Source organism: Paenibacillus sp. J22R232 (genome assembly GCF_056269165.1).
In genome coordinates, this window is record NZ_JBWDNK010000001.1 from 1,208,054 (window position 1) to 1,265,587 (window position 57,534).

The window sequence follows — 57,534 nt, forward strand, 5'->3', positions numbered from 1 at the left end:
GCTCCTTGGCAAGCTGATGCGGCTTGCCGGCGCCGACTTGGTCCTCTTCCCTTCTCCTTACGGCTCAGTCGTAATGCCTAAAGAAGAGAACCTAGCCGTGAAGGACGCTCTGCTCTCGCCGCTGCATGGCCTCCGGACAAGCTTTCCGGTACCTTCTGCCGGCATCCACCCAGGTCTTGTACCGCTCATCCTGAAAGATTTCGGAACCGATGTTGTCGTTAACGCCGGTGGTGGCATTCACGGCCATGCCATGGGTACCGCAGCAGGCGGTCAAGCATTCCGCCAAGCGATTTCAGCTACATTGGACGGGATATCCCTTCGCGATGCAGCAGCGCAGCCTGGTAATGAAGCACTGCAAGCCGCAGTGAACGCATGGGGGATCAGGGAATAATGACGCAAACAAACACAACCAAGAAACGCATCGTGTTCTGTGATTTCGACGGGACGATTACCGTTAATGACAATATCATTGCAATCATCAAACATTTCAATCCTGAGGGCTGGGAGCGGATTGCCGAACAAACCATTGCGCAGGAAATTTCAATAAAGGATGGAGTCGGCCAACTTTTTCGGCTCCTTCCCTCTTCCATGCAAGTGGAAGTCGTCGATTTCAGCATTTCCAATGCACGCATCCGCGAAGGTTTTGCCGAATTTCTTGCTTACTGCGAGGAGCAGCACATTGAATTCTACGTTACGAGCGGCGGCATTGATTTTTTTGTTTATCCCATTCTCGAAGCGTTTCAAATTCCAAGCGATCATATTTATTGCAACGGCAGCGACTTCAATGGCGAACGCATTGAAATTCTATGGCCAAATCCATGTGATGGTAACTGCGCCAACGATTGCGGCATGTGCAAAACAACGATTATGCGCCGCTTTCCCCCAGAACAATATGAGCGCATCATTATTGGGGACAGCGTAACCGATTTTGAAGGCGCAAAGCTTGCCGATCGCGTGTATTCCCGTTCGCATTTAACGACGAAGTGCAAAGAGCTTGGTCTCGCTCATACCGAATACGAAACATTCTATGACATCATCCAAAGCATGAGCAACGAAAGGAAGGAATCGTAATGAGCTTTCAACAAATCGCAACAGAAGACAAACAACGGGCTTTATCCGAGCTCCGCGAGGTGAAAGAGCTGTTTGCATCACGGGGATGGTTCCCTGGCACAAGCGGCAACTTATCCATCCGCGTCGGTGATTTCAATCCCGATGATTTCCAATTTGCAGTAACTGCGAGCGGCAAAGACAAAACCGTACATACGCCGGAAGATTATTTGTTCGTTGACCAAGAAGGCAAGCCTTGTGAGGCAACGCGCCTGAAGCCTTCAGCCGAAACGCTGATTCACTGCGAAATATACAAGCTTACCGGCGCCGGTGCAATCTTTCATATCCACTCGGTATTCAATAGCGTTATCTCCGAGTACTTCTGGGATCGCAAGTCTGTGCCGGTAGACGGCGTAGAGCTTATCAAAGGCTTCAATATTTGGGACGAAGAAGCTCATATTGATATTCCGATCGTTTCTAATTTCGCCCATATCCCTTCTATCGTGCCGGAAATAACGGAACGTATCGTCAAGCATATTCCTGGCGTACTGCTGCGCAAGCACGGCATTTATGCATGGGGTGCCAATGCTTTCGAAGCGAAACGGCATCTGGAAGCTTTTGAATTCATTTTCGAATACGTGTACCGTTTGGAGCTTTTGCAGCGCGGCAACCGTTAGATAGACCATAAAAGATGTCAGAACAGTCTTGCGGCTGCTTTGGCATCTTTTTTCGTTAGGCATGGTAGCCCAATAAGTAATAATGGAATTGAATGGTTGACTTTGACGCTACGGAAACGTTCATAATGAGATTATAGGGGTGATCAGCATAAGAGTGCATGAAGCTGCAAAGCAGTTAGGCGTGACGCCTCGCACACTGCGTTTTTACGAGGAAAAAGGGCTGATTCAGCCCCAAAAAGCACCAGCGAATAAATACCGGTCATACTCAGAGAGAGATCTGGTCAGGCTTCGTTGGATCATATCGCTAAGGGAACTTGGCATGCCGCTCTCTACGATCGAAGAAACGATAAACCGAATAAACGAGACCGACACTTTTATTCGCACCTTAGACAGTGCCCGCTCTATTCTATACGAGCAATGGATTACTGCTACCAAAGCGCTGCAAGCACTCGACGAAACGGTATCCGAATGGCAGCGAAGCAGAAATCCCAGCCTGGATAGGCTTGAGCATGCTGCCAATGAGATGAAGCGTAACCGTATGATACGTGCATCATGGAGCGATCAATGGAATTATGACGAGATGGCGCTGCTTCATGGTTATGATTCACCGCTTACTGCACTCCAAGGCGTGCTCGAAGAAGACCAATATTACCAAGCGCTTATCCGAACCGTAGAATGGCTTGATCCGGTTAGCGAAGAGCTGGGGCTTGAGCTTGCATCAGGCAGCGGGAATTTATCTGCCTTGCTTATCCAGACTGGGGCCAGCCTTACGGCCGTTGAACAATCTGCCGAAATGCTCGCCATTGTGCGCCGCAGGCTCCCGGCTGTAGATGCAAAGCAAGGCAATATGCTAAGCTTGCCGCTAGCGGCACAAAGCTTTTCCTTTATTGCTTGCTCCTTCGCCATGCATCATCTTGATCATACCCAGCAGGTTGTTGCGCTGGAAGAGATGGATCGCGTGCTGCTCAGCGGCGGGAGAATTGCCATTACCGATACCACGGCGAACAACGAGGATGATGCCATGCAGCAGGTCGACTGGTTCAGGAGGCATGGCTATTCGGTCGTAACGGAACGCTTGAATTCCGCTTCTCAATTGATGTTTGCTAGCAAACCATAAAACTTACGATCTGCGATAGCGAAATACAATTTAGAGATGGTTTATCTTCTAGCTAGCAACCATCTAGCTGGCTGGCATGGTAGTCATGAACACGGTCTTTGGCTACCGATAGCTTCGTATTTGGTTTAAAGGATCTAAACCGTCAGTCATTTACTCCATTAAAATAATAAAAAGGTTAAGCCCCATAATGGGCTTAACCTCTTCCTCCGCGGAACTTCTGCGCATGGGCGCGGGCTTCATCCGCGTTGGTCACACGGTTGCGGCTCCACTCGATAAGTATCCGATCAATATAACGCAAGCTTAGCTTGCCGGCAAAAACGGCCTCCTTGAGGGCAAAACGAATAATTTCATCCGTATAGCGGTCATGATCCAGCCAGCCTGATATCGTCTCGCACTCGATTGGCGAAAGCAACCTGCCGAATTCCTGCTCGAACACGCTGAACAAATCCGAAGCTGGCGCTTGTGGCTGCCGAACGGGGGCGCGTTCAGCTTTCCTCGACTCTCGTTTCTGCTCTGCCGTAAGCGATGAAGCCTTTAACAACCACCCTGTCCAATTGTAACGCTCCGATTGCATTCCCGTAACGTTATCTACGTACTCGTCAATGGTTAGAAATTCGTCCTTCATCAGCCTGCCTAACGATTGACCAATCTCTTTCACGGACAAGCCCATCCGTTCAGCCAGCTCTTCCGGCGTTGGGAAATCGTTCATATCCGCTTCCATATAGACCATGATCTGCAACAGCAGCATCGCTTCTGTATCTGAAATGCCAAGCTGGCGGTATGTACGCAGCAGCATCGCTGATACATATACGCCGCCCTCTTGCAATGCAGCAGCCATGCCATGCGAGTACGCTTTCCATATCTCGTTGTTCACTGCCAGCCCTGCCTCCTATTCATGCATCTATGACGTTCTGGACTCCTTCACTAAGTTGTACGTATCTCGTGCAATGAGTAACTCCTCGTTGGTTGGTACGACTAGAACCTTCACCCGCGAGCCATCCTTCGTAATCTCGCGGGCATCCTTGCGCCGCTGCTCGTTCCGATCGTCATCTAACTCAATGCCAAGGAAGGATATTCCTTCGCATATCGCTTTTCTCAGCGCAACGGAGTTCTCGCCAACGCCTGCTGTGAATACGATTGTATCTACGCCGTTCATTGCCGCTGCATAGGCACCAATATACTTTTTAACCCGGTAAGCGTACATGTCAAAGGCAAGCTTAGCGTTTTTGTCGCCGTCAACCATTGCTTCGGTTACCTCGCGCATGTCGCTGCTTATGCCGGAAATGGCAAGCATGCCGCTATGTTTATTCAGCATAGAATTAACTTCATTTAAAGTCAATTCCTCTTTGTTCATGACAAAAGGTACAATGGCAGGATCAATGTCACCGCTGCGCGTGCCCATCATCAAGCCCTCAAGCGGTGTCATTCCCATACTTGTATCGAATGATTTGCCATCTAGGATAGCCGCGCAGCTTGCGCCGTTGCCGATATGGCAAGTAATCATTTTGATAGACTCAAGCGGCTTTTGCAAATAATTTGCGGCTTGCGCGCTTACGTAAGAATGCGATGTGCCATGGAAACCGTACCTACGAATTTTGTGGCGGCGGTAAAGTACGGTTGGAATTGGGTACAAGTAAGAGGTATTAGGCATCGTTTGGTGAAATGCTGTATCGAATACGACTGCTTGCGGAACATCCGGCAAATTCGTCTCTACCGCCGAAATCCCCATCATATGAGCAGGATTATGCAGCGGAGCTAGATCGAACAATCTGCGTATTTCTAATTTGACTTCCTGTGTCACAAGTACGGAGCTGCTGAAGGCTTCGCCGCCGTGCACAACGCGGTGGCCTACAGCTTCGATTTCGTTCAAATGGCTGATCGCGCCGAATTCCGGATTCGTCAGCATATCGATTACCCGCTTCACGGCCGTTACATGATCTAGAATTTCGCTCACGTTGCGTACTTCCGGCTTATCGACTGGCTCATGCGTTACGATGGAAGAATCCATTCCGATCCTTTCAACGCGTCCGCTCGCAAGAACGGATTCATCCCGCATATCGTAGAGCTGGTATTTTAATGAGGAGCTTCCTGCATTGATGACTAGTACTTTCATTATATCCGATCCCCATCCTTGTCATATTTGAAAAAGCCTACGCCTGATTTTGCGCCGAGATGTCCAGCCCGCACCATTTTTTTCAATACGATAGACGGACGATACTTCAGTTCGCCATACTCTCGGAACATCCGGTCCAACGCAGCAAGCACGGAATCCAAACCGAAGCGATCGCACATTTCAAATGGCCCATGCTGGAAGGAGTATCCGATACGCATTGCATTATCAATATCCTCAGCGGAAGCAACGCCTTCTTCAAGCACGTGAAGCGCTTCGTTTATGAACAAGCAGATAAGGCGTGTCGTTACGAAGCCAGGTGATTCAAACACCATGACCCCTTTTTTGTTGATGACTTCTTCGACGAAATGCTTCGTTTGGAGGAAAGTATCCTCGGAGGTTTTTAACCCGCGTACGATTTCCACTAAATCGATTTTGGATACGGGATAGATGAAATGCATGCCGATTACGCGGTCAGGTCGGCTAGTAACGCTGGCAAGCTCTGTTAAGCTGAGCGTAGAGGTGTTGCTGGCAAGTATAACGTCAGCACCGCAGATTTGATCAATGGTCTCGAATATGGCTTTCTTCTGTTCTAGATCTTCCGTAATCGATTCAATGACAAGCTCGCATTCAGCCAGTCTGTCATAGCTGGTCGTTGCTTGAATTCTATTTATAATAAGCTTCTTCTCCGATTGCGTGAGCGCCCACTTTTCAATTTGCTTATCCAGGCTTACCTCAATCATTTCCTTGCCATAGGCAAGACGCTCCTCCGAGCGCTCGATAATGATAACATCCAATCCTCTTGAGGCCAGCATCTCTGCTATTCCTTGCCCCATAGTTCCTACTCCTACCACGCCCACTGTTTTTATGTGCAATGTATTTTCTCCTTTAGTATGGTACTTATGCCTCTTATAACCAATTGAGAAGCATTCTCTATATTTATAGTCATTCTTATTATAACGTTTTTCATCAAAAAGAGAAGGCGGATACGTACTCCGCCTTCAAATTGTAATATTGTAAACGTTTTATGCAGCTGAATATGGCGAAAACAGTTTTCTGAATTCATCGCCGCTAAGCGTTTCCTCGCGCAGAAGCGTTTCAAGCGATTGCGTAAACACCAATCTTCTAGCCTCCAGCATCGCTTTTGTCTGCAGCATCAGCTGATCCAAAATCAATCGGTTCGTAGAAGCCCATACGTCCTTAGTCAGCATGCTGGTGTCAATAATGCCAAGCTCGGTGAGTCCCGATTCCATCATGGTTTTGACGATATTCATGGCTTGCTCGAAATCCCCTCTAGATCCGGTGCTGCGGTCGCCGTAGAACATTTCTTCCGCTGCTGCACCGCCCAAAGCAATCATGATCTGCCCATTCAAGAAATCTTTGGTATATAAATACTGATCCTGCTGCGGATTATGGCGAACATACCCAAGGGCCTGCCCACGAGGCGACAAAGCGACCTGTGATACGCTGCCGGGTCGGACAAGCTCCGCCATGATCGCATGTCCAAGCTCATGGAGCGCAATCCGTTCACGTTCTTCCTTCGATGCCTCGCGATCCGTCTTCTCGCCCATCATCACTTTATCAATTGCCATCGACAAATGGTTCTCAGCGATCTGTTCGCTGCTGTCACGCATCGCATAAATCGCCGCTTCATTCATGACGCTCTCGAGCTGTGCGCCCGAGAAACCGAACGATTCCCTAGCAATGCGGTCGAGGTCAACGTCAGGCTCTATTGGCTTATTGTTCGCGTGGATGTTCAAAATATGCAGCCTGCCCTTTTTGTCCGGAAGATCTACGCCTATGTGCCGGTCAAACCTGCCGGGCCGCAGCAGCGCGCTGTCCAGCATTTCCTTGCGGTTGGTTGCCGCGATCAACAATATTCGCGGAGATTCATTGGCGTATATCCCGTCCATCTCCGTCAATAGCTGATTCAACGTCTGATCATATTCGCGCTGCTGCCCGCCATCCCGCTTGCCGCCGATGACTTCGATCTCATCAATAAAAATAACGGCACTGCTCTTTTTCGCCTTATTTGCTTTTGTTCTTGCTTCCTTGAATAAATCTCTGACGCGTCCGGCTCCGACACCGACATACATCTCTACGAATTCACTGCCTGAAGCAGCCAAATAAATGGAATCCGTATATTGGGCCGCTGCTTTCGCAAGAAGCGTCTTTCCCGTTCCGGGAGGACCAGAGAGCAATATACCTTTCAACGGCCGTATGCCTAGCTTTGCAATTTTGTCTTGATGGACAAGAAAATCAAGCGCCTCTACAAGCTCCTGTTTTGCACGCTCCTGTCCTCCGATCTGATCAAAGGTAAGAGGACTCGTTTTTTCTCCGGCACGCTGTTTCTGGCCTGACAGCGCTGTGAGCTTGCCACGGCCCCTTGCCGCATATACGACAGCAAAGCCTAAGAGGCCAAGCAGCAGCATGGGAACGACATTTTGCCCAATGAAAATTAAAAAAACGATGCCTACCGGCACGATGCCTATCGCGATTTCCATTCCGAACTTACGCATATTACCACGCCTCCAATTGGGCAGACGTGCGCGGCAGCACGACGTATTTCACAGCATTCTGGTTTCTAAGCGTCACATATACGTTCGTATCATCCATTTCCGTCGTTACTTCAACATCCTTATTAACCGCAGCCGCTTTGTCCATTGCCGCAGGAATGCCGGAATAGGTCTTATTCTCCATCGCTTCAGCGATGTCGAACATAGCCGCAAACCATATCTCATCGAGCTCTTTGTCTGTGTTTTGTTTAATATCGAGAACTAACTGCCTTTCATCAAAAACCTTTTTTCCGTTTGCTTCAATATGCGCGTAAACATCCCTTAAGCTGGCGTCTTCTGCAAGCTCGAGTGAAAGGGTAATTTGGTCCCCGGCAATTACCGGTTTATCTGAAGCGATAACGCCTTTTACGTTTTTCGCTACCTGCTCTAACGGCGCAGCTAAAGCCACCTGATTATAAATCGCCCAGCCGCCAAACAGAACGCCAGCCGAAATGGCCGCAGTGATGACTATGGGTATAACTCGCGGTCTCATCATGTATAAAATCCCTCCCGCAGTTTTATATGACACTTCCGTATATCACAATCTCTATACGAAAGTATATCATTTATCCCTGCAAGAATCGTCCATCAATAAAAGGAAACGGAGCCTTATGGCTCCGTCCGGTTAGGCAGCGTATACGAATTGATTAATGCTCCGCTGTCAAAGCTATAGAAATCATACTTATAATGCTTCGTCTCGTCTCCGCTGCTGTAGTACACTTCCCACACCCGCTGATTATCAAGCAAGCCAGGCTGTATCCTGATAATATTCGCATTAGGATGCTCGCCCTTGAAGCCGGTTTTCATCTCTTGCATCGAGATTCCGGTAGAAGCCTTCACAATCTCCGGATTCGATTCATCCGCAAGCCATACGAACACTTTCTCGTCATCCTGATCGGTTCCTTCCACGATCCAGCTTGCTTTGTCCCAGACTTGATGGTATACGTGCTCGACCTGCGTAAGTCCCGCTGCTTCGACAGCTTGCTTTTTAGCTTCTTCAATGGCGGTACGCTGCGGATTTTGTATATCAAGAAAATAAATGAAAACGGTGGTAATGAGCAGCAAGAGAGCAGCGACGATAAGAAATATCCATCTCTGCAGCGTCATGAACGGAGGACGTTTCCTTGCTGTCGCGCGCATTAAGCGTTTAACAGGCGCTCGAAGCTCGCCTGCGCCTCGTAACGAATTTTCTCCTCGTCGAGGAACGTACATTCACCGTTTCGAAGCACTTGCCGTCCATCAATCCATACATGCTTAACGTCCCGGCCCGACCCCGCATAAACCAAATGGGAGACCATATCGGTTTGGGGATAGAAATGCGGCTGTTCAATATCAATCGCGATGAAATCCGCTTTTTTGCCAACCTGCAAGCTGCCTAGGTCGTTTTCCTGCCAGATCGATTTCGCTCCGTATACCGTGCCAAGCTTAAGTGCCTCCCATGCAGGAATGGCAGTCGGGTCGCCAGAAATCCCTTTGTGCAACAAGGCAGAGAACCGTATTTCTTCAAACAGATCAAGATTATTGTTGCTTGCTACGCTATCCGTTCCCAAAGAAACCGTTACGCCTGCGCGCAGCATCTCCGGTACGCGTGCAATGCCGCTTGCCAGCTTCAAGTTGCTAACAGGGTTATGCGAGACCGCTACGCCTTTGGCCGCAAGCAGCTCAATCTCTTCGGTATTCAAATGCACGGCATGAGCAACAAGAGCTGGCCGTGAAAAGAATCCAAGACGATCCAAGTGCTCGACAGGTCTTACGCCGTAATCCCTTACATTCTGCTCAACCTCCGCAATAGTCTCGGACATATGCGTGTGAAGGGGCAGGTTATAGTCATGCGCGGCCTGTACGAAGCGCTCGATATATGCAGGAGGACAAGTGTATGGCGCATGTGGCGAGATCATGGTTGTTATGCGCCCGTCTGCTTTCCCATTCCAATCCCGTGCGAAAGCAACGGCTTCGGCAAGCTTGGCATCTTGAACGTCTTCCGGACATAATCCGATGACACCTCTGGTCAAAACACCGCGAATACCGCTTATCTCCGTCATTTGAGCCACTTGGTCCATGCGGTCATACATGTCAACAAATGCCGTCGTACCGGAACGCAGCATCTCTACGATGGCCAATCCGCTGCCTGCGCGCGTGTCCTGATCGACGTATTTGCCCTCCATTGGCCACATTTTTTGCTCTAGCCACACTTGGAGGTTTTGGTCGTCGGAATAGCCTCTAAGCAGACTCATCGCCGCGTGACCATGCGTGTTGATCAATCCTGGCATGAAGGCAAGCTTGCTTCCGTCGATCTTCTCTACAGCATCAGATAGCCCAACTGGCGCTTCGGTACCTATGTATGAAATTCGGTCATCCGTAACGACCATATGCCCTTTAAAAGATGGAGCTGCATCATCCATTGTAATAAACAAACCATTTTCAATCCAAATCTGACTCATCTTGGCTCTCTCCTTCTCGAACTAAATAGTAGGCGATGCTTAGCAATTCTCTGGTGAAATCCGCGTTTTGAATGCGTACCTCGTCTGGAACTCTCAATATGGCAGGCGCAAAGTTTAGAATTCCTTCCACGCCTGCCTCTACGAATTGATTGGCTACGTTTTGTGCCTCGATGGCAGGTACCGTGATAATGCCAATGCGAATCTTCTGCTCGGCAACCGTTGCGACTAGGTCGCTCATCGGAAGAACGGTTAAGTTATTGATGCTCGTTCCGATCTTACTCGGATGATCATCGAATACGGCCGTAATCTGCATATTATCCTTCGAGTATTTATTGTAATTGCATAAGGCATGTCCTAAGTTTCCGGCGCCAACCAATGCAACCTTTATCGTCTGGTCCACCTTCAGTATCTGACGAATCTTTTCGATGAGATAGACGACGTCATAGCCTACGCCTTTGCGGCCAAATTCACCGAAATAGGCTAGATCCTTGCGGATTTGGGCGGGGTTCAAATCAAGCTTATTTCCTAAATCTTGTGAAGAGATGGTCTGTATCTCGCGATTCACCATCTCATTTAATACTTGGAGATAAACGGGAAGCCTTCTAACGACAGCCTCTGATATTTTCGTTTGCTTCATCGCTTCTCCTCCTCCAAACTTGGCTCGATCACCTTATCGATCTTTTCTTCCTTTATGCCATCGCTTAGCCACTCGCGCATGCGGTTGATCATTTGGTCCGTGTGCATCGTTTCGATTTTGGGACCAGGCAGCGAGTATAAGAAATGTTTGCCATAGTAGGTATCGATGACCCTCGTATCATAAATAATGACGATGCCTTTATCCTGGGACGTTCTGACCAAACGGCCAAAACCCTGCTTGAAACGGATAACCGCTTGCGGAATGGAAAGCTTCATGAACGGGTTCTGCTTTTGCCGCTGCAGCATTTCCGCTTTGGCCTCTGCTAAGGGATGGCTTGGAGGCTGGAATGGCAAACGTACGATGGCTAAACAAATCAAAGCTTCTCCCGGTATGTCCACGCCTTCCCAGAAGCTGCTCGTACCAAGCAGCACGGACTCCGGCGTTTGACGGAAACGTCTCGTGAGTTTCGTGCGGTTGCCGCTGTCGATCCCTTGGCCCAGCACTTGTATCCCTGAGGAGCTCAGTTTTTCCTTCAAAGGCTCGTATACTTGTTTCAGCATCCGGTAAGAGGTGAACAAAACGAGCATTCTGCCTTTCGTTTCCTTAGCTGCGTCTGCTAGCGATGTTACGAGCATTTCCATATAGTTGTCATCGACGGCCGTTCCCTTTAGCATTGGGAAGTTGCGTGGGATAACGACGAGTGCTTGCTCTCTATAATTAAACGGCGAGGGCAGCTGAACGGTTTTCAGCCTTCCTTGCTCCTCGTAACCGGTAAGGCCTAGTTGCTCTTCCGCATACTGAAACGACTTTTGCACAGACAAAGTTGCCGATGTAAGCACAATGCTTTCTTTTACGTCGAAAAAGTATTTCTGCAGCTGCGCGCTTACGTCAACGGGGACGCCATACAATTGTACGGAGCGATAGCGGTACACGCTGCTTGCCTCGATCCAAAACACGGAATCGGTTAACTCGAGCTTAATGAATATTCGCAACTCGTCCTTTAACCTAACAATATCACGGACGGCACCGTTCAAGTCCGTAATAATAGCCTGTACGGCTATATCGTCGATACGGTCTTTAATGTCCGTTATCATTTTTTCAACCGTACGCGCAACGCGGTTAAGCTCCGTATGAAGATTGCCTTCAACGGTTTCGCCATCTACCCAACCTGCGGGAAGCTCGTTTTTTTTAAGCCGGCATACCGATTGCCCGTTTTCTGTAGGACCATCGGATGAGGTAGACGTAAAGCCGTAGAACATCTCAAACAACTTATCCCAATGCTCTTTGATGTCCTGAAATATCGGGATGACCGTATCGATGGTTTCCAGCCAAGAAGCCTGGTGCGCATCATCCTCATACAACAGCTTTTGACGGAGTCCAGGCAGCAAGCCTGATCTCGTATCCTTGTATAAACGCTGAATGACTTGAGTCAATGAGAAGTAATTAATCTGCATGCCCAAATGCTTTCCAGCTACTTCCTCGACATGGTGAGCTTCATCAATAATTAGATGCGTATACGAAGGCAGAAGCCGATGGTCGGCTTGAACATCCGTAAACAGCATGGAATGATTTGTGATGGTGACATCGGCGATGTTGGCTTCATGCTTGGCCCGGTGGTAGAAGCAGCGCTTAAACCAAGGGCATGCCCGATTCAGGCAAGAATCGGTATCGCTGGCTACCGTTGACCAGAATTCAGCTCCCTTGTTGCCAAAGTTAAGCTCCTCTTGGTCACCTGTTTCCGTTTCGCCTAGCCACACGACCATTTGTGCGGCAGTTACCGTGTCTTCAATGGGTGATACCAGATCCTTGGTGTTCACCTTTCCCTCGAATTTACGCAAGCACAAATAATTGCCTCTGCCTTTGAATATCGAAGCTCTGAATTCGAATGGCAGGATATCCTCGAGCAACGGCAGGTCACGCTGCCGCAACTGCTCCTGCAGATTGATGGTATGAGTGCTCACCACAACCTTTTTGCCGTTCTGTATGCCATAGTACAAAGCAGGAATTAAATAACCGAGTGATTTCCCTGTTCCCGTCCCGGCTTCAATAAGCAAATGCTGGTTTTGATTCAGCGCGCTGTACACCTCTTGAAACATCGCAACCTGTGCTTCACGTTCTTCGTAATTTTCGAACTTTTGCTCGAATCGCTGCCTTACGTCAGCCAAATAATTGTCGAAAGAAACATCGGTTAACGGCATCGCATTCGAGCTGTTTGAACGCGGAGGCTGCTCCTCGTTCCATTCCCTTACCTTCAAGGCGAATTGGTTGAAGTAATCGTATTCATTCGATTCAAATACGTTCTTGTACTCCATTTCCTGCTGTGTGTGCTTAATGAACCAGCTTAAATCGCTGTCGTCATCAACAAGCGCGGAAAGCCGCTGCAAAGTAAGCAGCGGCATTTTGCGAAGCTTTTTAACCGTTTCAATAAGCAATAGCCCGGTTGCCCTAGCATCGCTATCTGCGCGGTGATGCTGATCATGCGGTATACCGAATAGCTCGGAGACCGCTCCAAGCTGATACGTATTAATGGTCGGATATAAAATTTTGAGTAACTCAATCGTATCTAATCGTCTTCCGCCGAATGGGCGCATGCCGCATCTTTTGAGCGCTTGGTTCAAGAAACCTGCGTCAAACCCGACATTGTGCGCAACCAGTACAGCATCCTGCAGGAGAGGGACAAGTTTGTCGATTACCTCTTTGAGCGACGGTGCATCCGCAACGACCGATTCATCAATTCCTGTTAGTTGTGTAATGAAGGCCGGTATTGGGATATTAGGCCGAACAAAGGAGCTATACTGGTCAATAATCTCTAGCTCATCAGAAACGATGACTAGACCAACCTGCAAAATGTCATCCTCCGAGCTATGTCCCGTCGTTTCTAAATCCAATACTGCAAATTTCATTCATTCCCCGATCCTCTCACAAACAGCACAGCTCCGTGCTTCCGAAATATAACGATAATTGCTTAGGCGTTTCTTGGCATGACTTCAAGTTATTCATTGGATCCTTAAAGCTAGGACAAACATCGTGTGCCTTCAGAAACAACTGTTCTGCCTGCGCCATATTCATATGCACCGCTTGAATGCACCCTAGCGCATTATAGCCCATTGCCAGCCATTTGGGAAAGTCCGTTGTGGCAATCAGCATTTGAAAATGTCGCTGTGCCTCGCTCCAGTTTTGAAGATGCATATTCGTCATGCCAAGAAATAATCGAGCCAAATTACATTCGGGCGACTGAATGATAACGGTTTGGAATTGCATCGCTGCTTCAGAAAACATAAATAATTTATAATAGCCTTGACCTTTGGATATGACGGCAGCAAGCTCGTCTGGAATTTCCAAATCTGCTGAGCTGCAGGTTGCTTTCCCGCTAATAGGCATAATGGACGGAACCGCGCCAGCAGAGCTTGGGACATCGGACAATTCAACCTGCTGCTCCTTGAAATCAGCAAATTTCTCTTCGAACTCAAGCCATTGCTCGATAAACGTATCGCTGACCTTCTTCAATTCATTGATTTGTTCTTCGTAAAGCTGCTTTTCCTTGGAATCTGCATCGCCATACTGCTCAATAATTTGATCAAGCATGTCATTCATGGATGAAAACATATGTTGGAACATACCGCACCCGCCTTCGCCAAAGAATTAAGGAGTGTTATGTTCATTTTCTGTTTTAAAGGCGTTTTTCATGCAGCATCCCATTCGTTACATAATGCAGGGATTTAAAAAAGGAGCCTTGGATTACAGAATCGTCGCGTGAAGCTCTTGATTCAGCATCTGCAGCGGACGGTTGTCGGCATCTAAGATCGTAACGATTGGCTTATGCTCTCTGGCTTCAGCATCTGTCATCATGGCGTACGATATGATGATGACCTGGTCTCCAGGCTGCACCTGTCTCGCAGCAGCCCCGTTTAGGCAAATAACGCCTGAGCCCCGCTCGCCTGTTATCACATAAGTTTCAAATCGCGCCCCATTGTTATTGTTGACGATTTGCACCTTTTCATTTTCCCATATGTTAGCCGCTTCCATCAAATCCTCATCGATCGTAATGCTACCTACATAATTCAAGTTCGCTTCCGTTACGGTTGCCCGGTGAAGCTTGGATTTCATCATCGTTCTGAACATTCGAATGCACCTCCGTTGCCTGTAAAATACGGTTATCGATTAAACGCGTTGCTCCGAACTTCACGGCTAACGCCAATATCAATGGTTCTGCAAAGGTATGCAGCTCTGCGGCAGCCTCAGGTGGCTGCAAGGACGGATACTGAAGCAGTTCCACGTAATCGATGACTGCTTCTCCTGCTTCGTTCAAAGCCTCCGTAACCTTAGCCTCAAGGCGCTTCGCGGTCATCCCCCGCTCTTCTATCCAGTCAGCAGCGAGTCGAAGCGTTTTTGATAAAACGACCGCTTGTTCACGCTGCTCGGGTGTTAAATAGACGTTTCTGGAGCTTAATGCAAGACCGTCCGGCTCGCGAACTATCGGGCAAGCCACAACTTGTACATCGAAATTAAGATCGCTGACCATTTGTTCGATAACGGCGACCTGCTGCGCATCCTTCATTCCAAAATATGCGCGATCCGGATTCACCAAATGAAACAGCTTGCTGACGACCGTACCTACACCGTCGAAATGGCCTGGTCGAGTGGCACCGCATAATCGATCCGTTACTTGGTTGACAATAACCGTCGTTAACGGCTTCTGCGGGTACATTTCCTGTACGGATGGCAGAAAAACAAGCGTAGTGCCATTTTCCTCAGCTAGCGCCAAATCCCGATGCTCGTCACGGGGATATCGATCCAAATCCTCATTCGGTCCAAACTGAAGCGGATTAACGAATATGCTAAGCACGATGGCGTCGTTCTCTTCCTTTGCCTGCCTAAGCAATGACGCATGCCCTTCATGCAGAAAACCCATTGTCGGCACGAAGCCGATTGATTTATTTTGTTCTCTCAGCTGTGATAGCGCAAGCTTAAGCTCGGTCTTCGTACGGCAAATCATCATGTGAGCCGTACCCCCTTTTTGCTAGAATCCGCGTTTTTCTGCTCAGGATTCGAATCAGCATTATTCGTGGTGCCGTATAGGGTTGGAAGGTCTGCCGGCTGCGCGGAGAATACATGCTCCTCCTCAGGGAATTGCCCCGATTTCACGTCGTCGACATAAGAATGAATGGCATTTCTGATCGTAGTTCCGATATCGGCATATGTTTTAACAAATTTTTTCTCGAAATAAGGAGATGAATATTGCAGAATATCATGATAAACGAGCACTTGGCCGTCACAGAACCTACCTGCTCCGATTCCGATAACCGGTATGGTCAGCGATTCGCTAATGAGTGCGGCAAGCGGCTCGGTTACAAGCTCGATCACTATACTGAATGCACCTGCCGCTTCTATCGCTTTCGCATCATTAATGAGTCGCTGCGCATCAGCATCCAGCTTACCTTGGACTTTATATCCGCCAAGCTGATGAACCGATTGAGGCGTTAAGCCAATATGCCCCATAACGGGTATGCCCGCTTTCACAAGTGCGGCTACGTCGTCCGCTATGTCAACGCCGCCTTCAAGCTTTACTGCTTGCGCGCCGCCTTCCTGCATGATTCTTGCTGCATTGCGCAGTGTCGATTCCCGACCAATGCCATATGTCATAAAAGGCATATCGGCTACGATGAACGTCTGCTGGGCACCTCTGGCAACCGCACGTGTATGATAAATGATATCGTCGATCGTAACCGGAATCGTTGTATCGTAACCCAATACGACGTTCCCGAGCGAATCTCCGACAAGAATGACATCAATTCCAGCTTCCTCAGCAAGTTTGGCTGAAGGATAATCATAAGCTGTCAAAACGGAAATCGCATTGCGGTCCTGCTTCATTTTTTTCAAATTCGTAATCGTCAGTCGTTTCCTCATCAGCTTCATCCTCCGTTCAATGATAGGATAAACACAAAAAAACCTTTTAGCCGCTGCTAAAAAGGTCCCCAAACTGAAAAGGAAACGTTTGCTTGTTGTGCTTCCTTCTGTCTCGGTCCCTACGGCTCAGAGCAGAGTGTGCATTCCCAACCATTTACATGATTAATGTGATTACCAGTGCAGCTTCATTCGAATACCGCCTGATAACTCTAGTTTACCAAACTTTCCGCATTCCGTAAACGGCTTCTCGCGGACTATAGCGGTTCGCCCATCTCGGCTGAAAAAACAGGCTTGATCGTGCCGTCTGCCAGCTTTATCCGGATTGCACCGCTGTCGTCAAGTCCAACGGGAACACCGACAATATCGCCTTGCGGCGTCACTAAACGAACCGGTTTGCCAAGCGATACGGAGAGGGCTTCCCACAGCGTAATGATTAACCCAAAACCCTGCTCTTGGTATAAGAAGTACAGCTGCTCCCATTCCTTTAGAAAATCAGCAATCACGGCTTCCCTGTCCCATTTCGTGCCGCTGCTGATTCGCAGGGAGGTTGCCTTGTCCAGGAGGTCTGACGGGTAATCGAGCTGTTCGAGATTCACGCTAATGCCGATGCCTGCAATCACGTATCGCAAGCGCTCATCCTCCGCAGCAGACTCAAGCAAGATACCGCTTATTTTTTTGCCGTCTATCAATAAGTCATTCGGCCATTTGATGCCGATTGGGAGCGAGGTCAACCTCTTCAAGCTTCTGCATAACGCGACTGCAGTCAATAAGGTAAGCTGGGGCGCAAAATGGATCGGAACGGAAGGACGCAGCACCATGCTCATCCATACGCCTTTTCCTCGCGGCGACACCCAGCCCCGACCCATGCGGCCCCTGCCGCTTAATTGCTGCTCCGCGATAAACAAAGTGCCCTCTTCGGCGCCTTCTTCCGCAGCTGCTCGCGCCAAATTTTGTGTCGATTCCACGGTGTCGAACCAGTGAACCGTTTTACCGAAAGTGTGCGCATCGAGCCTGCTGTTCAAAGCTTCAACGGATAGTTGGTCAGGTATGCTTAACAGGCGGTAGCCGAGCCTTCTTGACGCTTCGAATTGATAGCCTGCGCCCTCCAGCTTGCGGATTTGCTTCCAGATTGCCGTTCTGCTTACGCCAAGCTCTTGACTGATCACTTCTCCCGATACGTATTCCCCGGGCTTGTCCGTAAATAATTGAAGCAATGGCTCATAGTTCATGACTGTTAACCTCCCAAAGCGCCGCTTGCTTCAGCAGCATGCTTTTCTCATTTGCAAGCTCGCCGCATGCCACAAGCAGCAGCAGCCGAGCCAAATACTCACTAATCCACGGTCCAGCTTCTTTACCTATGTGACCTGCAAGCTCCTTGCCGTTAACGCTAAGCTGTTTGAGCTTTGTGATGATCATTTGATCGCTCCAACGCTCCAGACCGCTTAGCTGTTCTTCTGAGAGGCTTAGAGCAGCTTCCGGCAGCAGCCGCATCACCGAGAGCCATTCACTCGCGGCTTCTCTACCGTAATGAATAACAATGCTTAACCACTTACGCTTCCGTTCGTTCAGTGATGCATCGCTACTATAATCAAACATCTCATGATGAATATTTGCGATTGACGATATAGATCTCATTCGAACATTGGAAAACCGCAGCGCTTGTAGCGCCTGCTGCAACGCTGATTGTGACAATTTCAAGCCGATGGCGACAGCAGCCCATCGTACATGCGACTGCTTGAGCTCATGAATGTTCGCAAATGTCTTCTTCATTACTGATATATCCCGCTCTGCTTGATACAGTACTTGTTGTATTTCTTCGCTCAGCGGCTCTTTGAGATACGCCAATAAACCGCTAACAACGGCAAAATGCAGCGCTCTCTGCGGTGATTCGCTTTCCATCATCTTTTCGAGCTCCGTCAGCACCCTCTCCATCGCAATGAAGCGCAGCAGCTGCCTATGCCGTTTTAATGCACGCCATGTGCGGTGTGATGGTCGCAGCTGATATACGCCTATGAACCGCACCGCTCTTAGCATGCGCAGCGCGTCCTCTTGAAAGCGCGCATTCGGATCGCCGACTGAGCGAAGCTGTTTAAGCTCCAAATCACGGAGCCCACCGTATGGATCGTGCAGCTCGCCGTTCTCTGCAAGCGCCATCGCGTTCATCGTGAAATCTCGTCTCAGCAAGTCGCCTTCCAGCTCTGTAATGTATAAAACGCTCTCAGGCTTGCGGTGCCCCTCATAGGCGGATTCTTGCCGGAACGTCGTCACTTCGTAAGCCATGTTTTTCTCCACGACGGTAATGGTACCATGCTGCAAGCCTGTTGGGATGCAGTGATCGAAGAGCGCAAGCACCTGTTCAGGCGTTGCCGAAGTCGCGATATCTACATCCTTGACAGGCAAGCCGAGCACCGTATCGCGCACGGCGCCGCCAACGAAGAAGGCTTCGAAATGATGCTCTCGAAGCCTTCTTACGATGGGCACCGCGGATATTATCAGATCAGAAAATGCAAGCTGCATTTCTATCACCATCCTTGGCTGCATTTGCATATTCGGTTAATCGCTGCAGACGGCAATAGGCAAGTCAGCCTCGATGCCAAGCACGCGATAATAAATTTGTTCATATTGGGTCGTAATTACATCATTGCAAAACTCGTTGCGGGCTCTAAATATACAAGCTTGCCTGAATTGTTCATGTAGCTTCTCGTCAGACAAAAGCATTTCTGCATTTCTCGCCATATCTTCGACATCGCCGATCGGCGACAAGAAGCCAGTCTCGCCATGCGTCACGAGCTCCGGAATACCGCCCGCGTTGGAGCCGATCGTCGGCACGCCGCAAGCCATAGCTTCTAGCGCGACAAGGCCAAAGCTCTCTTTCTCGGAAGGTAGCAGGAGTACGTCAGCCATTGAGATGACCTGCGCGACATCCTCCTGTTTGCCAAGAAAGTGAACGCGGTCTTCAAGACCAAGCTGTCTGATCCGATATTGGATTTTTGACAATTCTGGTCCTTCTCCGACCAACAGCAGCTTAGAAGGAATCTTCTCGGATACGCGCGAAAAGATATCCACGACGTCTCCCACCCGTTTTACAGGACGGAAATTGGAGATATGCATCAATATTTTTTCGTTCGGAGCGGCAAAATCTGAACGCAATGAAACCGCATCCCTCGGATAATACACGCGTTTATCCACGAAATTATATGTTAAATCAATAGGTGTCGTAATATCAAGCAGGTTTCTAGTCTCATTGATAAGATCATTGGATACGGCTGTTACGGCATCGCTTTGGTGAATAGCAAGCCTTATCAAGTCCTTCAATGATTCATCCTGCGCCAGTACGGTAATATCCGTACCATGGAGCGTCGTTACCGTTTTCAATCCGTCACCGTTCATTTGTTTCGCTATATATGCGCAAACTGCATGCGGCACCGCATAATGAACGTGAAGCAGATCGAGCTGCTGCATTTTGGCGACTTGCGCCATTTTGCTTGCTAATGCCAGATCATATGGCGGATATCGGAAAACATAATAATCATTTACCTCAACCTCATGGAAAAATATGTTCTTATTGAAATGCCCCAAGCGAAAAGGAATACTGTGCGTTATAAAATGAATTTCATGGCCTCGTTCCGCGAGAAGCTTGCCTAGCTCCGTAGCAACAACGCCTGACCCTCCAAGCGTCGGGTAACAAGTTATGCCAATCTTTAATTTTCTAGCCACTGTTGTCGCACCTCCTGTGTTCGTCACGTATAATCATTGTATTACACAAGAGCTGTACGATTTGTCAAAAAAATTGTACGGCATGCGGGCGCTTAACTGCAAAGCCTTCCGCATATGCCCAGCCTCTTGCTTGTCCAAGCAAAGAATCCCGCGCTTCGACCCGCTCTATGTAACGGTTTGTCAGCGGTGTCGAGACGCGATCCGATCCTTGCGCCGCAGTCTCGAATTGTGATCGGTATGCAAGCAGCGCCTTGCGCTTTGTTTCGTAGAAATCGCTAATATCGACAACCAATGATTCATGCTCAGAATCATTGATATAATAATAAACAAGCTGAGTAACCTGCACAGCCGGCAGATCCGGCAAATAGCGGCGAAGCTTCGCATTGAATACGGCTTCTTCAATCAATCGGCTGCAGGCCACGTGATCAGGATGGCGGTCCACCCAATAAGGAGCGAACACGACACGAGGTTTGAACAGCCGAATCTCGGTTACGATCCGCTCAATTTGTTCGCGCGACGGCTCAAGTCCTCGATCGGGCAATCCTAGATTAGTACGCGCACTCAGTCCGAGAACCTCCGAGGCAGCGGCAGCTTCTTGCTTACGCAACTCTACTGTTCCGTTGGAGGACATTTCGGCGAATGTCAGATCACAGACCCCAACAGCATGGCCGGCTTGTACATGTTTGGCGATCGTACCGCCCATGCCAATCTCCGCATCGTCGGCATGCGCTCCAAAAACAAGGATATCGAGTTCAGCCGTCATTCCGCAATACCTGGTTTATATTTATGGACGAGCTCACGCCAGGCAAAATCCCCGCGCTCCAATGCTTTAACAAGCAATTCTGCTGTTGCGACATTTGTAGCTACTGGAATGCCCTGCACATCGCACAAGCGAAGAAGCGCAATAATATCCGGCTCATGCGGCTGAGCCATTAATGGATCGCGCAGAAAGATGATAAGATCCATTTCATTCTGGGCTACCATAGCTCCGATTTGCTGATCCCCGCCGAGCGGGCCTGACATGAACCGATGGATGGACAGGTTGGTTTGTTCCATTATGCGAGTTCCTGTCGTACCTGTAGAAAACAATTTATGAGGAATGAATACCTTCTCATAAGCAATTACGAAATTAACGATTTCCTCTTTTTTTCGGTCATGTGCGATAAAAGCGATGTTTAACATTTTGTTCCCCTCTCCTGCTGCCGATTCGAGTTAATCCATAATATGTTCGAAGCCGTAAATCAAACCGCTGTAATTCATGACCTTCTTGACCGCTATGTTGACGCCCGGCATGTAGCCTGCGCGATCATACGAATCATGTCGAATTTTAAGCGTTTGACCATGACCTCCGAAAACAACCTCCTGTTGCGCGAAAACACCTGGAAGCCTAACGCTATGTATACGGAATCCGTTGTAGTAGCCACCGCGAGCGCCTTCAATCGTTTCTTCCTCATCCGGATTGCCTTGTCGAAGTTCTTTGCGCACCTGTGAGATGAGTTCGGCCGTTTTAATGGAAGTTCCCGAAGGAGCATCCAGCTTCTGGTCACCATGATATTCGATGATTTCGACATGCGGCATGTATTTGGAAGCCTCAGCGGCAAACTTCATCATAAGGATCGCACCGATCGAAAAGTTAGGCGCAATCAACCCGCCAATCCCTTTTTCCAGACAAAGCTCGTCCAGCTCCTCGATTTGCTCCGGTGTAAAGCCCGTTGTCCCCATAATGGGACGAACACCGAAAGCAACGGCTGTTTTGGTATGGCCGTAAGCCATTTGAGGAATGGTGAAATCTACAAGAACGTCTGCTTGAACCACGCTCAGCGCCTCTTCCAGCGAAGCGGCAGCAATAACGCCTGTTGCCGGTTTCCCTGCAAAGCTGCCCGCGTCCACCGGACCTGCTGAAGGAGCGACGGCCGCTACCAATTGAAGCGACTCGTCCTCCAGCACCATTTTCACAACTTCGCGGCCCATTCTTCCGCTTGCACCTGCTACGGCAACCCGTATTTTTTGAGTCGACATCGTCATCACCTATTCCTTTTTCTTTTTGTTGCATTTATTCGAATGCGCATCATGCGTCTTTTCCGGTTTACGTCGGCAAACAGCCTTCTCGCAGCCGAATGGCCTGGATCAAGCCGCATCGCTTCTCTAGCGTGATATGCTGCTTTCTCATACAAATGCTGGGATGCATATAGTACGCCAAGCGTATAGAATGCATCAAAGCTAAGAGGATCAAGCCTTACGGCTTGTTCCAGCAGCTCTGCTGCTTCGGCAAGCTTAGGCGGCACTTTTGCAAGAAGCATATCAGCATCCGCTAGCAGAAGCTTTGCCTCAACGACTTGAAGATGATACTTATATTCCGCATTGCCCTCATCTAGCGCAAGCGCTGTCTCCGCATGCTGCTTAGCTTTGGCCCATTTGCCGCTGCGCGCACATGAAACGGCGCATGTATGATAAAAAAACGCATTCTCCGGCTCGGCATCTATTGCCTGCTCGAACCAGTAAATCGCTTGCTCGAAATCGCTGTTAAGAATGAATTCATAAGCTTTTTTGATGCAGCTCTCGCCATCCATCCGCCCATCCTCCTTGTACACAGGTTGATGGTACAGCATATGTAGGGAGCTTGTTTACTGTTCGGTTATTTTCTTTGTCCAACGATTCGCATCGCGAGTCGTAAACTTATGCATAACCTTATTATGCGCTTCGGTCAAATCAATATTGAGCGAATTGGCGAAGCAAGAGAGAATGAATAAAATATCGCCTAACTCCATTTCCACGGAATTGTCCGCTTCATCGGCTTTTTTGGGTTTTTCTCCATAGAAATGGTTCACTTCGCGCGCGAGCTCGCCAACTTCCTCTGACATCCTTGCCATCAAAGCGAGCGGGCTGAAATAGCCTTCTTTGAATTGCGAAATGTAATCATCTACTTCTCGCTGAATATCTGATAGTGTTTTTTCCGACATCGTTACATATCCTTTCTGTCGATAGCTATACTTCCTTATGTTAACGTAAAGCCATGTTTAAAATCAATGTTTTTCGAATAGCGAAATAAAGCCATACTAAGAGGCAACAAATGACTTCGGCCAGATCCAATCGCAGACGATTATGCGGTCATGATCTGAACGAAATGACAAGGGAGAACAGCCGTGTGGTAAAACTCATTCAACAAATCCGAATCATTGTTCCTATTCTGGTTGGAACCGCCATATATTCTTTCGGCCTCCATTATTTTGTTCTGCCTAACCAATTAATGGAAGGCGGCGCAACGGGCATTGCCGTTCTCCTCAATTACGCAGCTGGTTTTCCCCTTTCAATCTCTACTTTGGTCTTGAACGTGCCTTTGTTTTTTCTGGGTTGGAAGGCGCTTGGTTCCGGACAAATGCTATATACATTGGTTGGCATTGTCGCTCTATCTGGCTTTTTAGCCTTAATGGAACTATTCATCGACATCAATTGGATTATCCCCTTCCAAGGCTCGCATGACTACATGCTCGTAGCCCTTTACGCGGGAGTTACGCTAGGGACCGGGCTTGGCATCGTATTTCGGTTTGGAGGAACGACTGGCGGCGTCGATATCGTAGCCAGGATCGTATCGCGCTCCAAAGGGATGAGCATGGGACAAATCATTCTGGCACTGGATGCGTTAATTATCGGCTTATCCTTGTTTTACATTCCGGTTGAAAAGTTTTTGTACACGCTCGTCACCGTATTTATCGCCTCTAAGCTCATTGATTTCATTCAAGATGGCGCTTATGCTGCCAAAGCTTTCTCCATTATTAGCGACAAAGGCGAGGAGATTGCAAAAAAAATCACGCTTGAGCTGGATCGGGGCGTTACATTAATTCCGGCAAAGGGTGCCTTTTCCGGACAACAAAAAGAGGTCGTCTATTGCGTCGTTCAACGGCAAGAAATTCGCCGTCTCAAAACGATCATTCGCAATATAGACCCCCGGGCATTTATCGTGATCAACGAAGTGCAGGATGTGTTGGGTGAAGGCTTCAAAGAAGGGTAGCTGTTCAAGTTTATTAAAAGAGCTTATGGAAGAGGCTTAACGCCAAAAGGATCGGACTTGTACTTTCTCCAGCCTGACCAAGCCAGGACAGCAGAAATGATGGCACCCAAAAATAGCGTCCAGCTTAATGGATTCGAGACAGGTTCGGTTGCAATGACCGGCATGCTTTCGGCAGATTGGCTCTTATCGAACAGCCGTTCCATCGACGCTTTTAATGCTTGCAAAGAACGGTCAATCATCGCTTCGTTTGTTTTGTTCGATGCGTTCGCTTCAAGCAGTCTATTGGTGTATTGAATTCTATCCATAAGCTCATTCTCGATCCCGAGCCCGAACTGGATGCTCAGCGCACTCGAAACCCGGTCAGCGTGGTCTTCAAGACTAGCCATAGATGCTCGTGCTGCAATGGCGCCATCGTCGGTTTGACGCTTCCAGGCTTTCTCCACACGTGACAAATCATCGAGCATGATTTTCTCATATTGAAGCCATAACGCATGATCCGATTGGACGAGCGCATCTGCGGCTAAGCGAATTTTCGCGGCTTCCATCAACCAATTGGAACCCGCCTTTCCCCCCACTAGTTTTTTCTCAAGCTGCTTTGCATCTGATCCAATTGCAGACCAGCCTTCCCTGTTTCCCGTGGTTTTCTTAAGATCGCCTGCCAACAGCTGCTTAAGCTGCTGAATATGTTGAAAACCGGCTTGTTTATTATTGGAATAAGCCGCTTCATAAATAGAGGTTGCGATTGCGTCGAACCGTTGAAGCTGCCTCTCTGTGCTATCTGGAAGCAGATTCGCATACGCATGCAGCGATTGATTCCCGTTCCAGAGCGAATTCGCGTATCCAGCCGTCATGAGGATACAAAGGACGAGTGGAATAATAAACCGTATCTTCATGGACATCCCCCCATAGATCACTCTATGAGGGGATGTCCATGGTTATGCCTTCTTCCTGAAACGCCAGGTAACGACTGCTGCTAAAAAACTAAAAATCGATAAACCGTATGTAAATCCGCGAACTGCCGATAAATCATCCTGCAGTTCCCTTGCTAAATAAGGAAACACGCCAAACGTATAATCAACCGTATCATTGAGAAGCAGCCAACCCGTTGCTATCACTAACGAAACGATGCCCGTCTTCATAAACCTGAGAAACAACAATGCTTCAAACGCCATGCCCAAATGAGATGCCATTAGCATATAATGCTGCCAATTAAGCTCAGCTCCCTGCCAAGCGCCAGCAACAATCATGGAAACCGCCCATATCCCGTATTTGACCGAGCATACGACTGCAAGAGCTTCTATTATATAACGTCCAACCTTAGCCATTCCGTATTCGCTCTTTGGCGGGAATAATAAATAAAGCAGAGCAATCGTAAAGAAAAGGCTCGCTGTCGGCGAATCAGGCACAAAGACGAGCAGCCACAGCGGATGATCATTAAAGGTAGCGATTAATTGACTTTCATACCAAATGTAGCCATAGATTGTCCCGAAAAAATTGACGATAAACAGCGGCCATAAAAAGGCTGGACTCAGTAAAAACTGACGACTCCAAAAAAAAGAGAGCATGTAGACCCACTTCTCCTTCGAACGATTGTGAAGTGCACATTCGAAGAAAAACCTGACCGCATGAATCGATCAGGTTTTTCCGTTAATACTTTATTCGGTTGCTGCTTTTTGTTTCGATAACCAGGTCGTAAGCTGGTCAATCTCTTCGGCAGACAATGTTTCCGCGAATGCCGGCATGCCGTTGCGGCCGTTGGTAACAACTTCTACAAGCTGTTCCTTGGTCAACTTGTCACCGACACCAACAAGGCTAGGAACGGAGCCTTGACCTTTCAGGTCGGCTGCGTGACAGCTTACGCATTGCGCTTGCTTGGCAATATCCATTGCTGGATCGTTTGCATCAACAAGCGCTGCCTCTACGGCTGGTTTCGTATAGTTCGGACGCTCTTGACCCGCTTCCGCGGCTTCACGAGCCTTCTCTTCACGTTCGATATGCTCAGGCACTTGACCGTTGATCTCCAGCTGATGCTGGTAATGATCCCATGAAACGACCGTCAAGTAAACACAAGCAATCAGCGTCAACCCCATCAAGGATGAAGCGATGGGACGACGGTAGAAACGACGTTCTTTACCTGTATCCAAGAACGGTGCCAATAGCAGGGCTCCGAACATAACGCCAGGTATACCTACAGTACCGAGCAGGATGTAATCCTGCGATACGTATGGATATTTCAGAAATTGATACAAGAACAGGAAATACCAGTCCGGCATCGGAATGAATGCCGCGTTCGTTGGATCTGCCGGATAACCGAGCGGTGCCGGCTCAGCAATGACCCATACTAGAAAACCGACCAATACGACACAGCCGACCATCCATTCTTTAAGTAGAAAGTTCGGAATAAACGCTTCCGATTTCCCTGGGAAGGATGTGTAGTCTGGCGGAATGTTCGGATGGTTGCTTTTCTTTACACGCGAGTCGCCTACAAAGACAACCTTCTCGTTCGAATTATGACCATGCGCCATAAGTAAGCCTCCCTTCGCTTAAAGTGGTCCCGAAATACCTTGTTTCCGAATCATAATAAAGTGCGCTGCCAACATCGCAATCAAAGCGCCAGGCAAGAAGAATACATGGATCGCAAAGAAACGTGTTAGCGTTTGCGCGCCTACGATATCGCCCCCGTATAGGAATGAAGCGAGATATGGTCCGATTACCGGTACGGATTCAGCAATTTGGACACCAACTTTTGTTGCGTAGTAAGCTTTGTTATCCCAAGGAAGCAGGTATCCCGTGAATCCTAGGCCTAACATGATAAAGAAGATCAGCATTCCGACAACCCAGTTCATTTCGCGCGGTGCCTTGTAAGAACCGGTAAAAAACACTCGAAGGGTATGTAGGAACATCATTACGATTACTAAGCTTGCCCCAAAATGGTGCATGCCTCGTACGATTTGTCCGAATGCCACTTTATGCTGCAGATAGTCAACGCTGGAATACGCGTTAATGATATCTGGAACATAATACATCGTTAAAAACATACCAGACAAAATTTGGATGACTGTGATAAAAAACGTCAATCCGCCGAAACAATAAACGAATGCGGAAAAATGATGCGCCGGGTTGACGTGCTCAGGCACTTCATGGTCAGCTACATCTCTCCACAATGGCGTAATGTCAAGACGTTCGTCGATCCAGTTGTATACACTTTTAAACATCTGCAATACGCCCTCCTTAACTCGTTCTTGTATTCGGCATTACTGGACCCAAGTACACGAATCCGTTCTCGATCTTCACTTCGTACTCATCCAAAGGATTCGGGGCGACGGTAATGTTTTTCCCGTCTTTCGTATAACGCGCGTCATGACAAGGACAATCATACTCATTTTGGCCTTTTGTGTTCCATCCGATCGTACAGCCCAAGTGCTTGCATACTGGTGAAAGCGCGAAAATCTTTCCGTTCGCATCCTTCGAAATCCAAGCAGCAAGTTCAGGGTCGCTGACGTACCAACCATCGATCTGATGAATTTTAAATTTAAATTCTTGCGGCTCGTTCGTAATTTTGCTCTCTTCCACAACTTTTACGTAAGTGCCCTCACCCTTTTTTTCCAAGAGCGGGTCCACTGCGAAACGAACCATTGGCAATACCGCGCCGCCCATCATAAATGCTGTCGTGCCGCCGAGCGTATATGACAAAAATTGACGCCGGGACATTTCTTTGCGCTGAACCGGTCGATGCGCGGTCTCGTGTTGTTCATGGTTACTCATCTTCTGTTCTAACCCCCTTTGCCAACCATATCTCGCGTCTTGCCGCAGGGCAAAAACACATGACGAACTAGGACATAACTTATAATAGCCTAGGTGCTTGGGAGCGTCAAGAATATGGCTTCATATTTGCAAGCTTATCAAAAACCCGTTCAATAATTTGTTATTATTTTGTCACATTTGACCTTGTCTGGCATTTGTTTTCCCCATATTTTGATTATATTATACGACAATTTCAAGAAGTTGATGCAGCTTGTCCGCTCCAAAGCGCTCGAATGGCATCGGATATCTCTTTTTGCTGCGGAATTGCTCCTTCAGCATCAGGCCTGACCCACAAATCGACGAATGGACAATCAAGAATTAGATTGGCGTCCGCCGTGGCGACGATAACATAACGGAAACCGAGTTTTTTCACGGATGCGCACCATTTGTCCAAATCCGCTGCAAGCTGCGCGCGGTCTGAATGATAATGCCAAGCCGGATAGGTAACTACCCTTCCCTTGAACGGAATTTCTATCACATCCATTACATCTCTGAGCCTCTCCAGCCACTCAGTCGCTTCAAATGGCTTTACTGCTAACGTCATCCCGGTAATAGGCAGCAGGCATGTATCCAAGAATGGACTTAACTCCTCCCACTGCTCCTTTTCAATCTCGCTGAATTTCATCTTTTTACGGTCACTCCTAACATAATTGGCAGCCAAATAACATCACAGCTCTTATGTTAAACCCAAACCCCGCTCTTGCCAAACAAAAATACAGAAAAAAGCCTTCCCGCTTGCAGAGCGAACACGATTGCCCTGCCAAACTGGAAAGCTTCATACATTGCCTCGGCCGTTGACCTTGAGGCAATACGTTATTTTCTTAATGCGTTCAGCTGTTTTGCGAGACGGTAGAACGTATCCTCATCACCTGCAGCCAGCGCTTTGTCAATTGCCGTATAAATTTGATTGGTTTGAAATTTCAATACCGCGTCATCCAGCACGAATTCCGCAGCCAAACCTAGCATCGCTTCATACGTTACTTTCATTTTGTCCATAGGATACACCTCCAAACCGGCGTTAAGAGATCCTATATTCTACTCCTTTAGTCACATAGCTCTCCATCGTCTTTCTCATGCGCAGCAGATCGTCATCTGTCAATTCTCGTACGACTTTGGCAGGTGAACCAATTGATAGAGTATAGGCTGGTATTTTTTTATTCTCTGTAACAATCGAACCGGCTCCTATTAAAGCATATTCACCAATGTCTGCGCCGTTAAGTACGATTGCCCCCATTCCAATTAATGTGCCCTTGCCTACCGTACAGCCGTGTATGATAGCAGCATGTCCAATAGATACCTCATCTGCTAATAGCAGAGGTTGGTTCACATTTACATGACCGACAACTCCGTCTTGGATATTGCAGCTGTGTCCGATGCGTATCGGAGCAAGATCACCCCGAAGAACGGCATTGAACCATACCGTGCTATTTTCCGCAATCGATACGTCTCCGATTATTTTCGCGCCTTCTGCTAGATATACGCTCTGATGTACGTTCGGCTGCATACCTTTAAAAGGAATCAACATGTCCTTCACTCCCTTTGTTCGTTTCATATAGCTAGTTTTCAATGTGACTTGCTTATACTCTAGCTTATATTGAATGAATCTCCAAGAGTGAGGACACTTGTCAATGAAGCCTTACTGATTCCAAATCCTCCAGCCCAAATCCGGAAACAATCGAGCGGCCGGCTTTGGTCATTCTGACTACCGCGCCGTTGGTCGGATGCTCACCAAGCCGCAGCAAACCCAGATGAACCATCATAGCCAATATGCGCTGCTCTAATATCGTATTAGCATCATCATAGAAATAAGGCTTGATAAACGGAACGAGCACCGTTCTCAGGGAGTCTACCGTAACCCATTCCACCGTCAATGCATTTATCCAATGGACCAGCGACAGCAGGTGGGTAATCGGTCCTTTATACAGCTTCAGCCAAAAGCGATAGATTTGTTCCGCCTCGCCAGCCGGCTTGCTCCGCATTCGTTCCTCGCCTAAGCCCGTAATATTGAGCTGGGTTTGGTTCTCCGTTATGTATTGCGCGAAATAGCAGTAATCGTAAATAAACGACAACCGATTCGGATAATGGTTGAAATGCCTACCATAGCCGAAACGCCAAGCGCCCTTGTTGGGCAGTTCTTCCTGTACGCCAAACTTTTCGAGCAGTTGCAAGGTAAACCGTTTGTACATGGATCCGTCAGCCGTCAGCTGCACCTCATTATGGTACATATAATGAAGCAAATGTGTAACGTCATCATGGATTAACATCTGTTCATCCCGGTAGACGGGCGGCTCCTCCGAATAGGTAAGGTCAGAAGCAAATCTTCTTGCAAGCGTGTCCCGGAAACGTGCTTTCAGGTCATTTGGAACTTGGAACAAATATCTGCTCGGTCCGCTGAAGCCGTTGAACAACCAGCCCTGCTGCTTGAATTTCACTATCATTTCACGCGGGCTTAGAGGCACTGGTTCCTCTATTTTTTTCTTTTTCGTGCGTTTTGCTTTCGGCTGCGGCTCGGGCACTTGTTTGGTAGCCTCATCCCCAAACCGACTCTGCTGTACACGTGCAAGCAAATCCTCCAGGCTGAAGGAGTTGCGCGCTTCGAACAGCAAAGAATTCAAAAACCTTAAATCCTCCATCTTCATGCTGCTAATTTGCGCTTCAAAGACATCATTTCGACTTACGGTAGAGAGAATGGATTGAATCAAATCGTTTTTTGAATGGCCGTTGCACTCGCATCGATAAACGTCAGCAATGCTGCTTAGCTGCTTTATGTCGGCATAACCTAGCATATCCGATAAATTCATGGCTCTCTCCTTTCTGCAGGAACATTCGCTAGATGGTCCGCGTTCCGTTTCGTAAGCGTATTGTGCAATGGATAAGCGTCTGTTGTTTACATTATGGGAAAAATTCTATCGTTTTATAACCTGCCGCCCTCAAAGATTATGCAAAAAATGAGCTCTCTCCTTTACTTACAAAGGAAAGAGCTCATTATGCGACAATTATGCTTGTAAATGGAGCGTACAGTTATAGAGCTGAGGATGCCAGCTATCATCTCTGAGCTCCAAGATGGAGTAGGATAAGTTAGATAAGTATTGATCCTCTAGATCCGAGCAAACTTCCGCTAGTATTTGAGCCAAAAAACTGCCATGGGAGACGACAAGCAAGTTGCGGTCAGGAAACGTCGTCTTCCAATCATTTATGGCGTGTAATCCGCGGGCCCTAACATCTTCATTCGACTCTACACCATCAGCCACTTCGCGCCAATTGGTACCCCAGCGTTCATGCCGCTCCTGCTCCTTCGTTCCTTCAACTTCGCCGAAAAAGCGTTCGCGAAGCCGCGGGTCGCAGTCCAGAAGCGGAATGTTCAGCCTCTCCGCTATAATTTTTGCTGTTGCGCTGGCTCTTTTCAGATCGCTTGAAATAACCGCATCCCATATCCGAGCCTCACCGCTCAAACGCTCGGCTAACGAGATTGCCTGCGATATGCCTTCTTGGTTCAATGGAATATCGGTCTGTCCTTGAATTCTGCCATCCTTATTCCAATCTGTTTTGCCATGCCGAACCAAACCGATTAACATGCTGCATGCACTCCTTCATCTATATAAATACAATAAAAAAGCCCCCTTAGGAGCTTCATATCAGGCAATGTTAGCTTCGCGTCCGCGATAGCCAATTCAAGATTAGCAAGGTCATAATAATTCCAAGCAAAGATAAAGCAACATAATATTGCGGAAAAGCAGGCATTACTTTCAGAACGAATGGATCACTAATGCTTGCAACGGGTACCTCGGCATAAAATCCGGCTGCGGATACCAGCCCATCGCCTGAAGCGTTCGCCGTGTCCATTAAACCGCTCAAATCCGCGATCTCGGCTTGCGAAGCACCGCTGTTACCTTCGAATACGAAAACAAAAAATGCACTTGCAAACATCGCCATGCATGCAGCAACGATCAACGCAATATTGCGGCGGAAATTTTTGGAGAATTGGTAGCTCTTGTGAGGCACGGGCATGAGCCAAGATTCTTCCGCATAAATCCGATCCATAACGATTCGGTTCATATGCTCGATAGGTCCTAGGCTTTCCTCATCCTCCGAAAGAAAACGAATCATCTCCTCGCTCTCTTCCCAAAGCCGAAACTGCTCCGCACATGATTTACACTGCTGCATATGAGTATCGATCGCTATCCGGTCCTCATCATGCTCAGCTAAATCCCAATATTCGCCGAATTTGTCTTGCGCATCGTTGCAATTCATCTCGTATTCATCCCTTCAAATTCTTCCATCAGCGGCGATTGGCCGAAATAAGGTTCCAGCTGCGCCTTTACGCTTGCTCTAGCCCGGAAAAGCAGTGATTTAACGGAACTGACCGTCTGTCCCAATATATTAGCGATTTCTTGATAGTCTAGCTGGTCATATTCCCGAAGAATAAGAGCCGAGCGTTGTTTCTCTGGCAAATTATTAATCGCCTCACGCACCATAGCCATTCGCTCTTTCCTTAGCACCTGCTGCTCCGGTACCGCATCAAGCGCTGCAACGGGCTCGAATCCGGATTCATCGAGTGAAACATTAGCCGATTTCTGCTTGCGCAGCTCACTTAGCACCGTATTGCGAGCAATCGTATATAGCCACGTCGAAAAAGAAGCATCCAGTTCACGAAAAGAATGGAGGCTGCGGTAAGCTTTATAGAATGTTTCGGAGCACAAATCCTCTGCCAGCAGCTCAAGCTTCGCGCTCTTTAACATATGATAGATAAAGGCTAATATTTTACGCTGATAGCGCCGCATAAGCTCGGAGTACAGCTCGACGTTGCCATCCTTGATCTCACGTATTAATTGGGAATCAGTCATGACAGGCGAACCTCCTCCACCTGCGGATTATTCCCGGGCCGCTATACAACATTGTACCGAGCCGGGAACGAAAAGTTGCGGTCTTTATCATAATTAATTCAAAAATACGAGTATACATATTATTCGTGTCGCATGTGCAAATTCCTGCCTCTTTCGACAAAAGGATAAAATACAATATTTTTACAGTTGAAACGGAGCATGAACGTAAAAAAACCAGTTTTCTATCAAAACTGGTTCGTTTCATCTCAAAATCACTCCAAAGTCGTCGACGCTAGAAACGGCATCACGAGTTGCTTGACCTTTTCAAGCTCCCTCCACGCATCACCTGATCCTTCGTGGATCAGTACGTATGAGCCATCATACCCAGCTGACCGCGCAATCTCCATGCATTGCATGAAATCATTTTCGTCCAGCTGGCCATTCTCGTCATATTGCGGCTTTGCGTGAATGGATACGCTAAAAGGAACCGTCAGCGACAAATCCTTATATTTGTTTTTTCCGGAAAAGTTTCCGAAATCCGTTATGAACGGAAGTTGAAACTTCGTCTGGCCTAGAAGCCGCAAACAGCTGTCCCCGTTTGACGTGAGCGCTTTGAAGTTTTCCAGCACGACCTTAGTCTCGAGCATTGCGGCATATTCATCAAGCTCCATTAAGCATCTAGCAACCCTTTGCATCGCGGCTTTATCCGTGGATAATGCCTCTCCTGCTATGATTCTAATTTGTTTGGCTCCAGCGATTGAAGCAATTTCGATCCATTCGCAAATATAGCGAAAATCTGCTTTCGCCTTTATTCTATCGTCACTTGATAAATCTCCGTAGTCTAGAAGCAGCGTGTCAAAACGAATACCGCTCTCTAAGAAAGCATTTTTCAGTCGCAGCAAATAAGAGGTTTGGATGGACGGGAAATGAAAATGGCAAATTTCAACGGCTTTATAGCCTCGCATGGATGCTTCCATCGGCAAATCAAGCAAAGTTAGCCGCTCAAGCTGCTGTTCATTAGAAGATATCCAATTCCGAACAGATAGATAGGACAAACGTTTCACTCTCCATCTTATATAATGATAGCGCAATGCCTTGTTATTGTTATTATCATAAAATCACCTATAATAAAATGAACAAATCTTGCTCTACCTAATAAGGAGTTTGAGTTAGAATGGGCGACAACCATTTCCACCGGATTATCGAGGACACCGTTCACTATGTCGAAAAGAATATGAAAGAGCAGCTTACGCTTGACCGTATATCTGCTGCTTTAAACTTATCCAAATTCCATCTGCATCGGCTAGTGCGGCATGCAACCGGCATTCCATTAATGGAGTACATTCGAGCCCGCAAGCTGAGCAGCAGCGTCGATTATTTGCTGAATACCGATTGGAATATATTAGACATTGGCTTGGAATTTGGCTTTGAGCATGAGCAATCCTACATCCGGTCTTTCAAACAGCAATTCGGCGTAACCCCATCCCGGCTTCGGAAGCGCTTCGAGCAAATCACAATAACAGAGAAATTTGACAGCAGCAAGCTTAGGAAAATGACACGTGGCGTGTTATTCGAACCGCTTTTCGTGATTAAATCAACCAGCTATTTGACGGGAAGCAGGCATGTTATGAGCAGTTCAGAAAATTATGTCAAGCATAAGGCTAATACGGCAGGCAATGAATTCTTTTATCGGATACATCCTCAAATTCCCGAGAAAACCAACGATCAGCTCTATATCGGACTGACTTATTTAACAGAGGAGCCGGATTGTACGCTTTATTTCCCATCCGCCGAAGTTCATCGTTTCAACAATGTCGATCCCACGCTTCATACGAATATTTTACCCACGCAAAAATATGCTACATTTAAATATGTAGGCGACTTCCATCCACGGCTGCTTACATTCCATCAGCTACAAGAAATATGGGACTATATTCATATATGGCTTATTGAATCGTCCTATTCGCATTGCGAGCCTTATTTCTTCGAATATATTGACGTTGGGTTAGCGAATGAGGATTATTGTGAGGTAGATCTTTATATCCCGATTGCAAGCAAAAGCATTTGAATACATACAGCGAGGCTGCCTTAGGCAGCCTCGCTCATTTAATCTAATCTATGGGGATCGTTTCATGCCGCTTCAAAAGGTTCGTTCTCTGATTTATTCTAATGCGATGCTTAAAACATGCTTGCCTTGCTCGTATCTGGGCACCACCGTGCTGTGCGATAATAACGCAGCAGCACATCTACGGCTTCCTCCGTCCGCAAATAGGTTAACGCTTCAAAAGCATACGCTCTTACATAACGGTCTTTGCTGTCCAGCGCGGCTGTGAGTGCGCTTATTACTTCATTTGCTTCTCCAAATTTCCCAGTTCGCAGTAGAGTTAATGCAGCACTATAGCCTATCTTGTTCGCAATATAACCTTGATGCGGCCAATTATCGTTCGCTTGCTCCTTCTCTTCCTGCTCTAGTGCCTTTACTAGAGTATGGGCAGTGGAGGAGACCGCTTCAGAAGATGTCGCTTGGATGAAACCGAGTGCTTCCGCTGCTTGCCGCTCTACCTGTGCATGTTCATCTGATAGCGCAATAATGAGCACAGACACGACCCGCTCCTTAGGACTGCCGACCATGCCAAGCGCAAAACATGCCAGTGCACGTCTTTCGCCGTCAGAATGGTCAAGAAGCTCGATTAATCCCTCGACAGCAGCTTCCCCAGCGGCAATACAGCCATATGCGGCTCTAACAGACGCTTCGGCTGACCCCGAACGCATGATATTAAGTAATTCTCTTACCCCCGCTGCGCCCGATCTCCCCAGCGTATAGACAGCGTTCAGCGCTAAATTTTCCTCATCCCCCACTGCCAGCTCCTTTAATCGGAGAGGTTCTTTTTCATCAACCAAAGTCGTATCGGTTCGTTCTCCTGCCTCGGCGGAACCGCCTTTCAGCCAATTCCAAACATCCAACCAAATGGGAAGCAAGGTTTCGTCTGTTTGACCTGCGGAAACTTGAAAAGCCTTGTTCTCATGTTCCCAATTGGGTGATGTTGGTGCTTCCAGTCTAGCGAATTGAAATTTCAACATATAGCGGTCCTGATTGGAAGTATTGAGCGACGCCTTATGCCATAGGTCAAAATGGACGAGCACCATGGTTCCTGCTGGACCTGTCGGCAATAGGAAAGGCTTGTCATCTCCGGGGAAATGTTCATTGTATTGTGATCCTGGCATAACCGCCGTTGGACCGAGTTCCTCCGTAATGTCCTGCGTATAATAAAAGATCATGGCCCACCAAGGCCTGTGGCTCCTCATTGCGCTCCAATATCCGTCCTTATGCCATAGTCCGCCTCCCGGATTCTGGTTCGCAGGCTGGTTGTAATGACAGTGCCGATGCGGATGCATATAGTAATTTGGTCCGAGTATGCCCGTCAATGCTCCCTTAACAACCGGTGTTTCAAAAAAAGCTTGAATATCGGGCACTCTTGGCAATATGTTGTTCCCGGGATTTCCTTCCTCCAACAGTACGCTGTGGATTTGGCTCATTACTTTCTGATGCCTTTCATTCGGAAGCTCATTCTGCAGCACCAAATAACCTTCGGTAATAAATTGAACGATTTGTTCATCAGTCAGCATTTTAAGATTCTGTTGCATATCGATCGCTCCTTATATTATCTTATAACTACAGGGATTAACTGTAAAGGAGCAGCCATTTTAAGTATTTAGATAGGTGTCTTCTTTTTGCACGATCGTAGGTTATTTCCTTCAATAAGCGTTAAGGAGACCATACGCATGCCTTTTTCAAGCTTTCATCCTTATGTTTATTACGCCACTAGATATCCTTTTGCCCGTGGGCAAACTAGTTTTCCTAGAATCTGCTATACCAGTTCCATCTATTTAATTAGCGAAGGCGCGGGGACATTAAAAATGCTGGGCAAATCATACACGATGGAGCCAGGCATCCTTGTTTATATCCCAGCTGGACAGCATCACGAATGGTTAGCCGACCAAGAGCGACCGATGGTTCATATTTGCTGTTATTTTGACTGGTCCTATGTGGAGAGAAGCGCGATTTCCGATTGGGCAGCACCGATCTGTTATCAAGCAGAGCAGCTGGTGGCTGAATTGGTTGGCCCTTCTTTCCCCTTTGCGATATCAGAGATTCATAGGGTCGATTCCATGCGCCCATGGATTGATCATTTTCAAAGCTTCTATAAAACAGGGGAATATACAAGCGAAAAAACATTCCTGAGGAGTTTGACGACGCAGCGGAATTTCCAAGACTTTACCGAATATTTCCTTCAAAACGTACTGAAAGAGGATCATATCCCAGACCCTCGAATTGGACGGCTACTTGCGCAAATGGAACAAAATATACTAAGCGGCGCCGAACATCCTCCTGCCTATTATTATGAAAACCTTCATATCAGCCGAGGGCATTTTTTTGAAATATTCAAACAAACGACGGGCTATTCTCCGGTACAGTATATGAATCGTTTTCGGATAGGGCGAGCGATGGAAGATCTTCTGCATACGAACTTGAGCATTACGGACATTTCCGAAAAGTACCATTTCAGCTCTGTTCACTATTTCTCAAGGCTCTTTCGAAAACAAACCGGCCAATCACCGCGCGAATACCGCTTGTCTGAGCAGTTCGTTTGGAGAACATAGCCGTATTTTCTGTCACACGTGAGGCAGCTGATCCGTACGTTTCCGTTTTGCCAGTGCAATAATAAGCATAAGCAGCGGCAAAAAAACATTGAGTAAAGGGAAAATATACGGAACGGCAACCTTCGCCGGAAATACGATGGACACCTCGACATAGTTCCGTGGGATTAATGCGATCAGGCCTCCGATTAATGAAATCCACCAGACGAATGGACGCCATTTTTTTGTACCGAACCATTCGGCGGTACCGTAACTTGCTGCGAATAAATAAAGCGAGAGCTTGATGAAGATACTCATCATCCAGATCGCCGTCATTATCGCATCCAAATTCTCGACAACCCCGCCTATGGATATGGAACGTACGAGCAGCAATAAGGGATACGGGGAGCTTCCCGTTACCATAGGGCCGAACATCATAAGAACTGCGAATATAGATAATACAAACCCTAAGCCCGCGAGCATAACGCTGAAGACAGAATGCCGAATAAAGGATTTTTTCTGTTTCAGGAAAGAGATTAACATCATGAGTACGATGCAGTCGCCAAGAAAAGGAGCTGCAGGTATTGAAGCTGACATCACCGTGAGTACGCTGTTATCGCCGAATACCGGAAAAAGACGGTCTATATCCATTTTGTTGATGGCTAACACGATCGGGATGAGCACCCCTGCAACGATAATCGGACCAAGCACTTCGCTTAAACGCCCAATCACGGTAATACCTTGAATCGTAGGGTATATGACGGCAAGCGACATGATCAAAAGGATGCTCGTAATCGGTGTTTCCGGCAGAATTGTACCGATTATAAAAGAAGTGAACTGCCTTAATATGGCTGCATATACGATGATCCAATACAAAATATACAGCATACTTACGAATCTCCCAAGCCATTTGCCAAATAAATTATGGCTGAATGTAATCAACGTTTGATCCGGATAAAGCGTGCTTAGTTTCGCGCAGAAATAAGCAATACCGGTACCCATGACAACGACCAATAATGAGGATATCCAGGCATCCTGTTTGGCTATTTGAACGGTAGCCGACGAAGTAAGCAGAATGAGCATCAGCATTTGCATGCTTGCGATCATCCAGAAAATCTGCCGATTCGATAATTCCATGGTATCCATGAGCAGCTCAACTCCTTTCCCCTTTGTTAACACGCACATTAATGTTCGAAATGCCGGGATTTCTGATAATCGTATCGACCTCAATCTTTACTTCCATCGATTTAAATATTTCGTCCCAGCCTTGACGGTTTTGCTTCCATTCTTTTGGATATTTATGGTGGAATGCTTTAGCAAAACCAAGCACATCCGCATCATATTGCTTTTGCAGCCTCTTGACAGCCGATTCTATTTGACTCTTTAGCATCTCGTTAAACGGCTTCTCTATCTTTCTCAAATGGTCATGCTTATCGATAAGATTAAGCTTGGTTGAATTATCGGCCACGTCCGCGTTAATTTTCAATTTCATGAGCACGCTCCATTCACCGTTTATAATAGAGGGAATGACCCGAACGCTGCTTCTTTTGAGCTTTATGGTTACTTTTTCGCGTGGATTATCCAACGCAATGCCAACATTGCGTTCAATTCTCATATTCTGAAACCACTGGAGCCCTTCTGTCATTTCCGTATCTAGATAACCGATCACCTTTCTTTTTTTTACAATCGCATCACCCTTAACGATAAGAATGTTTTTTTCTTCACCGGCTGACATGAATGAAGAAGAATGAGCAATTGGCAACGTAAAGGAATCCGATTCTGATGCAATCATTTCTGCTACATTAATGACCGTTGAAGCCTCAAGCGAGCGTTTCTGCCCCATCTTAATCAACGTTTCATAGGAATTCGGATCGCTTAATGACAGCAACAGCGCTTTGGCGGTTTGACGGCATAAGTATATGTTAGCTTGCTCTCGCGGTTCGATATCCCGGAATAAAAAGTCAAATTGGTCATGCATGCCGTCTCTAGCTAATGCTTCGCCAAAAATATATGCTTTTGCATGGCCCCAGAAAAAAGTTCTCGGAAGCTCCCTCTGCATCACCGACAATGCATCCGGCAGCGTCATCCCTGTACGGGATAGCGTATAGACGCGGCCTTCGGTGCTTCCCCCATCGCTTCCCCCTGAAGAAGGGTTCGGAATGAATACTTGAACCGTAAGCTCAACATGCTCATTCTTGGCCTTATCGATGCCCACCGCCATGATGAGCGCCATATCATTGACTTCAATCCGATCCCAGCAACCCGGCAATATCGCGAGAACCAAGCAAAGACAAGTTAACTTCCTGATTGGAATAAACATGCTCGAAACCCTCCCTCCGGCTTTTCATTCCCTTGTTTTCGCATAAACCGATTGCCGCTTTTTGTTTTTGCCAACATAGGTGCCGGGACGCTGCTTCAAATATTTCAACGGAGCCCGTATCAGCGAATCCTTCCACTCTGCCGGCCGCAATGGAGAGAATGGGGACAAGTAAGGAATGCCAAAGGAATGCAGGGTGCACAAATGCGTGATGATGAGCAGCAGCGATAGCATAAGTCCAAATATTCCAAACATCCCTGACATAATCATGATTGGAAAGCGAAGCAATCTAAGCGCAATGCTTGCCGGATATTGCGGCATCATAAAGGACGAAATGCCCGTAATGGCAACGACCATGACCATTGGGGCAGATACGAGACCCGCCTGAATGGCGGCTTGGCCGATGACTAGCGCGCCAACGATGCTTACGGCGGAACCTACTTGCTTCGGCAGCCTAATTCCGGCTTCGCGCAATGCTTCAAAAATCACTTCCATGATGAGCGCTTCAAGCAGCGCAGGAAACGGTATTTCTTCCCTGGATTGCGCGACCCGCAGAAGCAGCGTTGTTGGCACCATCTCTTGATGAAACGTTAATATGGCTACATACACGGAGGGTGCGAGCAAGGCAATGAAAAAAAACAAATACCGGAGCCACCGAATCGTCGTGCCGATCCAAAATCGCTGATAATAATCCTCTGGAGACTGCATTAATGAAGCAAGGGTAGCAGGCGCGATAAGAGCTATAGGCGTATTTTCGGTTAGTATAACGATACGGCCTTCAAGCAAGGCGGCGACGGCTACATCCGGTCTTTCGGTCGCTTGGATTTGCGGAAACGGTGAAAAGGTCGAATCCTCGATCGCTTCCTCTACCATCGCGCTTTCAAGAATGCCGTCGATATCTACGGCTAACAGCCGTTCCGAAATCTGCCGTACGATTTCATCCCTTGCTATTCCTTCTATGTAAATGAGGTCAATGATCGTCTTGGAGTACCTGCCTAACTCGAACGATTGGATTTTCATCGTGGAACTGCGAATCCTTCTGCGCAGCAGCGAGGTATTCGTCGTTAACGTTTCCGTGAAGCCTTCCCGCGGTCCGCGTACGACCGACTCGGATTGAGGCTCCTCCACGCTCCGCGCGTCAAACTTTGTTAGGGATAAGGATAGGCCTCCCTGTATCCCGTCGATGAGCAGCAGCGAACGGCCCGTCAGAATCGATCTTACGGCATCGCCGTACGTCTCGACTATTTTTTTGTTGCTGATTATGACCCCTTCAAAGCTGTCTAGCTCGCCAGACTCCGCATCCCGCGTTGATAGCGGCCGAATGACCTGCATTTCGAGCTGTATCGTATCCGTTAGGCCTTGAAAATAAAAGACGGTGGCAGTCCTGCCTCTGCTTATGATGAAATCATGCATGACAAGATCAGCGCAATCCAGAAAGTACTGTCCAAGCACGTCTGCATTTTGCTTAATCGAAAGGCTCAACAACGCCTGCTCGTGCTTTTCCAGCATGGGATTGTCCAAATACTCCAGCTCTGGTACGTTCACTGTCGATGCACCGCCTTTGCTTCAATATGCATTCCTTCCTTTACATGGATCAAATTGGATAACGTTATATTGAGATAGATGACGCATAAATATACGCCAACCCTCAAAATCAAGGCGACATAGGAGTATTGCCGACATTATTTCATTAAATTACGGGATCTCGTTGGCCGTTGACAATCGAGAACTAAGCAAGGATGAAAACCATGCAAATCTTGATATTATGCTAATTGGAACAAACAAAATAAACAGCAAAAAGGCAGCGTCCTTAATAAGAGGAAGCTGCCTTTTAACACCTAATTGTAGCAAAAAACTCATGTGATAGATTTGACCGTTTGGCGAAACTTCACGAAGCTGGCCGTTCGCCAAACCGTTATGTAACAAACCATAACGATGCTTGATAGAAAAGAAAGAGTGCTCTGATCAATGGAATGAATCTGGGAAATCATGATGACGCGGACAATAAAAACACCAGCTAATAACGCAAAAATCAACCTGCTGCGTTGGATAAAGGTTTCCCCGTTTTCCCGTTTGACGAAGTTCGTTGTAGCAATCAGAGGAATGGAGATAATCAAGCCGATCACGATAGAAACCCATAGCTGCTTGGGGCTAACTTGTAACGCCTTGTCTAGCAATTGGAACATGGACGTCGAAATATATGCGATTGGCAGCAGCAATCTAATACCTGATTTTTTGATCGGTTTGCGCATACCGCGTGACAATCCTAGCACGATGAGAATAAAGATGGCTAGCGAGATACATAACGATTCTACCGGATTCATAAATGACAACACATCCTTCTTCATTTATGAATCAAGTATCTCCTATCCATGTTTTTATCCGTAGTGAAGGAAGTAACCTATTACTGATGACAAAAGTCATTTCGTTAATATTGATTGCGTCGAAGCTTATATTCGTTCACGATTATTAACGAGATAGCCTTGCCATATCACGGCTATCCAAATAAGGAGTATCGTTTCCCTTTTGAACGACATGGACCATCGCTTTGCCAAGCTCGCTTAACGTAATGACATGCTTTGGCATCAACCGGCGTATAACAGGATACAGCCAAGACAGCGCAGCATAATAGCGGTGTGCGTTTTTCAATCCTTTGGTCGGATGAATGTAGCCGGGGCGGAACATATATGCTTTTTTAAAAGGGAGCTTCAGCAAATCGTCCTCCGTTTTCCGCTTTACCCTCGCCCACATGCTCTTGCCGGTGTCCGTTCCTCCCGCTGTCACATAACAAAACACCATCTTCTCATTTCTACCTGACAGTAGCCCTGCCACATGCATCGTCAAATCATGCGTGATTTGGCTGTATGCCGCTTCGCTCACGCCCGCTGACGATATGCCTAAACAGAAGAAGCAAGCATCATAGCCTCCGAGCTCCCCACTTATGGCTGATAGATCAAAAAGATCGGGAATGACAAATTCTTTCAGCTTCGCATGGGTAACTCCGCAAGGCTTACGGCCAATAACCAACACTTGCTCCACATCCGGATGCGCCAAGCTCTCATGCAAAACCCCTTCTCCTACCATACCTGTAGCACCTGTTAAAATGATCTTAAGCTTACCCTTATTCGCTTCCGTTCGTATGGCCATACCCGTTTCATCTCCCTCGCGCTAATCAAACATCCTTACTGAAAACAAGCTAATCAATAAACTCCCCATGAATCAAAATTCAAATATTAATCGAACGATCGGTTATTTCATGAAAAACAAGAGGATGCCATTAAGCTTTTATGGCATCCCAGCTCATCCGAATCATGCTTTGCAGATTGTCCTCGCTCGCTTCATATTGTCCTTTGTAATGAGCCTTAGCGAGCTGCGCAATCGGAAAATAACAATACGTCAATAGAAAAGTCGTTTCAAACGGCTTAATCTCTCCTAGACGTTTTCCTTTCTCCATTTGCTCGAATAGAGGGATAAACATCGAGGAAGTGTCCTCCAAACAAAGCTTGCCGAGCAACGGAGAGGCTGCAAACTGCTCCAAAAACATAAAATAAGCTTCGTTACCCAACATAAACCGCAGCATATTCCTCATAATCATCTCGAGTGCGTCACGAGCAGGCAATGTCTCATCAAGGTGTTGAAACAATTGCAAGCTCATTTTCTCTTTAACCTTCACATAAATTTTGCCTAAGAGATCCTCTTTGCTCTCATAATAAACATAAATCGTTGCTTGTGATACGTTGGCCCGTTTAGCGATTTTGGACATTGAAATTTCGGAGAACCCAATTTCATTCAAGAGCTCAATCGTCGCATGAAAAATCGCATCGCTTTTATTATCGTCTTTATGTCTCATATTTTATATCATAACCGATCGATCGCTTAAAATCAAAAATACCGTATGATGCCGATCGTCCTTATTCGTGTCAGGCATCTTGTTCCGAATCTCCCTGAATTATTCCAAGCCGCTTCAGTACGATTCCAGCAAGCAGAGCAGACCCCAAAGATAAGCATTCCTCATTGATATCGAACTTGGGATGATGCAGTCCGTAAGTTTGCTCGGCATGGCCCTTCGGCCCAGAGCCTATCCAAAAAAAACAACCGGGAACATGCTTTAAATAGAGCGAGAAATCCTCGCCTGCGAGTATCGGCTTCGCTTCGATTCGATTGTCAATGCCCAGTACGTGGTCAATCGACTGCTCGACAATGCGTACCTGCTCGATATGGTTGACGAGGACCGGAACCTTTTCCACATAGTTCAGTTCCGCATCGCAGCGGTATGCTTCTGCCGTCTGCTTGGCAAGCCTGTCAAGGCGGCCGGCTATTTGCTGCTGCACTTGCGGGGCAAATGTTCGAACCGTTCCTGTCAGTATTACTCTCTCGGGTATAACATTATAGGAAGAGCCACCGTGAATAGAGCCTACCGTAACGACAACCGGATCAAAAGGGGATATCTCCCTGCTGACAGCCGTTTGGAGCGACATGATAATAGCGGAAGCCGCAACGATCGGGTCCACGCATTCATCAGGCATCGCGCCATGCCCGCCTTTTCCCGTAATCGTCAATTCGAATTGGTCCACTGAGCCCATCATTGAACCGCTCCGCGTACCTGCTCGACCAGCTGCTAGCGTTGGGAGATTATGCAGGCCGTATATTTCGTCCACGCCTGCAAGCACGCCATCGTCAATCATAGCCTGCGCGCCTGCGTTGATTTCCTCTGCTGCCTGGAATATAAAACGGACATTGCCGGCTAGCTGCTCCTTACGGGCAGAGAGCAGCTTCGCTGCGCCATACAGAATCGAAGTATGCGCATCATGCCCGCAGGCATGCATGATCCCGGGGCGCACGGAAGCAAATGCAAGCCCAGTCTCCTCTTGAATCGGCAGCGCATCCATATCTGCCCGCAGGGCAATGGTAGGTCCTGGGCGGCTTCCTTCAAGGTCCGCGACGACACCGTGCCCGCCAATTCCGACTTGTACATTCATATTCATGTCACCCAATAAGCGAGAAATCGTGGATGAAGTTTCTACTTCTTGAAGGCTAAGCTCAGGATGCCGATGAAGCTGCCTCCTCAGTGCAACCAGCTCCCCTTCCAGCGCTTTGGCAGAAGCAGAAAGATCAATTAATGCGAAAGCCATTATTGCGTATCCTCCTTCTTGCTGACAGCCGGCTTCTTTCTGTCCTTGGCCAGCTGACGAATAATCTCCTTGCCGGTCGGCGTCTGCGCTAGACCTCCCTTTGCCGTCTCTCGGAGTGTATCCGGCATCGCGCTGCCCACTTCCAGCATGACTTGGATCACCTCGTCCGTGGGGATGGCGCTGCGTACGCCTGCAAGCGCCATATCGGCCGCAGCAAGGGCATTGACAGCCCCAAACCCGTTTCGGACAATACATGGAATTTCCACCAAACCGCCTACCGGGTCACATATAAGGCCAAGCGTATTTTTTAGCGCCAGCCCAACGGCATGCACCGCTTGAGCAGGTGTTCCCCCTTTCAGCTCGACTAAGGCGCCTGCAGCCATTCCGATTGCTGATCCAATCTCGGCTTGGCAGCCCCCCTCGGCTCCGGAGATAAACGAATTGTTGGCAATGATATAGCCAATAGCGCCAGCGCTGAACAGCCCTTTGACCATATGGTCGTCATCCCAGCCGAATCTCTCCTGGCTGCTTACGAACACGCCGGGAATAACGCCGCAGGATCCTGCGGTAGGAGTCGCAACTATACGGCCCATAGAGGCATTTACCTCGGATACGGCGAGGGCATAGGCCATGGCAAGGCCGGTGAAGGGCTCTAACGACGCATCCGGCTTCCTCGTATATTCATGCACCCGCTTCGCATCGCCGCCGGTTAAACCGCTTCGCGATGTTTTCTCGGAAACAATGCCTTTCGCAGCCGCGTCTTTCATAATGCCGTAATAAGCTTTCATTTTCTCCCATTCCTGCTCTTTGGAGCGCCCTGACTCCGCAGCTTGGTCTTCCAGCATAATATCGCAAATCGATTTGCCCTCTTTCTCGCAAACGACTGCGAGCTCCTTCAAGGTGCTGAACCTCATTCTGAAGCACCGCCATTCAAATCAATATAATGGATGCTTCTCACATGCGACAATAATTTCGCTTTGCCGAGCAGCTCCTCAGGGATCATGCCATCCGTCTCAATAACCGTCGCTGCATGGCCTTGTCTAGCCTTGCGGTCAACATCCATATAGCCGATGTTAACGCTGGCCTCGCTTAACAGCCTAGTTAAGTCCGCGAGTACGCCAGGCTGATCCGTATGTTCGACTATAAGCGCCGGATAATTGCCCGTAAACTTAAGATCGAATCCGTTCACTTCAATTACTTCGATATTTCCTCCCCCGATAGAGCAGCCAGTCATCTGGCATCGTCTATTGCCGGAGTATAACTTGATCTTTAATGTGTTCGGATGAACGGCAGGCACGCTGCTCGTCTGAAAGTCCACCGTCATTCCCCATAATTCGGCGATCTCCAGCGATTCCGGAATTCGCTCGTCATCCGTATCGAATCCAAGCAATCCTGCTGTCACGGCCAAATCCGTCCCGTGCCCGCTATAGGTGGCAGCAAGAGAGCCGTAAAATACGATTTCGGCTACTAGCGCCTGTGTTTCAAGCAATCCGCGGGCTACTCTGCCCAGCCGGACCGCTCCGGCCGTGTGTGAGCTGGACGGGCCGATCATACCGGGTCCAATAATGGAGAACACATCTTTAAACCGCATTTCGGGGTCGATACCTCCTATTTAAGCCATTCAGCAAGATGTTTTCTTACGAACTCATCATCGTTAAAATGCGGATAATCCGAATAAACCCTGTCGATTTCTTCCTTTTGACCCAGTGAGAGCTCCTCGTGGGGATTGAGGCACCATGTCCCTTTAAGAAGACCTTGCCTGCGCAGAACCTCGTGAATGCCGGGAATGCATCCTTCAAAGCCGTGTGCCGGATCAAAAAATGCGGCATTGGAATCTGTAACCTCAATATTCCGAACCAGCCATTCCGGCGACAGGCTTTCTTGTAACCGCGCATGCTTGATTTCCTCTAACAGCTGCACTGCCTTATGTGTCCATACAGCCCAATGTCCGAGAAGCCCTCCGACGATTCTTTTTTCAACCATTCTTCCCTGCACCTGGAACCTGTAAACCGTAAACAAATCATTGACGATATTATCGTCATTGCCCGTATACAATGCGATTTGATCCCTGCGTTCGGAGCAGCATACGGCGCGTACGACATCAATCGTCTGGTAACGGTTAAACGGTGCCATCTTAATCGCAATCACACCGGGAATGTCAGCGAATGCACGCCAGAAATCGAAGCTGAATGCCCTTCCGCCAACCGAAGGCTGCAAATAAAATCCAATAACCGGAATAACCTCCGCTACCTTTTCCGTCCGCTTCAAAATGTCCGCCTCCGACCAGTCCTTAAGCCCGCCCATGCTCAGCAGCCCTGCCTCATATCCGAGACCAGCAGCGATGGCGGCTTCGCTCAGCGCCTGCTCCGTACGCCCGCATATGCCAGCAACACGCAGGAACGGACGGGACAGCTTCGCAGCCTCAACCTCCTCCGAGGCTAAACGAAGCACTTTCTCGAATAATCCGATCTGCGGGTCGCGAATTTCGAATTGCGTCGAATGAACGCCAACAGCCACGCCGCCTGCACCTGAAGCGAGGTAATAACGTGTAAGCGCCCTTTGGTGCTTCTCATCCAATTGCCTGTGCTCATTGAGGGCAAGAGGATGTGCAGGAATGACCAGCCCTTCATGAAGCGCAATCGCCTGCTCTTGTGATAGTTGAGTGGACATGCTTAGAATTTCCCCTTTCTTTCCTGGAAATGTGTCGGTTTGTTATGCGTTGCTCCGCCAGCCTCTACCCATTCGGCTGTCCAATCAATCATTTGAAGCAAAGATACCCGTGGATATCCGAAACGCTGATGGCTTTTGGATGCATTGTTCAGCAGCGCATTATCCGCTTCCGCGCCTTCGAAGATCGGCTCCGCATTGAATCTCTTGCCGAATTCCTCAGCTGCCCAGCGAATCGACATCGTTTCCGGTCCAGTCACATTCAGAAAGTTTACCGGCGCTTCGCAAGCCAGCAAGGATCTAATCGCGATTTCGTTAGCGTCTCCCTGCCAAATGACGTTCGCATGACCCATCGTCAAATTGATCGGAATGCCGTTCTTGACGGATTTTGCGATTTCCAGCAGCACGCCGTAGCGCATATCAATCGCATAGTTGAGTCTATAAACAACCATTGGAATCTCGTATTTTTTGGAAAAATGCTCGAAGATCCGCTCCCGCCCAAGACAAGATTGACCATATTCCCCAATTGGCGACGGCGCCACCGCTTCGCTTGCACCTCCGTAGCCAACCGGTGTAAACGGGTAGATATTTCCCGAGGAGAATACGACAATGCGTGAATTCCTGTATTTCTCGGCTATTCTGCCCGGCAAGTACGCATTCATCGCCCAAGTGAACGACTCGTTGCCTGTCGTGCCAAATTTGTTCCCAGCCATGTAAATGACATTTTCAATATCCGGCAAAGCCTGCAGCTTCTCATCGTCGAATAGATCGCAAGCAATCGTCTCGATGCCCTCCGCTTCAAGCTGTGCCTCCAGTCCAGCCTCTGAAAATCGAGATACTCCGATTACTTTTTTGTTTACGCCAGCGGCTTTGATCGCATTCATCAACAGTCTAGCAAGGCTCGGCCCCATCTTTCCTCCAACGCCTAATAAAAGAATATCTCCCTTGAGTGCTTTCATATCGTTTATAAGTGCTTCCGACGGTTCGGCCAGCTTGGCCTCGAGTTGTTCAATGGTTCTCATATGATAAATAACTCCCTTCAAGGTCTGAGGATATCTTCATCATAGAGACTTCGAACTTAAAAGACAAATCTTTTAATCGTCTTTTAATATACGTAAAAAAACCCGAATAGCGCAGGGTTCGGGTTAGTGGTTCACTTTGTCTTCCAGAAACGAAAGCTTGAATATTTGTCGGGGTCTCCCTTTGGGAACCTTCTCTACCCCTGCGATCCGGACCAGTCCATAGTCGATCCATTGAAGAACAAGCCGGTGCGTGCTTCTTACCGTAATATCAAGAATGGCCGCCAGCTCATGCACCATATAATCAACTCGGCCGCTTCGCGCGACATGCGCAAGCATTTTGCTCAAATAAACCGAAGTCATGCCCGCTTCCTCGGCTTTTTTGATAAGCGACGCGTCGGTCATCGACAATGTAATTTCAATGGGGTCTGCCATCGCAAGCGGCCCAATGAATGTCTTGTCTTCCCTAACGATAAAACAAGTATCTCCGCCAGCGTCCTTCGACTTGCGAAGTGCAGCTCTCGCATGGGTGCCCGCTTCATTCGCGGAACGGCCAAATCCGATGCCGATGCTGAGTGACAAGCCGAATTTTTGGTTGGCATGCTTGCCGAGCGGAATCGTCTTATAACCGCCGGTTTCTCTCTCAAATATGCCACGAGTCGTGAAAAACAAATATTCGTCTCCGCCAAGATGGGTCAAATAACCGTCCAAAGACTCCACGTAATCAAGCAGCATCCGGTGGATGTCCAGCTTGAATCTCTGTACCTCATGCTCCGAGGTATGCGTATGGATGCGCTTCTCGAAATGGTCGATGTTAAGCAAGCCGACTACGATTTGCGCTTCCTTGCTTTGCCGGGTCTCCGTCGAAAGCAGTGCCCTTTCCAGAGCAACGGTAATGTTCTGGTCGGTTGGTATAATCCATTCATTCGGAATCCCACGCTCCGTTAATGCTTCTGAAACAGCCGCTTCAGCCGTCATTGCCGCATCGCACGCTCCTGATTCGAACAGCTGCGCATGAAAGCCGATCAGCGCTTGAATCGTAGGATACGCCGTTCCGCTGTAAAGAGTCGTCTGCACGCGAGATTCATTAATTTCTTGCAATGATTTCGCAATCATTGTTTTCCCTAACGTATCGATGGATATTCGCAGCTGCCTCTCTGGCTCAAGCGCATTTTTCAATCGGGACAACGACCGGTAGAAGCTAGTGTCCGTTAATGGCACATAATGAAGCGCAACATCCAAGCTTGTTTCTTCCCGAATCCGGTGATAAGGCAGCGGTCCCGATACCAATATAACTTCCGCTTCACCGGCAATTTCAGCAGCGAGGCCCGCCGCCTCCTCCTCTTTCTTGTATACGCTCGCTATCGGCCGGAAAGACGGAAATGCTTGCAGCACCTTCATCATTCGATTGACCAATACTTCAGGGCCAATGATTCCGATCGCTATCCCTTTCTCCGTGCTGTGATTCATGTATGTTTAATCCCCCATTATTTACAGACATCATCTTTAATAAGTCTTTTAAGCAGCTTAGCATACTGCTGCTTGCCAGTGCAATGGCAACAAAAACAAGCTTTCCCAAGACTAAAAGAATGAAGTTCGCTGGAGAGCTAGCTCTATTTCAACCAAAATAATTGATTGCACGAAAAATAGCCATACAGGGTGCCTTATCCTGTACGGCTATTTATCGCTTTTGGTCTATGGCAGGTTGCTTCATTCGATTATGGGCAAGCGAACACCAGCCGACGCCCCTTTTACGAAAACGTTAGCCAATCACATTCGATATGACTTCGATATTGCCTTGCGTTGCTCTAGCATAAGGGCAAACTTTATGGGCTTCATCGACAATTTCCTGAGCCACACCGATATCTACGCCTTTAACTGAAATGTCGAAATGTACTGCAAGTACATAGCCGTCATCCGCATCCTTACCGAGTGAAACATTTGAATCTATCGAGATTCCTTCCGCTTTAATGCCTTTTTTCCTCATAATAGTTCCCATCGCACCTTCGAAACATGCAGCAAAACCAGCAGCGAACAGCTGCTCCGGATTGACTCCGTTGCCTGGTCCGCCTAGCTCCTTTGGATATCTTAAGTCCAAGTTGAGATTCCCATCGCTCGAAACGGCTTTACCTTCTCTTCCGCCTTCAACTTTTACTGCAGCCGTGTACAATTTCTTTTCCATTGCTATCATAGTCCATATCTCCTTCCATTTGACTGATTTATTTTTCTCAATTCGTGCGCATCTTATCCAGCCATGCATTTTAGGTGGCTGTTTCTCGCTCGCAATAACCTCCTTAACATCGCCATTTCATAATTTTCTCCGTATTTCTATCAGGCGAGCAGTCTCGTCAAGTGAGGAGACCTCTATTGGTACTTATGCTATACGTCCATTTCTACATACTGTCCATTTATTCAATTCGTTCACAGCTTCCGTTCCGCCCCCGTTATCACGGATTGATACACAGCTTCAAGTACGGCAATCACCTGACGGGCGTATTCCGGCGTACAGCCTGTATCCGCATTATTGCGGATGGCGCGAAGCAGATCGGCATATTGCAGCTCAAACGGCGACAAATGGACGTCTGCCTCCATCTTCTCATAACTGCCGCCTCTGCTTATCCATAAGCAGTCTCCGGTTGCAACCTTCAGCATGCCCTGCGAGAATATGAACTCCGTTTCATTGCGGGGCGCTCCTTTATAACCAGATTGTACAATCACGGCGGGTATTTTCCCTTCAAGTTCCATGTAGACGATACCGCTGCCCTCAACATTGCCTCGATCTCCATAATAACTAGCGGATGCGGTAAGTTTGTTTACGGCTCGGCCAGTCAACCATTGGATCTTATCGATGGAATGCGTACCTAAATTAGCAAGGATCCCCCCGCCAGACTTTTCTTTCTCCAAAAACCACTGCGGCCTCTCTTCTCTGAAATAATTCAAATGGCGAGTATCATGTATCATAACGAGCTTTCCTAACGCTCCGCTTTGGATCAAGCTCTTTGCTTGAATGTTCTCAGAAATGTAATGCTGGGTATGTCCGACTAGAATTCGGATGCCTGCTCTTCGGCCAGCTTCAATTATCGCGTCACATTCTCCTACGGACAAAGCCATCGGCTTCTCCAATAACAGGTGGCATCCATGCTCTGCAGCAAACACAGCAGCCTCCTTGTGCAAAAAATGAGGCAAAGCGATGACTGCGATATCCGGCTGCTCGATTCGTATCATTTCCCTGTAATCAAGGTAAGCGTTTACGCCATACCGCTTCGCAATATCTGATGCTCGCTCCGATTGAAGGTCCGCAACAGAACAAGCCATTAAGCCCTCTGTAGCTCGAATCGCATCAAAATGCTCATTCGCAATGGCCCCTGCTCCGAGTACGCAAACCTTTAATTCCTTATGCACCAGCACTCGCCTCCTCTTGATGATAGGAATCTATCCTTCCTATAAATATACGAACTGACCGGTGTCGCGGCTTTCATTGGCTGCTTCTAAGAACCGCATCATACGCAGCGTCTCCTCAATCGCAATATCAGGCGTACCTGTCGCAAAAAAGCGCATGATTTTCTCCACAAGGCTGGCGTAATAGGACTTTGGATGTCCATATACATCGATATGACTTGTTTTCGTCTCCCGATGAAGAAGCGCACCGAACGCTTCATTTCCTCTCCGGTTGCCGCGAATCGTACCGACAATGCCATTCTCCCATACACCGCTTATTAAATCATGCTCCCCAGTCGTCACGGCTATTACCTTCGTACAGTTCCTCCCTAACGCTCTGAATAGCATTTCCGCCATATGAACGCCGTACCAGTATAGGCCAGGTTGAGTAGCCTGCAGAGCCATCGGACCGTAACAATCCATGCCAATCACCTCACCTGCGGCTTCTTCACTCAAAGCCTCCGTTAAACCTTCGGCATACCGAAGCGCTGAGCAGCTCATCAGTGGTACGCCATACTCTTCTGCCAGCGCCGCAATCGCATTCGCATGCTTACTCGAGACCGCCATCGGCTTATCGATGAATACCGGCTTCCGATAGGAAGCCATTCTACGGAATTGCTCCAAATGTACGCGTCCGTCAACAGACAGCAGAAGAATGGCATCGCTTGCTTCCGCGACCTCCTCGGGAGAGCCGACGAGCCTTATCCCTGATCGATTTTTCATTTGATCGGTAAAACGTCCAATGCGCGTCCAGCTCAATTCGAAGTCATCAGATCCCCCGGGAAATGCGACCATGACTTCTCCTCCGGGTATATGAAAGGCATGATTGCTGTCGTTAATCAGCTGCGTGAAAGTAATGGCGTGTGAAGTATCCAGCCCGATAATGCCGATTCGTTTTTTACTCGCTTGCATTTGTTCTTCCTCTCCCCTGAGAAACTAGATTGAAGCGTATTTTAGATTGAACTTGAATTCAGTATAGATTCGAACAAATCGCAAAACTAGCCGACGATTACAAGAAATTGTGGTCAAACTACAGAATGGAGCCTGCTTTCCGCCGTTAAGGGGAACGAAATCACAAAAAAACCGCTTGGATTCTTTGACCCAAGCGGCTAATACCTGCTTATCCTTGCTTATTCTTATATTGGGTGGGCGTAATTCCCGTGTAGCCCTTAAACATTTTGCAAAAATAACGATAATCGGAAATGCCTACGGCGCTTGAAACCTCATAAATTTTCATCGTTGTCTGCTCCAGCAGCTCGCTTGCTTTTTCCATACGTACGCGGTTTACGTAATCAGAGAAATTTTCCCCAATCTCCTGTTTGAACATCTGGCCCGCATAAGAAGGATGCAGCTGTACGATCTTGGCAAGCTCTGATGCTTGTACATCCTCCATATAGTGCTTTTGAATGTACCTGCACATTAATTGGATTTCTTTCCGGACGGTTGCAGGTGGATTCAATCTTTTGCTGAATGCTGCCTCAATCGCATCTCGTATTTCTGACCACCATTTGGCATAGTCAGCCCAACACTCTAAACGGCGTATTTCATCCAATCTTGCGACGACGGCTACAGGCAGTTGTACGAGCTCAGGATTCAACAGCTGCTTCGTTAGCCGCAGCAAATCCGCTGGATGAATCAAAGAGTCTCCGAGGTTCACCAAGCTCGCTGTGCTTTCTATTAAAGCCTCCATATTCTCGCGTTGGAGCGCTTTGACGAACGCTGCGACCAATTCCCGTGCCTCTTCAGCGTCAATTCGACGCAATGCAGTCGGGCTTTTGGTTACTAGAGCATTCTCCGGCTTATAGAAATGCCAAGCCAAGCCATCCAGCCCTTCCTTCATTCCCTCCACGATTGCCTGGGCCCTCGCTGGCTGCTTGCTTGCTTCGCGTGTCGCCCCAACGTAAATAAAACGTCTTTCAGGGGCTATTTCAGACAAAGCCTCCAGAGCCATCGTCGCAAATGGATTGGTATGCATGTTTTTAATGGGGTTCTTAGAAGCCATGAACAGGAAAAGCCGATTATTTCCGACGGGCAAAGACAACCGCCTATAATCGATCCCGGACTTTTCGGCATCCATGCGCCGTTCCAGACTTTCGGCTGCATGTCGCTGTATCCGTACAAGCTCTTCCTCTGTCGGGCTTCCCTGTCCATTCACCGCTACCGGTACATTCCAGCCAACCGTTATACAGGAATAATAGTTGGCATGCTCCAGAACCGACGGCCACTCCCGCATAAATTCAGCGCCCATGTCCGCACTGCTGCTATTCAAGGCATGTTCCGTCCAAAGCCGCTTTCTGTTCCATTCCTTCTCGTTTTCAAGGCTGAGATTCATCTCCAGCTTCTGGTCGACATCTATTTCCTGCATGATTTCTTCCGCGATCTTGCGGCAGACATCCAGAATAATATCTGGCGTCTGTGCCAGCTTGATCAAATAATGGTTCACTCCGAGCTCAATCGCCTGCCTAGCATACTCGAATTCGCTATAAGCGGTCAGAATGACAACCCGAATGCGTGGCCACCTTTTACGAACGTAGCTGGCCAATTCCAAACCGTTCATATTCGGCATCGTAATATCGGTTAGCAATAGATGAGGCGTTTCCTTCTCGATCATCCTGATCGCTTCGTCAGCGCCTGAAGCCGCTCCAAGAAAAACAAAACCTGCGTCTGACCAGGGAATTCGTTCCGAAAACCGATCACGCACCCATTTCTCATCATCCACCATCAGCAGCTTCAGCATCATATTCCCCCTTATGCGAATGAATCAATAGTCTTGCTGTCCGCCAATCGGCAAATGCACCGAAACGGTTAGCCCCTCATCCTGCTCTTTTTGAAAATGCAAGCCATATTGGTAGCCGAACGTCAGTGCTATACGCTCCTGCACATTGCGAAGACCCAAATTGTTTAATCCTTTGTAAGGATTAGAAGCACTGCCTTCCTGCGTAAGCAAAGCAAGCTTCTCCGGTTCGATCCCAGGTCCAGTATCCGAAACCTCAAATCGCACGGTTGACGGGTCCTTGCTTAGCGCAGCCACAATGATGTGATTAACGCCTGGCTTGCTTAACCCGTAAAAAATGCTGTTCTCCACTAGCGTAATTAACGTAAGCTTCGGGATCGGCGTCTGCAAATATTGCTCAGGAACCGCAATATCCATCTCGAACACGTCTCCGTACCGAAGAATCATAATATCAACGTAATTCTCCAACTGATGAAGCTCTTCTTCCGCGGTAACGATATCACCGACCTTATCCGTGGAATATTGCAGAAGCCCCATTAGGGCACGGATCATTTTGCACATTTCCTCGGTCTGTCCAGTCTCGCCTAAGCAATAAATAGCATTCAGCGTGTTATTGAGGAAATGAGGGTGAATTTGCGATTGCAGCACTTTCAATTCATGATGCCGTTTTTTCTCCTCCGCTTCACGCAAGTCATCGAATAAAGACTCGATGTTGCCCATCATGCGATTGAACCCATCCGCAATATAAGTAAACTCGTCGCTTCGTTTCAATTGGATACGGGCATCGAGCTCCCCTCTCGCAGCTGCCTTGAATTGCCTTGTTATTAAAGTCATCGGTTTGCGTATATAATTCGTTATCCACACCGAAACAATGACAGCCAGAATAATCGCAATGCCGATGACAAGCACGACCTGCTGCCTGAGCGATTCCAGTAACGGAAAAGCTTGCGACTCTTCCACTACGGAAAACACGACCCAATCCCAGCGATTTTGGTTGCTGCTAAGCACTTTATAGCCGCCGAAAGAGGTACGGACCGTGTTATAGGCTGTTCCGTTCGTTATGGCAAGCTTCTGCAGCGCTTCTGTCATTTCGAGATGGTCTTGGAATGTTTTGGGATGCGTCAGATATGTGTTCGTGGATAAATAATTGCCTTGTCCCGTAAATAGATAGATGCGGCGATGCTCGCCTTGCACGATTTGCGGACCTGTCAGCGCATTCAAATTAATATCCATCGCGACGAACCTTTTATCATCAACTTGTTTGGCGACAGTGATGACAAACCGTTCGCTGACGGCCCGGGGAGGGCTCCACCAAAAGCCAGACTTGCTCGTTTGATCAATGATTTCCTTAATGCGGTCCGGCACAATGAAAAACTTATAGCCATATGGGGAGCTTAGGCGCACACTGCCATTCTCAATCACATAAATGCTGTGAATCTGATCCTGATGATAAGTCATGATATCGTCAATGAGCTGCGTATAATCAGCCTCATCCATTTTATTGTACAGAACGGGATTGGAGAGATAGATCAGCTGGCTTTGAAACGTGTTCATCAATGTTTTCATATAATTTTCAATCTGAACGACTGAGCCTTGCAGCTCTTTTTCGTTATTTTGCCTGATCGGCTCGAAAATTCGCTGATAACCGAAAAAACCGATAAATAGAAATAATACGATAACGGATAGAAACGTAATGATGAACAATTTGGTGCTCACGCTGGAAGTAAAGCTTGTTCCTGCCAGTCGACGTCCCATGCCTGTACGCTCCTCGTCTTAGCCGTCTATTAGCGAGCACCTGTGCCTTTAACGAACGCAAGTACGGCTATTACCTATGATTATAGCATCGCTGCTGCTAACGCTGCATATGCTTTTCTTTATACGCAGCGTGTACAGTATGGGAACGAAAGGTTAGAACAAGCTATGACTTTTGGGTTACCCTTTAACCGAGCCGAGTAACGCGCCTTTGACGAAATACTTTTGCAGGAACGGATAAATAATGACAATGGGCAATGTAGCGACGATCACTACGGCCATCTTGATCGTCTCGGGAGGAAGAGTGTCCAGAACAAGCGAGTTAACAGACAGCTCGGTACTGAGGTTCGGCGATTGAATCATGCTCCTAAGCACGACCTGCATCGGCATTAGCGTCTTATCCGAAATATAGAAAATGCCTTTGAAATACTCATTCCAATGCGTTACGCCATAGAACAATCCGATTGTCGCCATAATTGGCGCCGACAAAGGAAGGACAATCCTGAACAGTGTAGTTAAGTCTCCGCACCCATCCACTTTTGCCGCTTCCTCGATCTCCGGCGGGAGATTCTCAAAGTAGGTTTTCACAATGAGCAGATTGAAAGTCGATACCATGCCCGGAATGACTAGCGCCCAGACGGAATCATATAATCCGAGACTGCGGACCACGATGTACAGCGGAATGATGCCTCCACTGAAAATCATCGTGAATACGAGGGCCATCAATATGAATTTCCGCCCTGGTACCGCCGTTTTGGATAACGGATAAGCAAGCAGCGTCGTTACCGCCAAATTCAAAGAAGTCCCTACTACCGTTATGAAAACGGTAATTTTCAAAGCCTGCGGAATACGAGGGCTTCCGAATATTTCCTTATACGCTTGCAGCGTAAAATGCTCCGGCCAAATAACGAACCCGCCGTTTCTCATCACTTCGATGTAAGGCGTAACGGAAACGATGACTACATAATACAAGGGAAATAGCGTAACAAGGGC

General features: G+C 47.9%; 60 protein-coding genes (2 of these 60 only partly in view). 7 read left to right on the top strand and 53 right to left on the bottom strand.

What is annotated here, in order from left to right; all coding sequences use genetic code 11:
- The 4 genes from AC0YN3_RS05555 to AC0YN3_RS05570 form a co-directional block, all read left to right on the top strand.
- On the top strand, positions 1–391 hold the end of the coding sequence (locus AC0YN3_RS05555; protein ID WP_475774071.1) for a 2,3-diketo-5-methylthiopentyl-1-phosphate enolase. It extends 839 nt beyond the left edge of the window; the window shows 391 of its 1,230 coding nt (coding positions 840–1,230); its start codon lies beyond the left edge, outside the window; the stop codon is at positions 389–391.
- The gene (locus tag AC0YN3_RS05560; protein WP_475774072.1) at positions 391–1,071 is read left to right on the top strand and encodes a 2-hydroxy-3-keto-5-methylthiopentenyl-1-phosphate phosphatase; all 681 of its coding nucleotides are present in this window, start codon (positions 391–393) and stop codon (positions 1,069–1,071) included. The genes AC0YN3_RS05555 and AC0YN3_RS05560 overlap by 1 nt, the downstream gene beginning before the upstream one ends.
- The gene (mtnB, locus tag AC0YN3_RS05565) at positions 1,071–1,724 is read left to right on the top strand and encodes a methylthioribulose 1-phosphate dehydratase (RefSeq protein ID WP_475774073.1); all 654 of its coding nucleotides are present in this window, start codon (positions 1,071–1,073) and stop codon (positions 1,722–1,724) included. Before AC0YN3_RS05560 ends, mtnB begins: the two co-directional genes overlap by 1 nt.
- A 139-nt stretch (positions 1,725–1,863) precedes the next feature.
- A complete protein-coding gene (locus AC0YN3_RS05570) occupies positions 1,864–2,841 on the top strand; it encodes a MerR family transcriptional regulator (RefSeq protein WP_475774074.1) in 978 nt (325 codons plus the stop codon).
- A gap of 193 nt (positions 2,842–3,034) precedes the next feature.
- Here the strand turns inward: AC0YN3_RS05570 and AC0YN3_RS05575 are convergent, their stop codons facing one another.
- The 21 genes from AC0YN3_RS05575 to AC0YN3_RS05675 form a co-directional block, all read right to left on the bottom strand.
- Positions 3,035–3,715 carry a DnaD domain protein gene (locus AC0YN3_RS05575; protein ID WP_475774075.1) on the bottom strand — a complete coding sequence of 227 codons (681 nt, stop codon included), beginning with the start codon at positions 3,713–3,715 and terminating at the stop codon, positions 3,035–3,037.
- 27 nt (positions 3,716–3,742) lie between these two features.
- Positions 3,743–4,954 (bottom strand): acetate/propionate family kinase, encoded by a 1,212-nt coding sequence (locus AC0YN3_RS05580; RefSeq protein WP_475774076.1) that lies wholly within the window; start codon positions 4,952–4,954, stop codon positions 3,743–3,745.
- Positions 4,954–5,871 (bottom strand): 3-hydroxyacyl-CoA dehydrogenase family protein, encoded by a 918-nt coding sequence (locus AC0YN3_RS05585; protein ID WP_475774303.1) that lies wholly within the window; start codon positions 5,869–5,871, stop codon positions 4,954–4,956. Before AC0YN3_RS05585 ends, AC0YN3_RS05580 begins: the two co-directional genes overlap by 1 nt.
- Positions 5,872–5,976: 105 nt before the next feature.
- Entirely contained in the window at positions 5,977–7,470 is a 1,494-nt protein-coding gene (locus tag AC0YN3_RS05590; protein ID WP_475774077.1) for an AAA family ATPase, read from the bottom strand.
- Between the two features lies 1 nt (position 7,471).
- Positions 7,472–8,002: a hypothetical protein gene (locus tag AC0YN3_RS05595; RefSeq protein ID WP_475774078.1), complete on the bottom strand. Its 531-nt coding sequence runs from the start codon at positions 8,000–8,002 to the stop codon at positions 7,472–7,474.
- A gap of 113 nt (positions 8,003–8,115) precedes the next feature.
- Positions 8,116–8,613, bottom strand: coding sequence for a cell wall elongation regulator TseB-like domain-containing protein (locus AC0YN3_RS05600; protein ID WP_475774079.1), 498 nt, complete (start codon positions 8,611–8,613; stop codon positions 8,116–8,118).
- 32 nt (positions 8,614–8,645) lie between these two features.
- Entirely contained in the window at positions 8,646–9,947 is a 1,302-nt protein-coding gene (locus tag AC0YN3_RS05605) for an amidohydrolase (RefSeq protein ID WP_475774080.1), read from the bottom strand.
- The gene (locus AC0YN3_RS05610) at positions 9,928–10,584 is read right to left on the bottom strand and encodes a redox-sensing transcriptional repressor Rex (protein WP_475774081.1); all 657 of its coding nucleotides are present in this window, start codon (positions 10,582–10,584) and stop codon (positions 9,928–9,930) included. The genes AC0YN3_RS05605 and AC0YN3_RS05610 overlap by 20 nt, the downstream gene beginning before the upstream one ends.
- A complete protein-coding gene (gene dinG / locus AC0YN3_RS05615) occupies positions 10,581–13,487 on the bottom strand; it encodes an ATP-dependent DNA helicase DinG (protein WP_475774082.1) in 2,907 nt (968 codons plus the stop codon). Before dinG ends, AC0YN3_RS05610 begins: the two co-directional genes overlap by 4 nt.
- Before the next feature lie 16 nt (positions 13,488–13,503).
- Positions 13,504–14,202 carry a hypothetical protein gene (locus AC0YN3_RS05620; RefSeq protein WP_475774083.1) on the bottom strand — a complete coding sequence of 233 codons (699 nt, stop codon included), beginning with the start codon at positions 14,200–14,202 and terminating at the stop codon, positions 13,504–13,506.
- A 120-nt stretch (positions 14,203–14,322) separates the two neighbouring features.
- A complete protein-coding gene (panD, locus tag AC0YN3_RS05625; protein WP_475774084.1) occupies positions 14,323–14,706 on the bottom strand; it encodes an aspartate 1-decarboxylase in 384 nt (127 codons plus the stop codon).
- Positions 14,633–15,583, bottom strand: coding sequence for a pantoate--beta-alanine ligase (gene panC, locus AC0YN3_RS05630; protein WP_475774085.1), 951 nt, complete (start codon positions 15,581–15,583; stop codon positions 14,633–14,635). Before panC ends, panD begins: the two co-directional genes overlap by 74 nt.
- Complete coding sequence (gene panB, locus AC0YN3_RS05635; protein ID WP_475774086.1) at positions 15,580–16,491, bottom strand: 3-methyl-2-oxobutanoate hydroxymethyltransferase; 912 nt, start codon at positions 16,489–16,491, stop codon at positions 15,580–15,582. Before panB ends, panC begins: the two co-directional genes overlap by 4 nt.
- Before the next feature lie 254 nt (positions 16,492–16,745).
- Entirely contained in the window at positions 16,746–17,720 is a 975-nt protein-coding gene (locus AC0YN3_RS05640) for a biotin--[acetyl-CoA-carboxylase] ligase (protein ID WP_475774087.1), read from the bottom strand.
- Positions 17,710–19,008 carry a CCA tRNA nucleotidyltransferase gene (locus AC0YN3_RS05645; RefSeq protein WP_475774088.1) on the bottom strand — a complete coding sequence of 433 codons (1,299 nt, stop codon included), beginning with the start codon at positions 19,006–19,008 and terminating at the stop codon, positions 17,710–17,712. The genes AC0YN3_RS05640 and AC0YN3_RS05645 overlap by 11 nt, the downstream gene beginning before the upstream one ends.
- A gap of 36 nt (positions 19,009–19,044) precedes the next feature.
- Positions 19,045–20,208 carry an N-acetyl-alpha-D-glucosaminyl L-malate synthase BshA gene (gene bshA, locus AC0YN3_RS05650; protein ID WP_475774089.1) on the bottom strand — a complete coding sequence of 388 codons (1,164 nt, stop codon included), beginning with the start codon at positions 20,206–20,208 and terminating at the stop codon, positions 19,045–19,047.
- 64 nt (positions 20,209–20,272) lie between these two features.
- Positions 20,273–20,971 carry a bacillithiol biosynthesis deacetylase BshB1 gene (bshB1, locus tag AC0YN3_RS05655; protein WP_475774090.1) on the bottom strand — a complete coding sequence of 233 codons (699 nt, stop codon included), beginning with the start codon at positions 20,969–20,971 and terminating at the stop codon, positions 20,273–20,275.
- Complete coding sequence (locus tag AC0YN3_RS05660) at positions 20,968–21,390, bottom strand: methylglyoxal synthase (RefSeq protein ID WP_475774091.1); 423 nt, start codon at positions 21,388–21,390, stop codon at positions 20,968–20,970. Before AC0YN3_RS05660 ends, bshB1 begins: the two co-directional genes overlap by 4 nt.
- Positions 21,391–21,420: 30 nt before the next feature.
- Positions 21,421–22,233: a 4-hydroxy-tetrahydrodipicolinate reductase gene (dapB, locus tag AC0YN3_RS05665; protein ID WP_475774092.1), complete on the bottom strand. Its 813-nt coding sequence runs from the start codon at positions 22,231–22,233 to the stop codon at positions 21,421–21,423.
- Positions 22,233–22,778 carry a tetratricopeptide repeat protein gene (locus AC0YN3_RS05670; protein WP_475774093.1) on the bottom strand — a complete coding sequence of 182 codons (546 nt, stop codon included), beginning with the start codon at positions 22,776–22,778 and terminating at the stop codon, positions 22,233–22,235. The genes dapB and AC0YN3_RS05670 overlap by 1 nt, the downstream gene beginning before the upstream one ends.
- A 54-nt stretch (positions 22,779–22,832) precedes the next feature.
- Entirely contained in the window at positions 22,833–23,168 is a 336-nt protein-coding gene (locus tag AC0YN3_RS05675; RefSeq protein ID WP_076265695.1) for a nucleotide pyrophosphohydrolase, read from the bottom strand.
- 164 nt (positions 23,169–23,332) lie between these two features.
- Here AC0YN3_RS05675 and AC0YN3_RS05680 point away from each other — a divergent pair, with 164 nt between their 5' ends.
- A complete protein-coding gene (locus AC0YN3_RS05680; RefSeq protein ID WP_475774304.1) occupies positions 23,333–24,217 on the top strand; it encodes a YitT family protein in 885 nt (294 codons plus the stop codon).
- A gap of 23 nt (positions 24,218–24,240) precedes the next feature.
- Here AC0YN3_RS05680 and AC0YN3_RS05685 read toward each other — a convergent pair whose 3' ends face one another.
- From AC0YN3_RS05685 to AC0YN3_RS05745, 13 genes are all read right to left on the bottom strand, one after another.
- The gene (locus AC0YN3_RS05685) at positions 24,241–25,110 is read right to left on the bottom strand and encodes a sporulation protein YpjB (RefSeq protein ID WP_475774094.1); all 870 of its coding nucleotides are present in this window, start codon (positions 25,108–25,110) and stop codon (positions 24,241–24,243) included.
- Between the two features lie 42 nt (positions 25,111–25,152).
- Positions 25,153–25,782: a DUF1405 domain-containing protein gene (locus AC0YN3_RS05690; RefSeq protein WP_475774095.1), complete on the bottom strand. Its 630-nt coding sequence runs from the start codon at positions 25,780–25,782 to the stop codon at positions 25,153–25,155.
- A 90-nt stretch (positions 25,783–25,872) separates the two neighbouring features.
- Positions 25,873–26,742 (bottom strand): c-type cytochrome, encoded by an 870-nt coding sequence (locus AC0YN3_RS05695; protein WP_475774096.1) that lies wholly within the window; start codon positions 26,740–26,742, stop codon positions 25,873–25,875.
- Positions 26,743–26,760: 18 nt separating this feature from the next.
- Positions 26,761–27,432, bottom strand: a complete 672-nt coding sequence (gene qcrB / locus AC0YN3_RS05700) for a menaquinol-cytochrome c reductase cytochrome b subunit (RefSeq protein WP_183561109.1) — start codon at positions 27,430–27,432, stop codon at positions 26,761–26,763.
- Positions 27,433–27,448: 16 nt separating this feature from the next.
- Positions 27,449–27,982 carry a Rieske (2Fe-2S) protein gene (locus tag AC0YN3_RS05705; protein WP_475774097.1) on the bottom strand — a complete coding sequence of 178 codons (534 nt, stop codon included), beginning with the start codon at positions 27,980–27,982 and terminating at the stop codon, positions 27,449–27,451.
- A 232-nt stretch (positions 27,983–28,214) separates the two neighbouring features.
- Positions 28,215–28,646, bottom strand: coding sequence for a DUF2487 family protein (locus tag AC0YN3_RS05710; protein WP_475774098.1), 432 nt, complete (start codon positions 28,644–28,646; stop codon positions 28,215–28,217).
- 188 nt (positions 28,647–28,834) lie between these two features.
- Complete coding sequence (locus tag AC0YN3_RS05715) at positions 28,835–29,017, bottom strand: IDEAL domain-containing protein (RefSeq protein ID WP_183561116.1); 183 nt, start codon at positions 29,015–29,017, stop codon at positions 28,835–28,837.
- Positions 29,018–29,039: 22 nt separating this feature from the next.
- The gene (locus AC0YN3_RS05720; protein ID WP_475774099.1) at positions 29,040–29,546 is read right to left on the bottom strand and encodes a gamma carbonic anhydrase family protein; all 507 of its coding nucleotides are present in this window, start codon (positions 29,544–29,546) and stop codon (positions 29,040–29,042) included.
- A gap of 100 nt (positions 29,547–29,646) precedes the next feature.
- Positions 29,647–30,822, bottom strand: coding sequence for a hypothetical protein (locus tag AC0YN3_RS05725; RefSeq protein WP_475774100.1), 1,176 nt, complete (start codon positions 30,820–30,822; stop codon positions 29,647–29,649).
- A gap of 195 nt (positions 30,823–31,017) precedes the next feature.
- Positions 31,018–31,596: a histidine phosphatase family protein gene (locus AC0YN3_RS05730; protein WP_475774101.1), complete on the bottom strand. Its 579-nt coding sequence runs from the start codon at positions 31,594–31,596 to the stop codon at positions 31,018–31,020.
- Positions 31,597–31,666: 70 nt separating this feature from the next.
- Positions 31,667–32,272 carry an anti-sigma factor family protein gene (locus tag AC0YN3_RS05735; protein WP_475774102.1) on the bottom strand — a complete coding sequence of 202 codons (606 nt, stop codon included), beginning with the start codon at positions 32,270–32,272 and terminating at the stop codon, positions 31,667–31,669.
- Positions 32,269–32,865, bottom strand: coding sequence for an RNA polymerase sigma factor (locus AC0YN3_RS05740; RefSeq protein WP_475774103.1), 597 nt, complete (start codon positions 32,863–32,865; stop codon positions 32,269–32,271). Before AC0YN3_RS05740 ends, AC0YN3_RS05735 begins: the two co-directional genes overlap by 4 nt.
- Positions 32,866–33,116: 251 nt before the next feature.
- On the bottom strand, positions 33,117–33,908 hold the full coding sequence (locus AC0YN3_RS05745; RefSeq protein ID WP_475774104.1) for a sugar phosphate isomerase/epimerase family protein: 792 nt from the start codon (positions 33,906–33,908) through the stop codon (positions 33,117–33,119).
- 110 nt (positions 33,909–34,018) lie between these two features.
- Between AC0YN3_RS05745 and AC0YN3_RS05750 the strand changes: the two genes are divergently transcribed.
- Positions 34,019–34,912 (top strand): AraC family transcriptional regulator, encoded by an 894-nt coding sequence (locus AC0YN3_RS05750; RefSeq protein WP_475774105.1) that lies wholly within the window; start codon positions 34,019–34,021, stop codon positions 34,910–34,912.
- A gap of 110 nt (positions 34,913–35,022) precedes the next feature.
- On the opposite strand, the gene AC0YN3_RS05755 is transcribed toward AC0YN3_RS05750, so the two are convergent.
- Positions 35,023–36,489 carry a HEAT repeat domain-containing protein gene (locus tag AC0YN3_RS05755; RefSeq protein ID WP_475774106.1) on the bottom strand — a complete coding sequence of 489 codons (1,467 nt, stop codon included), beginning with the start codon at positions 36,487–36,489 and terminating at the stop codon, positions 35,023–35,025.
- Between the two features lie 273 nt (positions 36,490–36,762).
- On the opposite strand from AC0YN3_RS05755, the gene AC0YN3_RS05760 reads away from it, so the two are divergent.
- Positions 36,763–37,506: a helix-turn-helix transcriptional regulator gene (locus tag AC0YN3_RS05760; RefSeq protein WP_475774107.1), complete on the top strand. Its 744-nt coding sequence runs from the start codon at positions 36,763–36,765 to the stop codon at positions 37,504–37,506.
- Positions 37,507–37,518: 12 nt separating this feature from the next.
- On the opposite strand, the gene AC0YN3_RS05765 is transcribed toward AC0YN3_RS05760, so the two are convergent.
- From AC0YN3_RS05765 to AC0YN3_RS05850, 18 genes are all read right to left on the bottom strand, one after another.
- Positions 37,519–38,628: a GerAB/ArcD/ProY family transporter gene (locus tag AC0YN3_RS05765; RefSeq protein WP_475774108.1), complete on the bottom strand. Its 1,110-nt coding sequence runs from the start codon at positions 38,626–38,628 to the stop codon at positions 37,519–37,521.
- Positions 38,629–38,635: 7 nt separating this feature from the next.
- Entirely contained in the window at positions 38,636–39,802 is a 1,167-nt protein-coding gene (locus AC0YN3_RS05770; RefSeq protein WP_475774109.1) for a Ger(x)C family spore germination protein, read from the bottom strand.
- Positions 39,803–39,826: 24 nt separating this feature from the next.
- Complete coding sequence (locus AC0YN3_RS05775; RefSeq protein WP_475774110.1) at positions 39,827–41,344, bottom strand: spore germination protein; 1,518 nt, start codon at positions 41,342–41,344, stop codon at positions 39,827–39,829.
- A 311-nt stretch (positions 41,345–41,655) separates the two neighbouring features.
- The gene (locus AC0YN3_RS05780; protein WP_475774111.1) at positions 41,656–42,147 is read right to left on the bottom strand and encodes a CcdC protein domain-containing protein; all 492 of its coding nucleotides are present in this window, start codon (positions 42,145–42,147) and stop codon (positions 41,656–41,658) included.
- 121 nt (positions 42,148–42,268) lie between these two features.
- Positions 42,269–42,946: an NAD-dependent epimerase/dehydratase family protein gene (locus tag AC0YN3_RS05785; protein WP_475774112.1), complete on the bottom strand. Its 678-nt coding sequence runs from the start codon at positions 42,944–42,946 to the stop codon at positions 42,269–42,271.
- Positions 42,947–43,076: 130 nt separating this feature from the next.
- Positions 43,077–43,649, bottom strand: coding sequence for a TetR/AcrR family transcriptional regulator (locus AC0YN3_RS05790; RefSeq protein WP_475774113.1), 573 nt, complete (start codon positions 43,647–43,649; stop codon positions 43,077–43,079).
- Between the two features lie 70 nt (positions 43,650–43,719).
- The gene (locus AC0YN3_RS05795; RefSeq protein ID WP_475774114.1) at positions 43,720–44,931 is read right to left on the bottom strand and encodes a M20 metallopeptidase family protein; all 1,212 of its coding nucleotides are present in this window, start codon (positions 44,929–44,931) and stop codon (positions 43,720–43,722) included.
- A complete protein-coding gene (gene sdaAA, locus AC0YN3_RS05800; RefSeq protein WP_475774115.1) occupies positions 44,931–45,845 on the bottom strand; it encodes an L-serine ammonia-lyase, iron-sulfur-dependent, subunit alpha in 915 nt (304 codons plus the stop codon). Before sdaAA ends, AC0YN3_RS05795 begins: the two co-directional genes overlap by 1 nt.
- Positions 45,842–46,522 (bottom strand): L-serine ammonia-lyase, iron-sulfur-dependent subunit beta, encoded by a 681-nt coding sequence (gene sdaAB, locus AC0YN3_RS05805; RefSeq protein ID WP_475774116.1) that lies wholly within the window; start codon positions 46,520–46,522, stop codon positions 45,842–45,844. The genes sdaAA and sdaAB overlap by 4 nt, the downstream gene beginning before the upstream one ends.
- Positions 46,523–46,539: 17 nt before the next feature.
- A complete protein-coding gene (locus tag AC0YN3_RS05810) occupies positions 46,540–47,601 on the bottom strand; it encodes a dihydrodipicolinate synthase family protein (RefSeq protein ID WP_475774117.1) in 1,062 nt (353 codons plus the stop codon).
- Positions 47,602–47,603: 2 nt separating this feature from the next.
- On the bottom strand, positions 47,604–48,620 hold the full coding sequence (locus AC0YN3_RS05815; RefSeq protein WP_475774118.1) for an NAD-dependent epimerase/dehydratase family protein: 1,017 nt from the start codon (positions 48,618–48,620) through the stop codon (positions 47,604–47,606).
- Positions 48,621–48,743: 123 nt separating this feature from the next.
- Positions 48,744–50,087 (bottom strand): GGDEF domain-containing protein, encoded by a 1,344-nt coding sequence (locus tag AC0YN3_RS05820; RefSeq protein WP_475774119.1) that lies wholly within the window; start codon positions 50,085–50,087, stop codon positions 48,744–48,746.
- Between the two features lie 292 nt (positions 50,088–50,379).
- A complete protein-coding gene (locus tag AC0YN3_RS05825; RefSeq protein ID WP_475774120.1) occupies positions 50,380–50,808 on the bottom strand; it encodes an organic hydroperoxide resistance protein in 429 nt (142 codons plus the stop codon).
- 230 nt (positions 50,809–51,038) lie between these two features.
- The gene (locus AC0YN3_RS05830) at positions 51,039–52,019 is read right to left on the bottom strand and encodes a Gfo/Idh/MocA family protein (RefSeq protein WP_475774121.1); all 981 of its coding nucleotides are present in this window, start codon (positions 52,017–52,019) and stop codon (positions 51,039–51,041) included.
- A gap of 39 nt (positions 52,020–52,058) precedes the next feature.
- Positions 52,059–52,967 (bottom strand): Gfo/Idh/MocA family protein, encoded by a 909-nt coding sequence (locus AC0YN3_RS05835; protein WP_475774122.1) that lies wholly within the window; start codon positions 52,965–52,967, stop codon positions 52,059–52,061.
- Between the two features lie 208 nt (positions 52,968–53,175).
- A complete protein-coding gene (locus tag AC0YN3_RS05840; protein WP_475774123.1) occupies positions 53,176–54,795 on the bottom strand; it encodes a response regulator in 1,620 nt (539 codons plus the stop codon).
- A 21-nt stretch (positions 54,796–54,816) separates the two neighbouring features.
- The gene (locus tag AC0YN3_RS05845; RefSeq protein ID WP_475774124.1) at positions 54,817–56,544 is read right to left on the bottom strand and encodes a cache domain-containing sensor histidine kinase; all 1,728 of its coding nucleotides are present in this window, start codon (positions 56,542–56,544) and stop codon (positions 54,817–54,819) included.
- Between the two features lie 177 nt (positions 56,545–56,721).
- Positions 56,722–57,534: the 3' portion of a carbohydrate ABC transporter permease gene (locus AC0YN3_RS05850; protein ID WP_475774125.1), read on the bottom strand. Its footprint extends 75 nt past the window's final position; the window shows 813 of its 888 coding nt (coding positions 76–888); its start codon lies off the right edge, out of view; the stop codon is at positions 56,722–56,724.

Excerpts from the sequence above, each read along its gene's own strand:
- AC0YN3_RS05840 (WP_475774123.1), bottom strand. The coding sequence starts at position 54,795 with ATGATGCTGAAGCTGCTGATGGTGGATGATGAGAAATGGGTGCGTGAT.
- AC0YN3_RS05610 (WP_475774081.1), bottom strand. The coding sequence starts at position 10,584 with ATGAAGCAAACGAAAATATCAGAGGCTGTCGTTAGAAGGCTTCCCGTT.
- AC0YN3_RS05620 (WP_475774083.1), bottom strand. The coding sequence starts at position 14,202 with ATGTTCCAACATATGTTTTCATCCATGAATGACATGCTTGATCAAATT.
- AC0YN3_RS05605 (WP_475774080.1), bottom strand. The coding sequence starts at position 9,947 with ATGAGTCAGATTTGGATTGAAAATGGTTTGTTTATTACAATGGATGAT.
- AC0YN3_RS05795 (WP_475774114.1), bottom strand. The coding sequence starts at position 44,931 with ATGGCTTTCGCATTAATTGATCTTTCTGCTTCTGCCAAAGCGCTGGAA.
- AC0YN3_RS05595 (WP_475774078.1), bottom strand. The coding sequence starts at position 8,002 with ATGATGAGACCGCGAGTTATACCCATAGTCATCACTGCGGCCATTTCG.
- AC0YN3_RS05765 (WP_475774108.1), bottom strand. The coding sequence starts at position 38,628 with ATGGATACCATGGAATTATCGAATCGGCAGATTTTCTGGATGATCGCA.
- AC0YN3_RS05790 (WP_475774113.1), bottom strand. The coding sequence starts at position 43,649 with ATGAGACATAAAGACGATAATAAAAGCGATGCGATTTTTCATGCGACG.
- AC0YN3_RS05715 (WP_183561116.1), bottom strand. The coding sequence starts at position 29,017 with ATGGACAAAATGAAAGTAACGTATGAAGCGATGCTAGGTTTGGCTGCG.
- bshB1 (WP_475774090.1), bottom strand. The coding sequence starts at position 20,971 with ATGACGGCTGAACTCGATATCCTTGTTTTTGGAGCGCATGCCGACGAT.
- panB (WP_475774086.1), bottom strand. The coding sequence starts at position 16,491 with ATGAGGAAACGACTGACGATTACGAATTTGAAAAAAATGAAGCAGGAC.
- AC0YN3_RS05710 (WP_475774098.1), bottom strand. The coding sequence starts at position 28,646 with ATGAAATTCAGCGAGATTGAAAAGGAGCAGTGGGAGGAGTTAAGTCCA.
- sdaAB (WP_475774116.1), bottom strand. The coding sequence starts at position 46,522 with ATGCGGTTTAAAGATGTGTTCTCCATTATTGGACCCGGTATGATCGGC.
- AC0YN3_RS05740 (WP_475774103.1), bottom strand. The coding sequence starts at position 32,865 with ATGACTGATTCCCAATTAATACGTGAGATCAAGGATGGCAACGTCGAG.
- AC0YN3_RS05780 (WP_475774111.1), bottom strand. The coding sequence starts at position 42,147 with ATGAAGAAGGATGTGTTGTCATTTATGAATCCGGTAGAATCGTTATGT.
- AC0YN3_RS05770 (WP_475774109.1), bottom strand. The coding sequence starts at position 39,802 with ATGTTTATTCCAATCAGGAAGTTAACTTGTCTTTGCTTGGTTCTCGCG.
- dinG (WP_475774082.1), bottom strand. The coding sequence starts at position 13,487 with ATGAAATTTGCAGTATTGGATTTAGAAACGACGGGACATAGCTCGGAG.
- AC0YN3_RS05755 (WP_475774106.1), bottom strand. The coding sequence starts at position 36,489 with ATGCAACAGAATCTTAAAATGCTGACTGATGAACAAATCGTTCAATTT.
- AC0YN3_RS05810 (WP_475774117.1), bottom strand. The coding sequence starts at position 47,601 with ATGTCCACTCAACTATCACAAGAGCAGGCGATTGCGCTTCATGAAGGG.
- AC0YN3_RS05660 (WP_475774091.1), bottom strand. The coding sequence starts at position 21,390 with ATGTTAAACATCGCTTTTATCGCACATGACCGAAAAAAAGAGGAAATC.
- AC0YN3_RS05670 (WP_475774093.1), bottom strand. The coding sequence starts at position 22,778 with ATGGATGGCGAGAGCTGCATCAAAAAAGCTTATGAATTCATTCTTAAC.
- AC0YN3_RS05845 (WP_475774124.1), bottom strand. The coding sequence starts at position 56,544 with ATGGGACGTCGACTGGCAGGAACAAGCTTTACTTCCAGCGTGAGCACC.
- AC0YN3_RS05725 (WP_475774100.1), bottom strand. The coding sequence starts at position 30,822 with ATGAATTTATCGGATATGCTAGGTTATGCCGACATAAAGCAGCTAAGC.
- AC0YN3_RS05750 (WP_475774105.1), top strand. The coding sequence starts at position 34,019 with ATGGGCGACAACCATTTCCACCGGATTATCGAGGACACCGTTCACTAT.
- AC0YN3_RS05640 (WP_475774087.1), bottom strand. The coding sequence starts at position 17,720 with ATGAACTATGAGCCATTGCTTCAATTATTTACGGACAAGCCCGGGGAA.
- AC0YN3_RS05645 (WP_475774088.1), bottom strand. The coding sequence starts at position 19,008 with ATGCAGCTTGCATTTTCTGATCTGATAATATCCGCGGTGCCCATCGTA.
- dapB (WP_475774092.1), bottom strand. The coding sequence starts at position 22,233 with ATGACGATGTCGACTCAAAAAATACGGGTTGCCGTAGCAGGTGCAAGC.
- AC0YN3_RS05820 (WP_475774119.1), bottom strand. The coding sequence starts at position 50,087 with ATGAATCACAGCACGGAGAAAGGGATAGCGATCGGAATCATTGGCCCT.
- panC (WP_475774085.1), bottom strand. The coding sequence starts at position 15,583 with ATGATGATTTGCCGTACGAAGACCGAGCTTAAGCTTGCGCTATCACAG.
- AC0YN3_RS05695 (WP_475774096.1), bottom strand. The coding sequence starts at position 26,742 with ATGGCGCATGGTCATAATTCGAACGAGAAGGTTGTCTTTGTAGGCGAC.
- AC0YN3_RS05730 (WP_475774101.1), bottom strand. The coding sequence starts at position 31,596 with ATGTTAATCGGTTTGGTTCGGCATGGCAAAACAGATTGGAATAAGGAT.
- AC0YN3_RS05680 (WP_475774304.1), top strand. The coding sequence starts at position 23,333 with ATGACAAGGGAGAACAGCCGTGTGGTAAAACTCATTCAACAAATCCGA.
- AC0YN3_RS05835 (WP_475774122.1), bottom strand. The coding sequence starts at position 52,967 with ATGCAAGCGAGTAAAAAACGAATCGGCATTATCGGGCTGGATACTTCA.
- AC0YN3_RS05690 (WP_475774095.1), bottom strand. The coding sequence starts at position 25,782 with ATGCTCTCTTTTTTTTGGAGTCGTCAGTTTTTACTGAGTCCAGCCTTT.
- AC0YN3_RS05785 (WP_475774112.1), bottom strand. The coding sequence starts at position 42,946 with ATGGCCATACGAACGGAAGCGAATAAGGGTAAGCTTAAGATCATTTTA.
- AC0YN3_RS05560 (WP_475774072.1), top strand. The coding sequence starts at position 391 with ATGACGCAAACAAACACAACCAAGAAACGCATCGTGTTCTGTGATTTC.
- mtnB (WP_475774073.1), top strand. The coding sequence starts at position 1,071 with ATGAGCTTTCAACAAATCGCAACAGAAGACAAACAACGGGCTTTATCC.
- AC0YN3_RS05675 (WP_076265695.1), bottom strand. The coding sequence starts at position 23,168 with ATGTCGGAAAAAACACTATCAGATATTCAGCGAGAAGTAGATGATTAC.
- AC0YN3_RS05815 (WP_475774118.1), bottom strand. The coding sequence starts at position 48,620 with ATGAGAACCATTGAACAACTCGAGGCCAAGCTGGCCGAACCGTCGGAA.
- AC0YN3_RS05825 (WP_475774120.1), bottom strand. The coding sequence starts at position 50,808 with ATGATAGCAATGGAAAAGAAATTGTACACGGCTGCAGTAAAAGTTGAA.
- AC0YN3_RS05590 (WP_475774077.1), bottom strand. The coding sequence starts at position 7,470 with ATGCGTAAGTTCGGAATGGAAATCGCGATAGGCATCGTGCCGGTAGGC.
- sdaAA (WP_475774115.1), bottom strand. The coding sequence starts at position 45,845 with ATGAGGTTCAGCACCTTGAAGGAGCTCGCAGTCGTTTGCGAGAAAGAG.
- qcrB (WP_183561109.1), bottom strand. The coding sequence starts at position 27,432 with ATGTTTAAAAGTGTATACAACTGGATCGACGAACGTCTTGACATTACG.
- AC0YN3_RS05600 (WP_475774079.1), bottom strand. The coding sequence starts at position 8,613 with ATGACGCTGCAGAGATGGATATTTCTTATCGTCGCTGCTCTCTTGCTG.
- AC0YN3_RS05580 (WP_475774076.1), bottom strand. The coding sequence starts at position 4,954 with ATGAAAGTACTAGTCATCAATGCAGGAAGCTCCTCATTAAAATACCAG.
- AC0YN3_RS05685 (WP_475774094.1), bottom strand. The coding sequence starts at position 25,110 with ATGAAGATACGGTTTATTATTCCACTCGTCCTTTGTATCCTCATGACG.
- AC0YN3_RS05735 (WP_475774102.1), bottom strand. The coding sequence starts at position 32,272 with ATGAATTGCAACGATGCGCAAGACAAATTCGGCGAATATTGGGATTTA.
- AC0YN3_RS05720 (WP_475774099.1), bottom strand. The coding sequence starts at position 29,546 with ATGTTGATTCCTTTTAAAGGTATGCAGCCGAACGTACATCAGAGCGTA.
- panD (WP_475774084.1), bottom strand. The coding sequence starts at position 14,706 with ATGTTCAGAACGATGATGAAATCCAAGCTTCACCGGGCAACCGTAACG.
- AC0YN3_RS05760 (WP_475774107.1), top strand. The coding sequence starts at position 36,763 with ATGCTGGGCAAATCATACACGATGGAGCCAGGCATCCTTGTTTATATC.
- AC0YN3_RS05705 (WP_475774097.1), bottom strand. The coding sequence starts at position 27,982 with ATGAGTAACCATGAACAACACGAGACCGCGCATCGACCGGTTCAGCGC.